We start from the raw sequence: 55,558 nt of genomic DNA on the forward strand, positions 1-55,558 counted from the left end.
CGTTGCAACAGGTCCACGCCGGGCTGGAGTTCGGTGCCGCCGCGTCCGCGTATCCGCACCCGGCCGGCGATTTCGGCGGGCGGCAGGTAGCCGGCGTCGTAGGGGGCGGCGTCGCAGAAGACGACGCGTGCCGCGGGTACGTCACGCGCTTCGGCGTACGAGGCGATGGCGCCGAGTGCCTTGCCGAGCAAGGTGCTGTTCATGGAGCCGGAGGTGTCCAGGACGACGCCGAAGGTGCAGCGGGCCGTCTCCTGGGGCGGGAAGTACCGTCCCGCACGCGGGATGTGGGGGGTCGAGGCCTGCCGCCGTGCCGGGCGCGCGTAGGAGCGTACGGGCTCCGGCCGGGGGACGTACTCGTCGAACCAGCGGGCCAGCCGCGCGTCCCACGGCACGGGCGGGTGCGACAGGGCGCGGATCTCCTGGATCAGCCCTGCGGGCAGGAGGCCGCGCTCCCCGTACTGGTGCAGGTCGAAGCCCTGCGTCAGCCCGCGCCGGTAGAACTCGTCCAGGTCCGTGTACGGCCGGGTACCGGCATGCGGCACCGGCTCACCGAGGATGTCCCCGGCGCCCTTGCCCCGCAGCGTCGCGAGCCTGCGGCGGCGGCGCAGGTCGTGCGCGATGCGGTCGTACACCTCCTCGGCGGACAGACCCCGCAGGTGCGGGTCGTACAGCAGCCCTTCGGGCATGTCGCCGACGCGCATCTGGACGAGCCAGTCGTTGACGACGTAGTCGGCGGCGACGTTGAAGAGGAACGGGTCACGGCCGCCTCGGCGTTCGCCGTGCCGCAGCGCGGCGTGCAGCATCTCGTGCGCGAGGACGAAGCGCCATTCCTCGTCGGTGAACCCGCACAACGGGTTGATGTAGATCTCGCCCGCGACCGGGCTGACCGCCGCGACGGCGATGCCCTGCGTCCGAGCCAGTTCGGCGTCGGCCACGATCTTCAGGCCCGCGGCGAGCCCGCCCAGCAGCGGATAGGAGGAGACGAACCAGTTCAGCGCGCGGTCCCAGGGCCGCTGGGGCGCGAGTTCTCCGGTGACCCGGTCGCGGCGGCCGCCGGCCACGTCCATCGCGGCGGACACACTGCGGGTCAGCGCGTGCGCGAAGGCGGTCTCCCAGTCCGGGACCGCTGAGTTGTTCCAGGCGTTCCAGGTGGTGAGGACCTGGTCGGGATGCTCGCCCGCGGTGCCGCAGTGTTCGAAGGTGACGGGGATGCCGTCACGCCGCCACCGGGCGGCGAGCAGTTCCTCGTCGCCGCCCGGGAAGGACTCCGGCAGGGCGGCGGGCGGCGTGCCGACCGGGTGGGTGAGCAGGAAGCGGTTGACGACCGTACAGCGTGCCGCGAGGTCGAAGCGGTCGGGCTGCACGCGCGCTTCGTCCGCCGACGCGGGCACATGGCCGAAACCGAGATGCAGCAGGCAGTGGGCCAGCACCCACGCCCACTCCGCCGGATCGGCCCGTCTGGTGGGGTGTACGTGGATGGTGCCGTTCGAGGTGACGGCAGCCATGCCTCCGGCCGGGGTCAGCGCGCACTTGTCCTGGCGGCACACTGACGCCTCCACGGCCGCGAACGCCGGGTTGCGCTTGACGAGCGCGAGCCCGGCGGCGAAGGCCTCGGTGGCCGGGTCGGCCGTGCTCTTCCCGCCCTTGCCGCCCCCCCGGCGTCCGCCGGCCCCCTTCACCGCCGGGCCTCGACCAGCCGGGGCATGTCCCGCGCGGCGTCCACGAGGAACCACGCGGGCAGCACCGGCAGCCCGTCGGCGTCGTCCGCGATGACGGTCTGCGCGACCTCGACCGAGATCTCGGCGAGCTGTACGAGCAGCGATCTGGCCCGGTACGCGGTCTGCCGCAGCGACGGCGAGACGTGCTCCTTCTGCCGGGGCAGCTCCTTGACCAGGCGTCCCCGGAACGCGTCGGCCAGGTAGTAGAGCAGGTCGCGGTCCTCGGGCCGCCCCGGCCAGGAGGCATCGCCCTTGAGGATCGCCTCGATGCCGAACGCATGGCGGACGATCTTCGCGTACCCGCAGAAGGAGACGGCATGAGCGGGTGTCAGCGTGCCGTGCACCACGACCTTCAGCGTCTCCTCGTCGATCTCCGGCCCGAAGGAGTGCAACGCGTCCGAGAGCATGTGCCAGGAGCGGGGCGTGGAGAACGGCTCCTCGGTCTTGGGCGGCTGCGACCACAGGTGGTCGGGGCGGTCCACGAGGTAGTCCGTCACCCACGGGTGGACACCGTTCTCGCCCGCCCACACCAGCCAGTCCGCCGCCGAGGCCCGGAGGTGGACATGGGTGAGGCGGTTGACCAGGGCGGAGGCGATCGGGCGGGCCAGCGCGTTGTCCGTGGCACGGTTGCCGGCCCCGATGACGATGGATCCGGCGGGCAGCTCGTACGACCCGATGCGCCGGTCCAGGATCAGCGAGTAGAAGGCCTTCTGCACGTCGGGGGCCGCCGCGTTGAGCTCGTCGAGGAACAGGCAGTACGGCTCGTCCCGGGCGATGGACTCGGGCGGGCAGAACACGGACCGCCCGTCCCGGATCTGGGGCACCCCGATGAGATCCTCCGGCGCGAGCTGGGTCCCGAGCAGGCTGACGCACTCCAGCCCCAGGGACTCGGCGAACTTCCGCACGAGCGACGACTTGCCGATCCCGGGCGCTCCCCACAGGAACACGGGCCGCACGGTGGCGAGACCGAGCAGCAGCTCGGGGATCTGAGCGGGGGAGACGGTGACGGCAGCCTGCACGCGGGAACGTTCCTTCGGATTCTGGAAGTCGGAGACCGCCAGTATGTGGAGCGCCCAGGGCGCACGCAGCCGAATTTCACCGCCCGCGCCGCGAGGAGGACCATCGTGCCCCCTCCGAGAACGCCGCCGGCGCGGCCGCAGCCGCCAGGCCCTGGCGCCGCCGCCGTATCACCTCGGTTTCGGAACGTGCCGCAGGGGCAACCGCCGTTCATGGACGTCAACGAGGGCAACGCGGAAGTGGTTCCTACGCAGGGGGACGAGCATCATGTCGTTCTCAGCGCCGACACCAACGGGGACGGGAAACCGGACGTCTGGATGACGGACACGACCGGTGACGGCAAAGCCGATCTCTACCAGTTCGACACCACCGGCGACGGGGAGATCGACGTGACCGTGGTCGAGGGAGCAGAGGATCCCGGGACCGACCGACTCGTGGTCGAGGGCGACGGCGGACACCCGCAATCCGTCTGAACGGGAACCGCCGGGCGGCGGCCGGACACTGCCGCCCGGCACCCGGTTGTCCGTAGGAGTCCCGAACTCCGTTCCGCGGTCGCCCGGCATCCGCGCCGCCCACTCCGGAGACGCACGGGGCCGAAGGTGCCCGTGATGGCGGTCGAAGGCGGCGGGCCTCGCCGGATGGGGTGCAAGTGTGCGACGGTGGGCTGACAACGAGACCGACCGCCAAGCCCGCCACGGGTGACGGTCTTTAGGGAAGCCGGGCGTTGCCCCCATCCCGGGCATCCGGCCCCCTGCCATCGTCGCGGCCCCTCACCAGGGGGTGCTTCGCCTTTGGGCTCGACAACCCCCGGAAGGGGGCGCGCCCGCAATGGACATCACCACCGCCGTCACCGGTACGTCCGCACGCATCACCCCGCGCGGAGACATCGACTCCGACGCCCTCGCCCCGCTGCGCGCCGCAGCCGACGCGCTTCCGCCGCACGTGACCGACGTGCAGTGGGACCTCCACGACACACCCTTCATGGACGTCTCCGGCCTCCACCTCCTGCTCCCCGCCACCGCGCAGCGCAGGGCAACGGTCACCGGACTGCGGCCCCAGCCGCTGCGACTGCTGCTCCTCGCCGCCGACATCAACCCCGGCACCTTCGAGGGCCTGCCCGCTTCACCCGCCGGGACCTGAGCCGCGTACGGTTCTGCTCACCCGGTCAACGGGAAGGCCCCTCCGGCAGCGCGTCGGACGGTGGCAGGCAGCTGATCAGAGCGTCGACGGCGGCCCCGTAGGCGCGCTCCGACGGGGTCGAGTACCCGACCACCAGACCGTCGGCGGCCGGCATGAGGGCCCCGGGATGCCGGAACCCCGACAGCCCGTCCACCGCCAGTCCCTGCCAGGACGCGGCCTTCACCACGGACGCCTCCGTTCCGGAAGGGAGCCGGAGCACCGCGTGCAGACCGGCGGCGATGCCGGTGGCGGTGACGTGCGGCGCCCTGTCGGCGAGAGCAGTGACGAGTTGGTCGCGCCGGTGCCGGTAGCGCTGCCGCATCCGGCGTACGTGACGGTCGTACCGTCCGGATTCGATGAAGTCGGCGAGGGTGAGCTGGTCGGGGACGCCCGCCCACGCCTCCCGCTCGCCCTTGGCCGCCAGGACGCCGTCGACGAGGTGTGCGGGCAGCACCATCCACCCGAGGCGCACGGCGGGGGACAGGCTCTTGCTGACCGAACCGAGGTGGACCACCCGCTCGGGGTCGAGCCCCTGCAACGCGCCGACGGGCACGCGGTCGTAGCGGAACTCCCCGTCGTAGTCGTCTTCGAGGACCAGGGCGTCGTGCGCTCGGGCCCAGTCGATGACCGCGGCCCGCCGCACGGCTGCGAGCGGTCCGCCGGTGGGGAACTGGTGCGCGGGCGTGAGCAGAACGCTGCGTACCCGCGGTTCATCGGCCAACTGCTCGACACGGGCGCCCCCTTCGTCCAGGTCGAGCGGCACGGTCCGCGCCCCGGAGCCCTCCAGGATTTTCCTGTGGAAGGGAAGCCCGTACGCCTCCACGCCGACCGGGCCGCGCAGAGGACCCGCGCCGCCGCCGGGCGAGCCTCCGAACAGCAGGCGCAGGGCGTGCGCGAACCCCGAGCACACCACGATCCGCTCGGGCGTCACGCGCACCCCGCGAGCGCGCGTCAGGTAGTCGCTGAGAGCGCGCCGCAGCTCGATGCGGCCACGCGGATCGCCGGGCCCGAAGGCGTCGTCCGGCGCGGTGTTCAGCGCACGCCGGGCGGACGCGAGCCAGCCCGTGCGCGGGAAGGAGGCGGTCTCCGGAGTGCCCTGGCGCAGATCGTACGTGGGTGCCGCCGACCGTACCGGAGCGGTGGGGGACCGGCGGACGGGCCTGGGCGGTGAGACCCGCTCGGCCACCCGCGTACCCGACCCCTGGCGTGCGGCCAGCCAGCCCTCGGCGACCAGTTCCGCGTACGCGTCGGCGACGGTGTTGCGGGCGAGGCCCAGGTCGGCGGCGAGCGAACGGTAGGCCGGCAGCCGTGTTCCCGGCGGGAGCCGGCCCTCGCGTACGGCATCCCGCAGCGCGCGAATGAGAACAGCACGGCGGCTGCCGGGTCCCGACAGGTCCAGATGCAGGTCGCTGCCCGCGCGCTGCGCCGAATTGACCCATGAATCCGCCATGGAAATGCACCTTATCCGAGGTCTTTCACGCCCGTAGATTCGTGGTCATGACGCACACCACGCACACCTTCCAGGCCGCCTCCCAGGACCGGGCCCCGCGCCTGAACTTCGCCAAGGCCGCCCCCAAAGCGTTCAAGGCGCTCATCGGTTTCGACGCCGCCGCCCGCGAAGGGCTCGACCCGGCCCTGGTCGAACTGATCCAGATCAGGGCCTCGCTCCTCAACGGCTGCGCGTACTGCCTCCACATGCACACCTCCGACGCCCGCAGGGCCGGTGAGGACGAGGCCCGGCTGCACATGGTCGGCGTGTGGCGCGAAGCCCGAAACTTCTTCACGGAGAAGGAGCAGGCGGCGCTGGCCCTGACGGAGGCCGTCACTCTCGTGTCCCGCGACGGTGTCCCCGACGACGTGTATGCCGAGGCCGGCCGCCACTTCGACGAGCAGGAACTGGGGCGCGTGCTCGCCCTGGTCTTCGCCATCAACACCTGGAACCGCATCGCCCTGAGCACCGCGAAGGTCGCGGGCCAGGACGAGAGGGCCGCCCACTGACGGCCGGTCCCGCCGAGCCGGACGTCACGGGGGCGGAGCAGTTCCGCGAGCGGGCTCGCGAGCTGTTGCGGGAGATCACCGCTATCAGGTGCTAGGACGGATCGCCGGGGACGGCGGACAGCAGACGGTGCAGGATCGGCCCGGCCGAGCCACCGCCCGTGACGCCCTGCTCGACCACGCAGGCCACGGCGACATTGCCGCGGCGGGCCACCAGCCAGCCGTTGTTGGGCTCGTCCTCCGAGACCTCCGCCGTGCCGGTCTTCGCCCCGATGTCCCCGGGCAAATCGGCCAGGACGTGCGCGGTCCCCTCCGTCACGGTGGCCCGCATCATCGTCTTCAACTGGTCGACCACGGACCGGGGGAGCGGCGTGGTGGAAGTCGTGTCCCCGGTGCCGGGGAGGACCGTCGGCTGGTGGAAACGGCCGGAAGCCGCGGTGGCGGTGACCGAGGCCATGATCAGCGGGTTCGCCTGGATGCGGCCCTGCCCGATCATGGCCGCCGCCTTCTCCGTCTCGTCCTTCGGCACGGGCACCGACCCGTCGTACGAGGGGATGCCCACGTGCCACTCCTGGCCGACGCCGAAGTACTTGCGCGCCACATCGCCCGTCTCCGCGTCGCCGAGCTTGCCGCGCAGGCTGATGAACGCGGTGTTGCACGACTCCATGAAGTCCTTCTGGAACGTGGCGCCGTGGAACTCAGACGTCTCCACGTTGTGGAACTCCTTGCCCACGGTCAGGTACTTGGGGCAGTCCACGACGGTGTCCGGGGTCACGGCGTTCTTCAGCAGCAGCGCGCTGCTCGTGACGATCTTCCAGGTGGAGCCGGGGGCGTACGTCCCCGAGGCGGCCCGGTTGAAGCCGGTGGCGGGGGAGTTGGCCAGGGCGAGGATCTCGCCGTTGTCGATGCGCAGGGCGACCAGCGAGGCGTTCCGGCCGCCGGCCTCGGCGTCGAGCGCCTGATCGGCGGCGGCCTGCCACGCCGCGTCCAGCGTGGTCCTCGTCGCCTCCTTGCCCGCCTTGCCGCCCTTGTCCGCTCGCTGTCCGAACGTGGCCTCCGTGCCTTCGGTGTCACCGGTGACCCGGTCGACGAGCCGGATCGCGCCGCGCGGCTTCCCGTCTCCGCCGGCCATCCGTGCCAGCAACGGCTGCAAGGACGGATACTCCTTGCCGACGAGTGACTTCCCGTTCCGGTCGGCGACCTCCGGCGGGCTGGTTTCCTCCCGCTCCAGCCGGAACTTCGCCTTGTCGCTCAAGTGCGGATGCACCAGCTCCAGGGCCCAGTCGACCTTCCAGGTTCCGCTCTCCTCCTCACGCAGAGGGACCCGGGAGGTGTACGTCCAGGTGCCCAGCCCCTTCACGGGCATCTTCGCGGTGAACGGGACCCTTACGGTGCCGTCGTCCCCGCGCTCCGCCGAACCCGCGGTCAGGCGCGGTCTCTCGATGTCCAGGCCCGAGGTGAAACTGCGCAGCACATCCTGGGCTCTGGCCGGGGCGGTGGTACGCGCCGCCGCACCGTCGTAGCGCCCGGCCGACCAGTCCCCGAGGAAGGCGCGCGCCTGCGTGGCGGCGGCCGGGTCGGGAGCGTCGGAACCGTGTTCGAAGGGGCCGAGCTTCGCGGCGTACGCACCGCCCGCGACGACGGCGAGGATGACGGCCGCGGCGGTGACGGCCTTGAGCGGGGTACGTGTGTTTCTTTCCCGGACAGAAGTGTGTGTCATGCCGCGAGGAGACCAAGATCCCTCACCGCATGTCCAAGTCGTATATGGATGGAACATCCATCAAGAAGAGATATGGTTGCTGGTCGTGGACCTGATCCGGCACTTGGAATGCTTTGTCGCTGTTGCAGAAGAGTCACACTTCGGCCGTGCGGCGACCCGTCTGAACATGGCCCAGCCGCCCCTGTCCCAGCGCATCCAGCGGCTGGAGCGGGAGCTGGAGGTGCGGCTGTTCGACCGGACCAGCCGACAGGTCGTCCTCACCAAGGCCGGCACACTGCTGCTGCCCGAGGCGCGCGAGGTCCTCGCCCGCGCCGGAACTCTGCGCGCCGCCGCCCTCCGTATCCGCGACGGCGAGAGCGGACTCCTCCGGGCGGCACTGCCACCCGACATCGCGGGCACCACCGTCGCCGCCCTGCTGAGCGAGTTCCGGGCCAACTGCGCCACCGTGGAGCTGGAGCTCCATGAGCTCTCCACCGCCGAGCAACTCGAACGGTTCGCGTCCCAAGGGCTCGACGTCGGGCTCGTACACCACCCCTGCGACGTCACCGGCCTGGAACTCGGGCCGGTGCTCCGCCGCGACCTCGGCGTCCTGCTGCCCCGCGACGCCCCCGCCGCTCAGCACACCGAAGTACCGCTCGCGGCGCTCGCCGAACACGACCTGGTGCTCTTCCCCCGCGCCGGATCGCCCGCCCTCTACGACGACCTGCTCACCACCTGCGCGCGCGGCGGCTACACACCACCCGCCGTCCGGCACGGCAGAGGCGCCAGCTTCGTCCGCGGACTCGTGCTCTCCGCCGCGGCCGTAGCCCTCGCACCGCGCGACACCGCGGACGACACCACACCCCCCGGCCTGGTGTGGCGCCCCCTCGCCGGCGCCCCGCTGGCCTGGCGGCACTCCGCCGCATGGCCACGAGGACACGGTGACGCCGCGGTACGCGCCTTCGCCGACGCCGCCGCGCACGCCCTGCGCACCACGGCCGACGCCCGTCCCGACACCCCCACCCGTCCGACGTATCTGCGCCCCGCAGCGGAGTACTGGCTATGACCGACACCCTCACCGCGCTTCGCACCGCCTTCACCGACGCCGGGGTCACCGGCCGGATACACGCCCTCGACATTGGCTCCGGAGCCGAACTCGATCTATACGGGGACGAGTTGGTGTGCACCGCCAGCATCCACAAGCTGCCGCTGCTCGTGACACTGCACGAGCGGGCCGCCGCCGGTGACCTCGACCTCACCGAGCAGATCGACTGCCCGCCGCTCGGACGCCCCGCGGGCCCGACCGGCCTCGCGGCCATGCTGGACGTCGCCAGGCTCTCGCTGCGCGACCTCGCGTACCTGATGATGGCCGTCAGCGACAACGCCGCCGCCGACCTGCTCCTGGACCGCGTCGGTCTCGACGCCGTGAACCGTACGGCCGCACGCCTCGGCCTCTCCCGGACGACCGTCACCCACTCCTTCGGCGAGATGATGGCCAGTGTCAAGCAGGACGCGGGGCCCGGCGGCGCCCAGGCACTCGCCGACCCGCACGTCGTCGCCCGCCTCCGCGCGCTCGACCCGGCATGGGGCAACCGCAGCACCCCGCGCGAACTCACCCGGCTCCTCGCCGCGATCTGGCGCGACGAGGTGTGCACCCCGGAGAACGGTGACGCGATGAGGCGGCTGATGGCGTTGCAGGTGTGGCCGCACCGCCTGGCCTCCGGCTTCCCCTTCGACGACGTGCACGTGGCCGGCAAGACGGGGTCGCTGCCCACCCTGCGCGGCGAGGTCGGCGTCGTCGAGTACCCCGACGGCGGCCAGTACGCCGTCGCCGTGTTCACCCGCACCCTCAGCACCGCCGCGATCGTGCCCGCCGCCGACGCGGTGATCGGCACCGCGGCCCGCATCGCCGTCGACGCGCTGCGCGAGCGGCGGACCCAAAAGGGGATGCGGTCGGCTGAGCCGGGGTGATAGCCAAGCGGTGTGACAGGCGGTTTTGAGTATTCCGCCCTGCTGCGACTGATCGAGGAGCGGTCGGCCGCGTTCCGGAGCGCGGTCGCAGCCGCGCCCGGCCTCGGCGCGCCGGTGCCGTCGTGCCCCGAGTGGACGCTGTTCGACTGATCGCCTGGGAGCCCGAGGAGTAGCCAGGACAGGACCGACCACGGGGTTACCTGCGCCCCTACGCGAATCAGTCGTTCCGGTTCGCGGATCCGAGACGCAGTGCGGACGCGAGGAAGAAGACGCCGCCGAGAAAGGCGTACCCGGCCAGATTGGTGAGGTTCGCCCCGTCCTTGCCGGCCTGAAGGAAGAAACTCGTGCCGGCGAGGGTGGAGATGGCCCCGCTCGCGATCATCGGCCACTGCCCGCCCGTACGGCGCCGCACCAGGGCCACGGCGAGCTGCGCGATGCCCGCCGTGACGGCCCAGACGCCCCAGACGCGCAGGACGGCCGGAATGCCGGAGGCGAGCGCGACCCCCAGGGCGACGCCGGTGAGGGCGCTGAGCCCGACGTTCACCCACAGCCTCGCGGCCGCGCCGCCGGTCGCCCGGGTCGACCGCAGATCGACCACCGCACAGGCCGCGTCGAAGAGCGGATAGAGAACCAGCAGCGTCCCGCTGAGCGGCCCCAGCGTGTCGGCCGTCGCGAAGAGCAGGGCCGCCCAGGCGGCGGCGAACGCGAACCGCAGGAAGTACAGCTTGCGCAGGGGTGCCGAGAAGGACGCCGGTGTGGAGGGAGCGGGCTTGATGATGACGGTGTCCATGGCGGAGCCGCCTTCCTGGAAGGGGGAGAACGTTCGGTCTCCTTATCGTCGAGCGCTACGGCCACCCTGTCAAGACCGAACGTTCTCCCTCGGATGTACGATGGAAGCCATGAGCCGGAAGACGAAAGAGGGCAGCACGTCCGAGGCCCGGGCGCGGCTGCTCGGGACCGCGGTGAGGATCTTCTATGCCGAGGGGATCCACTCCGTCGGCATCGACCGGATCATCGCGGAGGCGCAGGTGACCCGGGCCACGCTGTACCGCCACTTCAGCGGCAAGGAGGACCTCGTCCTCGCCTACCTCGACCAGGCGGACCAGGGCATCAGAGCCCAGCTGTCGGCCGCCCAGGAGAGCGCCCGGACCCCGGACGGCAAGGTGCGGGCGGTCGGCCGCGCCATCGCCGAGGGCATCCGGTCGGACGGCTTCCGCGGTTGCGCCTTCCTCAACGCGGCCGCCGAGTACCCCGACCCCGCGCACCCGATCCACCAGGCGGTTCTCGCACACCGGCAGTGGTTCCTCGACACCGTCACCGGCCTGCTGGCACAGGTCGGGGATGCCCCCGCCGAGGCCGCGGGGCGGCACTTCGCCATGCTGCGGGACGGGGCCATGGCCGCAGGGTGCCTCGCCGACCCCGGGCTGATCACCGAGACGTTCCTGGAGGGCATCGAAGGACTCCTGCAGGACCGCACCGCAGCGAACGCGGCCACCTGACCGACACCGAAACCGGACTCACCCGACCCGGTCCAACCACACCCGGTCCCGACTTCCGAACGACGGACCGGCCGGTTCCGCGCGGAGGTGCCGTGTGCCGGGCGCTTCCCGTATGCCCGCCCGGCTGGTAGGAAGCGCGGAACCCGGGCAAAGGTCTACGTGTGAGCGATGAACACAAGGACGTCCCGGACGCCGCACATCGACGTCCCGAGGGCATGAGCGACAAGACCGTCGAGGCGTTGGGGATGCTGTCGAAGGCGCTGGAGACGACGGAGCGGGCTCGGGGCGCGCTCTACGAGTTCCACCAGTTGACGGGCACCGCAGACTTCCAGGTCGGCGACGCGGTACGCCTGCTGCGTGAAGCCGGCCACGGTACGGAGGCGGACCTGCTGGAGCGCGAGGTTCTCGGGCGCAACGTCATCCCGGGCCACTGGACCTTCCAGATCATCGAGGCCTACAACCGGACGTACTACCAGCGCTTCGCCGACCTCGAACACCGCTTGGTCCACGACCTTGCCCAGGGCCGTGACCACATCCACGAAGCCGAACTCAAACAGCGTCGCCACCGCCCCACGGACGGCGACGTGGACACCTGATCGCCGTACGCCGCAGTCCACGGGCTCACGGCGGCCGGCACCCCGGCGTCAGTTCCGGGCCGCGGTCAGAGCCCTCTCGAACTCCCGGTGCGCGTCTGCGTCGAAGAGGACGAACCGCACTTCCTCGACGGGCGCTGCGGCCTCCGCCAGCACGGTGCGTACGGCGGTTCGGGCCCCGTCGTCCATCGGCCAGCCGTAGATCCCCGTGGAGATGGCGGGGAAGGCGACGGTCCGCGCGCCCAGCTCGGCCGCCACCCGCAGGGCCTCGCGGTAGCAGGACTCCAGGAGGGCCGTACGATCCTCGGTGCGGCTCCACACCGGGCCGACCGTGTGTACGACCCATCGTGCGTCGAGCCTTCCGGCCGTCGTGGCGACGGCTTGGCCCGTGCGCAGCCCCTTGCCGTACTGCGAGGCGCGCAACTCGCGGCACGCTGCCAGGATTTCGGGGCCGCCCCGGCGGTGGATCGCGCCGTCCACTCCTCCGCCCCCGAGCAGGGAGGAGTTCGCGGCATTGACGATGGCATCGACGGACTGCTGCGTGATGTCCCCCCGCACAAGGGTGACCGCAACGGCGGAGGGTGTGCTCATGCGCCCATCATGCCGTGGCCGACGGCAGTCCACACCGCAGCCGCGGCCGGCCCCGCGTCAGTAGACCCTGTCCTGCTGGTCCGGTACGACGCTGCCGTCGCCACGCCGCACGGGACCGAGTGTGCCGTCGGGTTCGGTGTAGGCGGCGGTGGCGCAGGGGTAGGCCGTTGCCCGGCGGGGGAGAGGCTCGATGAACATGGGGTTCACGACCCAGCGGCCGTCGGAGTTGTCGTAGGCACGGCACATCAGCTCGTTCTTGTTGCGGTTGAGCACGAGGTGCGCGCCCGTGGCATCGCCGACGAACGTGACGTCGGTGTCGGCGTCACCGCCGCCGATCGTGATCCGCCGGTGGGGTGCCTGCTGGTTCCAGGCGGCCCGGCCCTTGATCCCGTAGATCTCCTGGTTGATCCAGCAACGCTTGCCGTCGATGTACGGGATGGCCTCGCCCCTGGTGACGCCGACGCCGCCGCAGCCCTCGTTGCTGGTCGTGATGCGGCCCCTGCCGTCGAGCACGGACCGGATGGCGACGGTGTGCGCGCGGTCGATGCCGATGCCGCGCGACCACACCTCGGTCACCGGCTCGGAACCCGCCGAGACGATCCAGACGTCGAACCCGGCCTTCTGGAGCGTCCGCACGAGGTCGCGTTGCTGTTCGTAGTACCGGACGTATGCGGGAAGCACGTGGGTGCCGACGGTACGCGTCGCGCCGATGGGCGCGGCGAGGGCCTCCGCGCGGGCGGCCTCGGTGTACGCGCGCAGTTCGGCGACGGTGTGCCCGGCGAACAGCTGCGGCACCCAGGCGTACTGCGGCACGGTACGCCGGTGGTTCCACTTCCCCGCGAAGGCGGCCGCGCCGCTCATCGTGCTGCCGTCCTCACGGATCTGGAGGATCTCGTCGGCGCAGCGCGCATTCGTGGAAGTGGGCAGCGGCGCCCCCACCTTCACATCGGTTCCGCATGCCTCGGTGAGCGCCTTGTCCGCCGTGCCGGTCAGCCATTTGCTGGTGTCCTTCCAGCTGGCCGGCCGAAGGATCCTGTCGTGCCGCAGGGACCAGCTGATGGTGGCGTCGGTGACATCGTTCTTGGTGATGGTGTTGTCCCAGTCGAACGCAGCGACCGGACGCGGTCCACCTCTGCCGTGGCAGGTGCCGCGCTCGTCGATCACGCGCTGGAGCCGGGCCCGGTTGTCGCCGTACCAGGGGAGGTCGTCGGAGAGCTGAGGGCAGCGGGCCGCCGGTGTCACGGACGCGTGACCGGCCGGTGCGGCCGCCACGGGGCCGGTAGCGGCCGCGACTGCGATTGCGGCCGTCACGGCCGAGGTCCACGCGAGAACAAGTCGGGTGCGCATGCGAGTGGACCGTACATCAATGTTTCGGTGATGTAGAGGGGGCACGCTCCCATCCGCGAAACCCAACTGATGGCCACTCAGCTCCCGCTGTCCCGGCGGCGCTTACGAGGCCGCCGCCGTCCCGGCCCGTGGAAGCGCGGCCGGTGGGCCGGTCAAACGGGGAGCCCCTGAGCCGGGCCGGGCGGGATGTGGACGGTCATGATCAGGTGGCAGGTCCCGGTGCCCGACCCCCGGTAGGTGTGGGGGACGTCGCTGTCGAAGGTGGCGGTCTGGCCTGCCTCGACGGGATGCTCGGTGCCATCGACGACGAGGACCATCTGGCCGGCGGTGACGCTGACGGTTTCCACGACACCAGCCTGATGGGGGTGGCTGGGGTACGCCTCGCCGGGCTCCAGTTTCCAGCGCCAGACCTCGACCGGCGCCGGTCCCGTCGTGGTCAGCATGAGCCGTGCCTCGCCGCCCTTCTCCCCGGCCCACAGCGGCATGACCGCATCGGCGGACACGACCCGGACCCGGCCTTCGGCCCGGCCCTCCGTCAGCGCGGACACCGAGATGCCCAGCGTGTCGGCGAGGCGGACCAGGGTGGCGAAGTTCGGGTTGCCCCGAGCCCTCTCCAGGGCGACCAGGGCGCCCTTGCTGACCTTGGCCCGGCGGCCGAGCTCGTCCAGGGACAGCCCGGCCCGTGTCCGGATCGCGCGGACGTTGTGCGCGAGCGCCCGCAATGCCGCCTCGGTCTCCGTCATCGCTGTCCTCCCTCGGAGTAGATGGGTCGGCGCACTGGACCGCGCGGTCGTTCGGTTGACGCAAGCCGGTCGGTGCGTTGTACGGTGTAGTCGTTCTACTGATTGTAAGGAATGTACTACCCGTGATCGCTCCGCTCCACGCTCCGGTCAGCTGTTCGGCTGCGGCTGCGCAGACTTCCGGTGCAGTCTCGAGGCCGGGGGCGAGCACGACGGTGTCGGCCGGATACGGCCCGGCCGGTTGTCCCCGTGAGCACCGCCGTGCCCGCCGGCCTCCTTGCCGTCATGTAACCCCACCCCGGAAAGGAGCTCGGCATGTTCATCCAGCCCTGGGACGCCGCCCTGGACGACGCCGAATGGCAGACATGGCTCGCCGAAGGCCATGACTTCGGCCTCCTGAGCGTCAACGGCCGGCCCGGACACGCGCCGATCGTCGTGCCCACCCACTTCACCGTCGACGGCAGAACCTTGCTGGTGCACCTCGCCCGACCCAACCCCGTCTGGGAGGCGATCGAGGCCGATGCGAACGTCGCTTTCGCCGTCACCGATGACTACGCCTTCATCCCGGGTCCCTGGCGCGCCAAGCCGGACGTGCCGCCCACCGACTGCGTTCCCACCAGCTATTACGCCGCTGTCCAGTTCACCTGCCGGGCCGTGATCGTCGACGAGCCCCAGGCCAAGGCCGAACTGCTGCGACGCCAGATGGCCCACTTCCAGCCCGACGGCGACCACGCCCCCATCGCGGTCGACCAGCCGCCCTACGGCCGGATGCTGCCCGGCATCCGAGGCCTGAGCCTGGAGGTCACAGACGTCCGGGCGAAGTTCAAGTACGACGACCACAAGCCCGTCGAGCAGCGCACCGACACCGTGCGCCGGCTCACCGAGCGCGGCCAGGGCCTGGACGTGCCGACCGCTGTGCAGCAGAAGCGCCGACTGGACCGCATCGGTACGTGGAAAGCCTGACCCCGCCACCCCCGGCCCGCCCCTTCCCGGAACGGATTACCTTGCGATGACCGCCTTTCGTATCAGCCCCGCCGTCGCGGACGCCTTCCCCGACACCCGCATCGCCGTCGTCACCGCCCAGGGCCTGCGCGGCACCGATCCCTGGCCCCGCACCGCGACTGCCGTGGAGGACCTGGAGCGGGCACTCGCCGCGGGCACCTGGCAGCCCGCCGACGAGAGCGACCCGCGCATCGAGGCGTGGCACACCGCCTACCGTTCCTTCGGCACCAACCCCCGCCGCGTCCGCCCCAGCGTCGACGCCCTCGGCCGGCGCCTCGCCAAGAAGGGCACCCTGCCCCGGATCAACCCGGCCGTCGACTCCTACAACGCCGTCTCCGTCCGCCACGGCCTGCCCGCCGGCGCCTTCGACCTCCACCGCGTCACCGGCGCTGTCGAGATCCGCTACGCCGACGGCAGCGAGACCTTCACCCCGCTCGGCGAGCCCGACACCGTCGAGAACCCCAAGTCCGGCGAGATCATCTACACCGACAGCACCGACGTGCTGACCCGACACTGGAACCACCGCGACGCTCACCGCACCCGCGTCACCGATGTTTCCACCCACGTCGCCTTCGTCCTGGAAACCCTGAACGCCACCCGCGACGGCGACCTCCTCGAAGTCGCCGCCGAAGAACTGCACGGCCTGCTCACCCCGCACGCCGGACCGACCGCGGTTCACTACCTCACCCGGAAGCAGCCTCAAGCCGACATCTGAGACCACGCCGCGCGCGACCGCCCCGGAGTGCCGATGAGGGGCCTTGCTCAAGGGCCGGGCTGGAGCCGGATGGCCACCAGGAGCCGGGCGGTGGCAAGGCACCTCCCCCTGCGACCGGTCGGCAGCTGCGAAGCTAATATGTGCGGCGGCTCGCCCTCTTAGGGCGGGTGGTGTGCCGGGAAGCCTGGTCGGCGATGTCATCGCCGTGCCCAGAAAGGCCCCAGTCATGAGTGGGACACCCCCTCTTCAACCGCTCGTGGAACAGGTCCTGGCCTCCTTCGACGCCTACAGCCGGGCCCGGGCCGCCCGCGACGGCCTCCTGTCCAGCAGCCGGACGTCGCCCCACCAGGAGCAGCGGGCCTTCGAGGATCTGCGACGTGCGATCGAAGGGCTTCGCGACGGCGCCCCGTGAACGCCCTCGATGGCGCCGTCAGTGCCGAACGACGACACGGCGAACGGGTGAGCCCCGTCGTCACCGCCGTCAACACCAATGACAAGGCTGCCCTCGACGCCGTCCAACTCCTCGCGGTGTGGTGTGGACAGGGGGTGCGAAGATGCACGCGTGGTGACAGAGGCCGAGTGGACTCGGATTCGAAGGGACTTGCGCTTCGGGCAGAGCTTCACGGGCACCGTCGTGCGGGTTCCCCGGCCCGGTGCGATCGGGATCTTCGTGGACATCGGCCTGGGTGTCGGGGGCTTCGTAGACGTCCTGCTGCTTCCGGAGCAGAGAGAGGACTGGCCGCCGGAAGGCACGGTTGCGGACTTCGAGATCTGGTGGGCCGACCGTCGCCGGCAGATCGAACCGGACCGGTTCGAGGCCTCGGTGGTTCGGGAGAACGAGGTGCTGTGGCCGTAGCGTGAAAGCCCCCTCCAGGCGAGGGAATGGCCACGGAGACCACGTCCGCCGGCCCGCAGTGACGCAGGCGGCGTATGACTCGACTTCGAGGAGCGGAAGGTGACCGGAACCGGCGCTCGGTGGCTTGCGGGCGCGCTGATCATGGCCTGCCTGCTGCTCGCCGGCCCCAGCGCGTCGAACAGCGTCTACATGGTCGAGCCGCTGCCGGCCGGAGCCCCCAAAGAGGCCGTGCCGAACCGTGTGATGACCTGGAATATCTGCAATCCCTGCAAGGACAGCGGGCGGAACGGCGGCAGAGCGGCGGAGATCGCCGCGTACGCGCCTCAGGTCATCGGCCTGCAAGAAGCTTGCGTGGGTGATGTCGAGAGGATCCGGGACTATCTGCGGTACCGGTACGGGCTGGTCTACCACGTCGAGTACGGGTCGGTACTGTCGAGCTGGAGCCGATGCGGAGGAGTGCCGTGGGCTCCCGGCGGCTTCGGTCAGGCGATTCTCTCGGCCGCCCCGATGACCGACCCGGTGAAGGCGGAGTACCCCCGCGGCGGGTCCGAGGACCGCGGCTACATGGCCGTCACCACCCTCGTGGACGGCCTGCGCGTCCGGGTGTTCAACACGCACCTGGCTGAGCGGAGACAGGAATCGTTCCGCGCGGAGCAGACCGCCGTGCTGGCGAAGGAGGTCGCCCGTTACGACCGCACGATCGTTCTCGGTGACTTCAACGCGAGGCCGTACGCCTCGGAACTCGCCGTGATGTGGAACATGGCCCGGGACGCGGACCCCGAGTGCGGCCCCTCCGGTACGGGCACGTGCGAGCCGACCACCGACTGGCGCAGCAAGTTCGACTACATCTTCCTGCGCGGCTTCGATCCGCTGGAGCAACGGGTGCACCTCACCCCGTGGTCGGACCACGACCTGGTGCAGGCCGATCTCAGTGGGAGGTGACAGCACGGTGCCCGTCGCCGGCGCTGTTGCCCTCCCTCGTCCCCGGTCCGCGCGCAGGACAGGGGACGCGCTGCCACTTGGCCGAACTCATCCAAGGCCCCGCGTCCGACTCCGCCGTTCCGCGTTACGCCTCGGGTTCCTCGTCGTTCGCGTCGGCAGCGGGCAGCTGCTGCCCGCTTCGGGCCTGGAGACCCGCGATCCGCTCGTGGGAAGCGATCCTCAGCCGTTCGATCTCCATGTCCATGCGGTTCTTCTCCCGCTGGGTGGTCGCCTCCAGTTTGGCCTTCAAGACCGCAGCGGCTGCCGTGAACGACGCGGCCACGGCCCCGCCCGCCAGAATCTCGTTGACGATCTCGGCCTGGGACTGGCGTCTCAGCGCATCCTGCGCCGACTCCAATCCGTCCCAACGGCCGCTCGCCAGGAGCCTGTCGAAAGTGTCGGGATCCAAGTTGACCCGCGCGGTCTTCGTGCTTCGCGTGTCAAGGGCAAGAGGAGGACCGGCGCCCCGGTCGGCATCGCGCGGGATTCCCAGCACGTCGGCGAAACGCAGTGCGATCTCCGCGCCTCGCCCGCCCCTTCCGGCCAGCAGAGCCAGGCACTCCTGCGCCTCTGCCGGGTCATCAGCTTGGAACCGCTGCGCCGCGGCCTCCAACGCCAGCCTCGCGAACGCACGCGCGAAGACATCCGGGAGCTCACTCGCCTCGGCCAGGGCCGTCCGCAGCCCGTGGTCCACGCTGCGCTTACGATCCTCGCGCTTGCACTCTTCGGAGACCATGCATGCAGTTTGCCCTGAGAGCGGCGAAAACGGGCGAGGTATCGCCTTCACGCTGCCTGGCGCGGGCCACACCGCATCTCTGCCGGAGCCCGTTGCCGGCGTGCTTCGTGCAGTCGCGGGTTCATGGCCGCTCCGCGTCACCGTGGGGCCAGGCCCGTAGCCGGACCCCACGGTGACACGGAGCACGGTCTACCGGAGTCGGCAGGAAGGCCGGACCTTGCGCAGTTCGGTTCTCAGTACGGGGGTGCCGTCGACAGGCGCCGGGTCCTGCGCGGTCGGCTCGATTCCGCCTGCGGCGATCTTGTCGAGCGTCTTCAGGCCGGCGGCACCGACCGTGCCGAACACCGTGTAGTCCGGCCGCAGCACGGAGTCACCGTAGACGACGAAGAACTGCGAACCGTTCGTGTTCGGACCGGCGTTGGCCATCGCCAGCAGGCCGCGCCCGTAAACGCGACGGGCGCCGATCGGATCGCTCGGTGCCGGCGGCAGGTCCACCGGCAGTTCGTCCTTGTACGCGTACCCCGGTCCACCCTCGCCGGTGGCGGTCGGGTCGCCGCACTGCAGGACCTTCAGCGTCGGATACGCCGTCAGCCGATGACACACCGTACGGTCGTAGAACCGGTGCCGCGCCAGGTGCGCGAAGCTCTGGACCGTGCAGGGCGCCTTCGCCCGGTCCAGACGCAGGGGAAGCGGCCCCTGGCTGGTCGGGACAGCCATATCGACCGTGCCGTGACTGGGGGTGTGCCGCGGGTCGGGCGGCAGGGGAACCGGCCGCGCCGCCGGGTCGTCCGGTGTCTGGGAGTACTGGCAAGGGCCGTGCGTGGTTCGCGGTGGGGCATCGGAAGCGGAGGCGGTGACGCTGCCCCCGGACACGACCAACGTCAGTGTCGCCAACGCGGTCATGAGACCTCGGTTCATCCTGCACACCCTCCAACAGTTCGTCAGATTTCGGAGCGGTCGCAGTCTAGGGCGCCGCCCGTCGGGCGAGTACCCGTCCGCAAGCCACATTCGCCCCTTCGAGATCAGAGCAGAGCGGGGGCCGGCAGGACGCCAGAAGCCCAGCAGCAAGTCCGGGGCAATGAGTCTGTCAGCGGCTGGTGAGGAGGCCGTCCACCAGGGCTCGGAGGCCGTCGCTGTAGGTGTCCTCGGCGGTCAGCGGCGCCCAGCGGTCGGCGGCCTGCGCCAAGCGGGGGAGTTCGTCCGGATCGAGATCGGAAAAGACCTGTTCCCGGTACGTCGTACGGCCGTCGTCCGTACGCCGTCGGGCCGCCGTCGTCCTGACCACGATCTCTCCGGCGGTGTAGTACCAGAGAGAGCGGTAGCCGTGCACGGCCCGCTCGAGGGGGAGGCCGCTCGCCACAAAGCCGTCGACGATCTGCTCGACGAACCACAGCGCGGACGTGGACATCAGGTCGTCGGCGGTCAGCACCTCCACGATCCAGGGACAGGCGGCGAGCGCCTCGTGGATCGCGGTGGCGGCGACCACGACCCGCTCGCGGGGGTCGTCCGGCAGTTCGGGGCGGCGCAGGGTTCGCGAGGCGTAGTCGTCCAGTAGCAGGACGAGCAGTTCCTCCTTGTCGCGGACGTGGTGGTAGAGCGCCATCGGCGTACTGCCGACCTCCGCGGCCAGTCGCCGCATGGTCAGTCGGCTCACACCTCCCTCGGTCACGATCCGGCGGGCCGTCCCGATGATCTCCTCGCGGGAGATGCGGGGAGGCCGGCCCGGGGCCTTGCGGGGTGCGGTCGGTTGCGGCATGCCCGCCATCATCCCTCAGGTGTCGACAGCGGCCCTTCCCTCGGCTAGTTTCCTTACATGTACAAAAACTCACGGGGGAAGCCGGGCGTGGTGCTGGCTGCCGCCGCCGTCGCCCAATTCGTCGTCGCCCTGGACATGTCGGTTGTCAATGTCGCGTTGCCCGCGATCCGCGCCGCGCTGGGGTTCACGCCGCTCGGCCTGTCATGGGTCGTGCACGTCTACGCGCTCACATTCGGCGGGTTACTGCTGCTGGGAGGCCGGGCCTGCGACCTGTACGGCCGACGCCGGATGTTCGCGCTCGGGCTGACCGTCTTCGGGCTGTGCTCGCTGGTGGGCGGGCTGGCCCAGACACCCTGGCAACTGATCGCCGCACGCGCCGGGCAGGGCATGGGCGCCGCCGCGGCCGCGCCGGCCGCGCTGGCGATGCTCACCACGACCTTCGCCGAAGGGCCCCGGCGCGTCCGTGCGCTCGGCGTGTGGAGCGCGGTGAACGCGGCGGGTGGCGCGCTGGGTGTGCTGGCAGGCGGGCTGCTCACCGAATACGCGGGGTGGCGCTGGGTCATGCTGATCAACCTGCCCATCGTCGCGGCGGCTCTCGCCCTCATCCCCGCAGGGGTGCCCGCCGGAACCACGCCCGCCCGGCGTGAAAGGCTGGACGTGCCGGGGGCCGTTCTGGCGACCGGCGGCGTCGGGCTGCTGGTGCTGGGTGTCGTCCGCACCGACGCCCTCGGCTGGGGCTCCCCAATCACCTGGGCCGCCCTCGCTGCCGCGGCCCTGCTGCTGGTCGCCTTCGCCTTCGCGGAGTCGAGGGCCGACGCACCTCTGCTGCGCCTCGGCCTCCTGTGCAGCCGCTGGGTCGCCGGGGCGAACGTGCTGGTGTTCCTGGCCGCGGCCGGGCAGTTCACGGCGTTCTACTTCGTGTCCCTGTACATGCAGCAGGTCCTGGGCATGGGTGCCGCGGCGACCGGCATCGCCTTCCTTCCCTTCTCCCTGGGCCTGATCGCGGGAACCGTCGCCGCGACCCGCATCATCGCGACACGTACTCCCCGCGCGTCCCTGGTGCCCGGCGCGCTGCTGGCAGCCGCGGGCCTGGCCTGGTTCGCCCTCATCAGCCCCGACGGCAGCTTCCTCGCCGACGTGCTCGGCCCCTCCCTCGTGACCAGCGTCGGGGCCGGACTGGTGCTGGCCCCGGTCGCCGCCGCGGCGACCACCGGCGTTGCCGCGCGGGAGGCCGGGATGGCCTCCGGCCTCATGAACAGCTCGCGCCAACTCGGCGGCTCCATCGGCCTGGCGGCCCTGGCCACGGTCGCCGCCCACCACACCGGCACAGCCACCGGCCCCGCCGCCCTCAACGACGGCTACGCCCTGGGCCTGGCCACAGCCGCCGTCGTCTTCGTACTCGCGGCAATCGTGGCCATCGGCGTACTGCCGCGCCGCCGAGCCGTCACTCCTGCCCTGCGATCCACCGACCCCGCAGAAGATCAGTTGGAAGGAACACCCTCGTGACAACCACCACCGTCGACCTGTTCGCCTCGGCGCTGCACTTCCACCCCGACGGCCATGTCCGAGCCGTAGAGCGGCAGATGACAAGCGGCAGTTCCGGCACCTGGCAGATCGCTACGTTCCACGTCGAGACCAATGCCGACGTTCACGCCGACCACTGGGAGATGCACCCGGAGGCCGAGGAAGCGGTGTGCTGCCTGAGCGGTGGCATCCGCATCTACTTCCGTCCCGACGCGCCCGACGGGGCCGAGGACATGGTGCAGTTGCAGGCGGGCGCCGCCGTGGTCGTCCCCCGCGGCCGCTGGCACCGCCTGGAACTCGACGCCCCCAGCGACCTGATGTCAATCACTCTTCGCGACGGCACCCGTCTCGAAAAGCGCACCGCCACCCACTGATCGACAGGTGGCCCGGCAGATGGCTGCCGGGCCACCACGCGCTTCGCGCGAAGGCTTGGCGAGTGAGCGGCGAATCCGCAATCGCGGCCCGCCTGCCGGTCTGGACGGTGCGAAGCACGCCATGGCCCGCTCCGGCGAAGTCGTACGTCCGTCAACCGGCCTTCTTGTTGAACCATCCGAGCGATTGGGCGACGGACGCGCCGACGACGAGGATGCCGATGGGAACGAAGGTGAACCAGGTGGGACCGGCCTTCGCGGCCGCGAGCAGAGCGATTGCTCCGAGGTCCGGTGACAGGAGCACGAGCATGCCCAGAAGTACGCGAATCCTGGAAATCACGGGTGACACTCCCATGTACGGGCCGGCTGGATCGATCGGACAGCGTGCGCTCCCCATGGACAGCCGACGACGCCAGCCCGGCGGGGAGTCGGCAGGCTTCCCGGTGTGACCGTGCGATCCCCTCGGGAAGCCTTCTGGGTGAGTCTCCCCAAGTCGGATTGTCCCCGGCATCAGTGGAACTACGGATTCGGATACGTAGGTTCACCGGCAGGCTGGACGGGACGGGCCATCAGGGCGGCGAGGGCCGTACGGGTGGCGACGCCGGCTTTGCGGAGTACCCGGGTGACGTGTGTCTCGACCGTACGGTGGCTGAGGTAGGGCCGGGACGCTATCGCCTGGTTGGTGAGGCCCTCGGCCACCAGTCCGGCGATCTCCCGCGCGCGCGGGGTGAGGTTGGCCGACCACGACACGGTGCCCACCGCGTCGGGTGAGGGCGGGCGGGTCAGTTCCGCCAGACCGACCAAGCAGTCCGGCGTCTCCAGCAGCTGCCAGAGCTCGCTGCTGCCGATGCCGCGGGCGATGTCCTCAGCCTCGTCCGCCAGGTCCCGGGCCGACCTGAGTCGGCAGACCTGGATCCGGACGTGCGCCTTGCACAGCAGGAGAAGCGGCAGCACGTAGACCTGGCCGGAGTTCCGGGCGATCCGCAGTCCCCGGTTGGCACGGCGTTCGGCGTCTGCGTAGCGGCCGAGGAATGCCTCGGCCCACCCCAACCTGCCCAGCAGTTCGCACAGAGCGGCGAGATCGCCGTCGGTCAAGCCGTCCATCAGCCCGGCAGCCTGCTCTGCCACACGGACCGCCCGTGCCCTGACTCACCGGACCGGTCACAAATCTCCCACCGCCTGGGCCGCAGCGAATCCGTGGTTACACCGACGTGCCGCACGTACAGCAGGTACGTCCGGCTCAGGGCGCCACGTACGTGGTTCCACCGACACCCACCACTCCAGCTCGCTCTGGGTGGCACCGATGCCGACGGGCGATTCCGACGGCCGGGCCGCGCGTCCCGCTTCCGGCGACCGGCTCCGGGATGCCGCTCCGGCGCGGGCGTCGTCGCCCTCCAGGCCCTCTGCCGGAACTGTCGGAGCCGCTCGCCACGTCCTCGTGGCAGTGCGGTCGTCCGGTGTGCTGGGGCGTGTATCCAAAGTGCTGGTCATCGGTGTGGCGCCGCCTGGAACGGCATGTGCCACGGTCCTCGGCGAGAGCGCGAAGCTGCTGTGTGTCGCCCCTCGACCTCGCCGTCGAAACCAGAGCCGTCGGGTCCTTGCCGGCCTGCGTTCGGGTTCGGCGAGCTGCCGGCAACGGATGCGTCGGCACCGGCGGCGCCCTCGACAGGGCCTGGGTATCGGCCGTGATGGCAGGCGCTTGCCCCTGCGCCGTGATGAGTCGGGCCGAAGTGATCCGGGAGCAAAGGCAGGTTCACATGACACTGTATGTTCAAATAGCTCTGGCCAGAGCGTTGTTGTGTGAACCGAACGTGCCATCGCGCGAAGGAGATCGTGTGTTCCCCAACGGGTCGTTCGAACAGGGAAAGCCGCACCCGGCGCGCGTCTACGACAGCCTCCTCGGTGGCAAGGACAACTACCCGGTGGACCAAGCCGTCGCGGAGGGCATCGCCCAGCGCTGGCCGGAAATCCAGCGCAGTGCGCAGCAGAACCGGGCATGGATGGCGCGCGCTGTCCGGCATATGGTGAAAGAGGGGGGTGTCACACAGTTCCTGGACATCGGCACCGGCATCCCCACCCGGCCCAACCTGCACGAGATCGCTCAAGGCTTGGTGCCCTCGGCTCGGATCGTCTATGTGGACAACGACCCCGTGGTGCTGCGGCACGCCGAGGCGCTGCTCACCCCGATATCACCCGAGGGCCGATCGACCTACCTGCAAGCCGACCTGCGTGACCCGCGCGCGGTACTGGAATCGCCCGAGGTGACCGAGACGCTCGACATGACGCGTCCGGTGGGCCTGGTCCTGGCCGCGATCCTGCACTTCCTCGACGAAGACGAGGACCCGGCCGGCGTCCTGCGAGTCCTCGTGGACGCTCTTCCGGCCGGTTCGTATGTCGCGTTGTCCCATGCCTGCGGTGACGCGGATCCCGTCAGGGCAGCGGAGGCATCGGCCTTCTACCGGCAGAACAAAGTCTCCAAGCCCGTGGTGCTGCGCACACAGAAGCAGATCGAGGAATTCTTCACGGGACTGGAACTGCTGGACCCGGGCGTAGTACCAGTCGACCGCTGGCACCCGGACGCATTGGTGTCCGAGGGGCCTGACGACATGGGGTTCCGTGGCGGCCTGGGCCTCAAGCACGGAACTGCCTGAGGGGAGGCTCGGCCCGCTGAAAGGGGGTATGCGGACACTTCGGGGCCCCAACTCGTCAAACCCCGCTCCTCAGCCCGCCGTGTAGCCCTCTCGATCTGCTCGAAAGGGGTGAGGGCGGACGTGGGGGCGCTGGTGGAGGAAACCGTCGCAGGGGGGCTCCGTGACGGGCACGACGAAGTGGTCCGCCTGTATGTCGCTGCCTGTGCCGAACGCATGGCGCCGCTGTTCGTGGGTCTACGGGCAGGTGTACCAGGGCGGGAAGCCGACCTGGACCTCTGCGCTGAGTCCGTTCGCGAACTCTGGCTGATCCCCTGCCCAGGTCGCTGGCGGCCGGAAGCACCTCGACGGACATTGGCGCGGCAGCGAGTGCCTGCCTGAGTTCGGCCAGGAGGGCACTTCGACGAACCACCCGCCAATCGAGATGACCCCTCAGACGTCGTTCGCCGTCGATCGGTGGCTCTGGCCGAGATGAGCATGGATGACAGGACCGAGACCGCCTGCCGGATCTGCGGGTACGACGATGGCGAAGCGGTGTTCTTCGGAGCCGGGGCCCATGGAAGCCCGGCCGCGGGCGGGCTTCAACCCGAAGAGGCCGTTGTAGGCGGCGGGAACACGGAGCGAGCCGGCGGCGTCGGTGCCGTGGGCAAGCGGCACGACCCCGGCCGCTACGGCCGCGCCCCCGCTGGATCCGAGTGCATCAGTGGGAGATGAGAGCGTTGCTCTGCAGCTGACTTCGTCCGATTGCTGGCCTCACGCCCTACTGGCCGGTATACAGGCGAGGTTGGGTCTGCCGGGCACCGGCCACCGAGCGCCGGGTGCCTTCTCATGTCCCGTGCGTCCTGGTCGCCGCCGAATGTCGGCGGACTGTCGGAATTTCTGGGGAGGACATGATGATGCATCGGACGCGTCCGGGCGGGGCCATATCCAAGCGACGCACCGCCATCACGCTGGCCGCGCTGAGCAGCTGCGCGCTCGCCGTCGGCTTCACCGGCACGGCTTCGGCCGCGGCGGGAGGTGTGCACGGAACACCCCGCTCCACCTACGTGGCGCTGGGCGACTCCTACACTTCCGGCCCCCTGATACCCACGCAGGTCGACGCCAACTGTGCCCGTTCCGACCACAACTACCCGTCGATCACCGCCCGTGAGCGCCGCGTCACCTCGTTCACCGATGTGAGCTGCGGCGGTGCGACGACCGCCGAGATGTGGCAGGCGCAGGGCACCAACGGACCTCAACTGGAAGCGGTGAAGCGAGACACGGATCTCGTGACCCTGCAGATCGGCGGCAACGACGTCGGCTTCGGCTCCATCATCGGCACCTGCGCCGGTCTCAGTGCCAAGGACCTCGCCGGCAACCCCTGTCAGCAGTACTACGGGGCTTCGGGTTACGACCAGTTGACAGTGAAGATCCTCCAGACAGCGCCCAAGGTCGCCCGCGTACTGCGGGAGGTGCACAGCAGGGCACCCCACGCGCGCGTGGTCGTCGTCGGCTACCCGGACCTCCTTCCCGACGACGGCACGGGCTGCTACCCCGACGTCCCGTTCGCGGCCAAGGACTTCTCGTACCTGCGGGACACGGAGAAGCGCCTCAACCTGATGCTGCGCGCGGTGGCGCTGCTGAACCGGGCCGACTACGTGGACACGTACGGACCGACGGTGGGCCACGACATGTGCACGGCACCCGCCGACCGGTGGATCGAGCCGCTGCGCCCCACGGCGCCCGCCGCTCCGGCCCACCCCAACGCGAAGGGCGAGGAAGTCATGGCACAGGCGCTCCTGAAGACCCTCAGCAGAGGTGCTGGGCACCATTGATCCCGTCCCTTGGCAGGCGGGCGCACGCACCCTGAGGCGGGTCACATCGCCACACGCGGGGCGGAGGCAGCCGGAACCCGCATCCCTTTCAGGTACTGGTCCCGGTCGCCCTGGAGGGCGAGGGTCTCGTAGCGGAGGGTCGGTTCACCCACGAGCGAGTGGGTCAGACGCATGGTGCCGTGGGTCTTGTTCGCGACGTCTTGCGAGGCCCACAGCTTGCGGAACCCATCGCTCTTCATGGCGAGTTCCCCGATCAACGAGGCGATCTGCGCGTCCTCCGGGTGCACGCCCGCCCAGACCCGCAGCTGCCCCACCACGTCGCGGGCCTTGGTGTCCCAGTCGGTGGACAGATCGCGGGACGCGGGGTCTCGAACCCGGCGGCAGCGACCCCGCTCTGATCCTGCCGGGGGCACCCCTGGGCCACGCGGCCGAGCAGATCGTGATGGGCCGCACCTACAACTCGGGCCAGGGCTGCGTGAACATCACGCGCGTCATCGTGGTCGGCAGGGAACGGGGCGAGTAGCTGCCGGCCGAGTTCAGGGAACGATTCGCCCGCATCACGGTGGGCGATCCCCGGGACGAGCGGACCGTGGTCGGTCCGCTCGTCCCGGGGATCGCCCTTGAGGGCCTGCTGCGGCAGATCCGGGAGGCCGAGGCCGCGGGCGCCCGCATCGCCTTCGGCGGCAGCCGGATCGACCGTCCCGGGTTCTACCTCGAACCGACGATCGTCACGGACATCACCGAGGACAATCCGCTGTACCACGAGGAGGCGTTCGGCCCCGTGCTGTCGTTCCACGCGGTGGACAGCGAGGAGGAGGCGATCCGGCTGGCCAACGCCACGCGCTTCGGCCTCGGCTCCTACGTCTTCGACGCGGACGTCGAGCACGCCCGGCAGGTGGCCGGCCGTCTGGAGGCCGGGATGGTGTACATCAACTCCTGCTTCGCCGACTCGCCGCGGCTGCCCTTCGACGGGGTCGAGAACTGCGGATTCGGCCGCGAGCCGGCCGAGATCGGCATCGGCGGGTTCCTCAACCGAAAGATGGTGAAGGTCGCGCAGTGATCCCGGGCCGAGGCCGGCGGCCCGGGTACTGCCGGCTCAGGGGATGAGGACGAGCTTGCCGTGGATCCCACCGGACTCTCCGAGGCGGTGGGCTTCGGCGGCGCTCGACAGCGGCAGCGTCGAGTGGACCTTGACGCGCAGCGCTCCGGTGGCGGCCATGTCGGCGATGGCCCGCATACCGGCGTGGTCGGACTGCACCATCATGCTGCGGTACCGCACACCGCGCTCACCGGCCAGGGCCAGGGCCTCGTCGTCGGCGCCCAGGAGGGAGACGAGGACACCGCCACGGCGCACGGCGCGCAGGGAGTCCAGGCGCGTCTGCCCGGTGAGCGGTACGAGCGCGGCATCGGCGTCCGTGAGGACGTCGCCGATGGTGGTGGTGCGGTAGTCGAAGACCTGGTCCGCGCCCAGGGAGCGTACGAACTCCGCGTCGGCCGCCGACGCGGTGGCGGTGACCTCGGCGCCGAGATGACGGGCGATCTGTACGGCGAGGTGGCCCACCCCGCCGGCACCGCCCTGGATCAGCACCCGCTGGCCCCTTGTGACGCGGGCGGTGTCATTCAGGGCCTGCCAGGCCGTGAGCGCGGCCAGGGGCAGCGCCGCGGCCTGTGTGAAGTCGATGCTGTCGGGCTTGGCCGCGAAGGCCCGGGCCGGCCCGGTGGCGTACTCGGCGTAGCCGCCGGGCTCGTACGGATACGGCAGCATCCCGAAGACCGCGTCGCCTTCGTCGAAGATCGTGACACCGGGGCCGGCCTTGTCGACGACACCGGCCACGTCCCAGCCGGTGGTCGCGGGCAGGCCGTGGTCGTAGGGAATCGTGCCGTCGCGGTGCTTCCAGTCGGTCGGATTCACACCCGCCGCGGCGACCCGGACGCGGATCTCGCCCACGCCCGGCTCGGGAAGCGGCAGTTCGGTCTCGATGAGGACCTCGGGCCCTCCGTAGGTCTGCTGAATGATCGCTCGCATGGGTGCGGCTCCTTGTGGGGCGGTGAGTACGGGTCCGGGATCAGGCGGCGTCGGTGCCGTGATCGACGGTGAGGACGATCTTGCCGGTCTGCGCGTTGGATTCCATGTAGCGGTGGGCTTCGGCGACGTCGCCGAGGTCGAAGGGATTGTCGACCACCGGAGCCAGGGCGCCGTCGCTCAGGCCCCGCGTTGCTGAACGCGACCGCGCGGCGCAGCCGTGCTCCGGGGCCCACGTCACACGGAACATCGTGAACATGCCTGTGCTCAGGGTCGAGGGCAGGCCGGACGCCGTGGCCGCCCGTGATCTCCTTGACGCGGCGACCAGGTCCTCGTTCTCGCTGTCGATGTCATGCGCGGCGCAGACATCGAGGAGCGCCTGCCGCTTCGAGGCGCCCCGGACGGTGGCGATCGGCACCGCGCCGACGAGGCGGGCCGTCTGGATCGCGGCCAGGCCGACTTCTCCGCAGGCCGCCATTGACGCGTACCTGACCGATCGATACGCTCCAGAAACCCTTCTGAGAGCGCTCTCAGATCGCTTCGGAGGTCTCGCACCGGCTACCTCCGCAGCACGGCTTTCCGGATGAGGAGTAGAGCTTGTCCGCCAACATTCTTTCCGTCCCCCGCACGCACCGGTCCCGTCGGCCCAGGGCAGCCGCCCTGGTCGCCGTGCTCGCGCTGGCCGGCGGATGTCTCGTCGCCACTCAGGTCACCGCCGCCACCGAGGCTGCGGCCGTTCCCGCGACCATCCCGCTCACGCTCGCCAACAAGTCCGGACGCGGCGAGCAGGTCTACGTCTACGTCATCGGCACTGAACTCTCGTCCGGGCGCCAGGGCTGGTCCGACGCGAATGGCACCTTCCATCCGTGGCCCGCCGGCGGCAACCCGCCGACGCCCGCTCCGGACGCGTCCATCGCGGGCCCGGCCAACGGGCAGTCGAAGACGATCCGGATGCCGAAGTTCTCCGGCCGCGTCTACTTCTCCTACGGGCAGAAGCTGGTCTTCAAGCTCACCACCGGCGGTCTGGTGCAGCCCGCGGTGCAGAACCCGAGCGACCCGAACGCCAACATTCTCTTCAACTGGACCGAGTACACGCTCAACGACGCCGGTCTGTGGATCAACAGCACCCAGGTCGACATGTTCTCCGCCCCTTACGCGGTCGGAGTGAAGCGCCCGAACGGCACCACCCTGTCCACCGGACACCTCAAGCCCGGTGGCTACAAGGCGTTCTTCGACTCCCTGCGCAGTCAGTCCGGCGGCTGGGGCGGGCTCGTCAGGACCCGCTCCGACGGGACGATCCTGCGGGCGCTCGCCCCCGGCCATGGCATCGAGGCCGGAGCGTTGTCGGCCTCGGTCATGAACGACTATGTCAACCGGGTGTGGAGCAAGTATTCCTCGCAGACGCTGACCGTCCAGCCGTTCGCGGACCAGCCGAACACGAAGTACTTCGGACGGGTGCAAGGCAACACCATGAACTTCACCAACAGTTCGGGAGCGGTCGTCACCAGCTTCCAGAAGCCCGACTCGGACAGTATCTTCGGCTGCTACAAGCTCCTCGACGCGCCGAACGACCTTGTTCGGGGGCCCATCTCCCGCACCCTGTGTGCCGGTTACAACCGGTCGACGCTGCTGAGCAACCCCAACCAGCCCGACGCGAACGACGCGAACTTCTACAAGGACGCGGTCACCAATCACTACTCAGCCAAGATCCACGCCCAGATGGCCGACGGCAAGGCCTACGGCTTCGCCTTCGACGACGTGGGCGCGCACGAATCACTCGTGCACGACGGCGACCCACAACAGGCGTACATCACGCTGGACCCGTTCAACTAGGGGCTGTCCGTGAACGGGCCCGCCGCAGCTCAGGCTGCGGCGGGTCCGTCGCCATGCCGACGCTCGGCGCGGGACGCTGGAGCCGACTCCCAGCGGCACAACGACACCTGCTCGCGGCAGACGGCAGCTGGGTCACCCTCTACCTGGGCACCTCTTACCCGAGCGCCGACCGCCTCTGGCACCTGGCGGACGACAACACCAGCTGGTGACGGCAACCGCGCCTCCCTCCGACCGGACCGAACGGAGGCGCGGACAGTGAGTCCGCCGAAGTCCCCGGCCGCACGGCCGGGGACTTCCGTGTCCACTTTCCGTGGGCCCGTGGGCGGCGGGGTGCTGTAGCCGGATTCTCACCTACCCTCGGCGGCGTGCTGCCGGCGCGAGGCAGAAACCCCTGACCCTGATCCGTGGCACTGCGTGGCTCGTAAAGGGCTCGACCACGGCGCAGAGCTTGCTCCGCGATCCGTGCCGCGTCCGTGACGACGGCGCTCATTCGTGAGGCGAGCGGGGCCGGGGTGGTCGGTTCAGCCCGGGTTGAGGACCGAGTCGTCCAGGGGGCGGGCTCCGGGCAGTTGGTGGCGGGCGGCGATCAGTGCCGCGTCGATGTCGCGGGTGCCGGTGGACACACACAGCGTGTAGGCCACATCGTTCATGCGCCGACGCACCTGCGCGCTGTCGGCGTGGGAGGCGTCCACGGCGGCGAGGGCTTCGTACTGGTCGATCAGATTCCGCAGCACCGCGGGGTGGGCCATCAGCATTACAAAACCGTCCTTCTTCACCTGCACCGACTGGCTAGGGCCGTGCGCTCACGTACCCGATTCCACGCCCCGCACTCCCCGCCCGCCTCACACGCCCCAGGCGCCCTCCATCTGCCTCCTGAACAGGGCGTTCTTCAAGGGGTTCGAGGGTTACCAGGCGGTGTGGCCGGAGGGGCTGTGGTCGGTGCTGTCGTGGAGGGAGACGCGGACGGTCACGCGTTTGCCGACCGGTTCGCGGTGGATCTCGAAGCTCTGGCAGACCATGAGGACGAGTTCCAGGCCGTGCCGGCCGATCCGGGTCGGGTCGCAGGGGGAAGCGGTGGGGAGCACCGGGCCGGAGTCCCACATGGTGATGCTCAGCATGGCGCCGTCGGACTCCAGGTCCAGCAGACACGGCCCCGGAGCGTACTTGCACACGTTGGTGGCCAGCTCACTGACCACCAACTGCGCCACATCCGCCGCACGTTCGGAGACAGACCAGCCCTTTGATGACCCTGTCCCGGTAAGGAAGTCGCGGGCGAAACCGCGGGCACGGGCTATCGCACCCGACGTCATGTCGTACGCGGCACTGCCGCGCATGGTGCCCGTTTCCTCGGCCCGGCTCTGGTCGACGTCCTTGCGAACTGCCTGCTGCTTCATGGTTACCCCCGGTCGGCCGGCCGCGTTTCGCAGCCCTCCGTCCACTACCCGCACACACGAGTCGCACACGCCCTGCGCGGCGTGTGAGGGGCCACGGCCGTCACGAAACGGAGCGCCCCGACGGCCATGACCGATCCGCACCACCCTGGCCCGAACCGCCGCAGAACCGCGGGCACGACCCCGCAGCTGGATTTCGTCGGATCGCGGCTTCGCTGCCGCGGGCGCGCCTAGTACGACGGAGGTGGCGGGGTATCCGTTTCAGTGGGCCGGAGCGTCTGCCCGGCCCACCGGCTATGGAGGAAGCAGGGACCCGCCGTGAACTCTGCGACAGTGGGTGGTCTGATCAGCAGCATGCATCCGGAGGGCGACCCGGTCCGCACGTGCGAGCCGGCGACCGCGCCAGATCTCGGCCCGGACGAGACGGGGCAGTACGAGGACTCGCCCGAGCAGCCCACGATCGTCCGGGGCCAGGACTGAGCGTCCTGTTCCGTGCGCGCACGCCGTGAACCAGCCCCCGTGCGGTCGGCGGACGTGCGGTTCCCGCTTCTTCACCGAGGGGGCCCGGTCAGCTGGTCAGTACCTGCGGTGAAACGACCTTGATCATCGCGTTGGCCCAGCGCTGCTGGCGCAGGGTCTGCGGGTGGCAGCGTTCGGTCAGGTCGAGGAGTTTTTGGTCGCGGGCGGCCTGGGCGGTCTGGGCCAGCAGCTCCCAGTCCACGGAGACGGCCGCCGCCCCGGTGAGGAAGGCGTCCTGGACGACGAGGAACAGCCGTTCCTGCGCCAGCACCGACCGGATGCGCCGCAGCTCCGGCAGCGACACCGCCGGGTTGGTGCCGCTGACCCACAGCATCCGGATGGAGCCCTCTTCCACGTACCGGAACATCTGCATCGCGTGCGTCGGCGGGCCGTAGTGCGGCACCTGGAGCGGGTCCAGGTTCCACAGGCGGGTCAGCTCGGCCATGTGAGCGTCGTTCTCCCAGTTGCGGAACCCCGGCATGTCGCCGTTGGCGCCACACTCCCGGGTGTTCTGCGCGGTCGGCTGGCCGTTCATCTGGAGGACCCCGCAGCCGGGCCTGCCGAGCATGCCCCGTACCAGGTGCAGGTTGTTGACCTGCACGGCGGCCGCGGTCGCCTGGTGGGACTGGTAGAAGCCCTGCAGCACCGTCGACAGCAGCCGCTCGGCGGTGCCCAGCACGCGGGCGGCCTGGCGGATCTGCTCGGCGGGGACGCCACAGATACCCGCCACGTGTTCGGGCGTGTAGGCGTCGAGGCGCTTCTTCAGCTCGTCGAAACCGACGACGTTGCGGTCGAGGTACTCCTGGTCGGTCCAGCCGTTCTCCACGATCTCCCGCAGCAGACCGTTCATCAGGGCCACGTTCGTCCCGGGCCGAGGTGCCAGATGTACGGTCGCCGCCTTCGCCACCGGGGTGGGGCGGGGGTCGACGCAGACGACGGACGGCGGGTTCGGCCCGGCCAGCCGGTCCAGCACCCGCGTCCAGAGCACGGTCTGCGTCTCCGCCATGTTGTGCCCGAACAGCGCGATCGTGTCCGCGTGGTCGATGTCGGTGTATGAGCCCGGCTGGCCGTCGCTGCCGAACGTCTCCTTCAGGGCCTCGGCCGCCGTCGACGTGCACAGCCGGGTGTTGCCGTCCAGATGGTTGGTGCCGATGCCGCCCCGGGCGATCAGCGTGAGCGTGTAGTACTCCTCCGAGAACAGCTGGCCCGAGGTGTAGAAGCCCACAGCCGAGGGCCCCTGCTCCTCCAGCAGCTCCTTCGTGCGGCGCACGACCCGGTCCATCGCGGTGTCCCAGTCGCTCTCCACCAGCGCCCGTCCCCGTCGCGCACCAGCGGCCGGGTCAGCCGGTCGGGCGAGCCGTTGGCCTGCCAGCCGAACAGGTCCTTCGGGCCGAGACGCCCGTGGTTGACCCGGTCCTCGGCCCGGCCGCGCACCCCGACGATCCGGCCGTCCTTCACGGCGATGTCGAGGCCGTCACCGTTGGAGTGCAGGATCGCCGCCGACTGCACCCACCGCTCGACCTGGTCCGGCGTGACGCCTTCGGCGAGCCGGGTGTCCACCCGTACGGGCCAGGGCTCGCCGGGACCGTAGGGGGTACGGGTGCCCCAGGGCTGTGCGATGCGGTCGGTGCGTGCCATCGGTACTCCTCAGGTCCGGCCGGTGCGGGCGCCGCCGGCGATAAGCGCCGAGCCGTCCTCGCCGGGTGTACAGATCGTCGAGAAGGGCCTGGCAGTCGGCCACCAGGCCTAGACGTCGGTGCTCCGCCCGGGCACCTCGTCCGCCGCGCTCAGCCGGCCGGAGCGGGGCTCTCCTCCGGCTCCGGCGGCTCGCCGACGCCGCCGTCCAGGTCCGATACAGCGTGTTCTCCGGGCCGAGGTCGTCGTACTGCGACTGGCGGGCGTCGTTGTCACGTGCCTCTGTCTGCTTTGAAACATCCCATTCGTCACCCTAGGTGTGCGGTCGCTCCACGTCTTCCCGGGCCTCTTCGTTCGGGGTCAGCGCATCGCCCGCCTCGCGGTCCTCGTGATGCCGCTTCGCCGGACCTGCGGTGTCCGCCACGTCGGTCGCGGCCTCCTCCGCCTCCTCGATCACCTCGTCTGCGGCGGTGCGGGGCGGCTTCCCGTGCTCACGGTCCTGGTGGTTCATGCGTCTCCTCGTATCGGGGTGAAGGGGCTGACGTCGCTACGTGCGCTGCCCGCCGGCCCCCTGGTCTCCTCCCGCGCATGCTCTGGACCGGGCCGGCTACGCGCGCCGGCCCGGCGCGATGTCAGAGAGCCGGGGTGAAGCGGTCCCAGGCGCGGTGACCTGCGAGAAGCTCGGTGATGCCGTCCGGCACCGTGGACGCCGCCCCACCAGCCACCCCCGCGGGCACAACCGCCCCCTCGGACCGTAGGCGGCCGTGCCGGCCGCGACCTGTCCTCCGCCCTTCCGGCGATCCTCTCCGTGGTGGCCGAACACGTGGGTTGAGCCATCCGCTGCGACCTCGCGTTCCTCTGAGCGACACTCCGCCGTCCGGCCGCCCTTGCGTGGTCTGCCGGGGGACCCGCCGGGTATACGGGCTGCGTGAAAGCTCCCCGTACCACGACCCCCGAGAGCCCGGACGCCCCGACCAGCCTCAAGAAGGCGCTCACCACCTGGCTGCTCTACTTCTTCATCCTCGGAGACGTCCTCGGCGCCGGCGTCTACGTCCTCGTCGGAGAGGTCGCGGCCGACGCGGGCGGTGCCGTCTGGGTGCCCCTCCTGGTCGCCCTGTGCCTGGCCCTGCTGACCGCCGCCTCCTACGCCGAACTGGCCACCAAATACCCGCGCGCGGGCGGCGCATCCCACTACGCGACTCTGGCCTACGGGCCCTTCACGGGGTTCGTCGCCGGCTTCTGCATGCTCGCGGCAGGGGTGGTGTCGGTGGCGGCGCTGGCCCGGGGCTTCGCCGGCGACTACCTCTCCGAGTTCGTCACGCTCCCGCTGGTTCTGGTCACCGTGGTCTTCCTGCTGGCGCTCGCGCTGCTCAACGCCCGGGGCATCAGCGAATCGACACGGGCCAACGCCGTCGCCACCGTCATCGAGGTCAGCGGACTGCTCCTCGTGATCGTGCTCGGCGCCTGGATCGTGCTGCGCGGCGACGGGGACCCGGGCCGGCTCACGGACCTCGGCACCGAGACCGAGGGCCCGGTCCTGGCCGTGCTGAGCGGGGCCGTGCTCGCGTACTACTCATTCGTCGGCTTCGAGACCTCCGTCAACGTCGCCGAGGAGACACGCGACCCCCGCCGCTCCTACCCCAGGGCCCTCTTCGGTGCCCTGCTCACCGCGGGCGCCGTCTACGCCCTGGTCGGCGCCGCCGCCGCGGCCGCCGTACCGACGAAGAAGCTCGCCGCCTCCAGCGGGCCGTTGCTCGAAGTCGTCCGCACCGCCGGGGGAGTACCCACCTGGCTCTTCAGCGCCATCGCGCTGGTCGCCGTCGCCAACGGGGCGCTGCTGACCGGCATCATGTCCTCGCGGCTGGCCTACGGCATGGCGCGCGACGGGCTGCTGCCACGCTTCCTGACAGCTGTGCTCCCGGGCCGGCGCACCCCATGGGCAGCGATCGCCGCGACCACAGCCCTCTCGCTGCTGCTCGCCCTGACCGGCGACGTCTCCACCCTCGCCTCCACCCTGGTCCTGCTGCTTCTCGTCGTGTTCTTCCTCGTCAACACGGCGCTGCTGGTCCTGCGCCGTGACCCGGGGCGCCCGGACCACTTCAGGGCGCCGACCCTCGTACCCGTTCTGGGCGCCGCCTCCTGCATCGGGCTCGCCACCCAGATCGAGCGGGAGGTCTGGCTCCGGGGCCTCGTGGTGCTCGCGGTGGGCGCGGCCCTGGGCGCGGTGGCCGCGCTGCGACTGCGCCGGACCCGGTGAACGGAGGTCGATGCGGTGGCCGGCGGTCCCGTGTGTTCACCGGCCCTGGGCTGCGCGCCGGCCCAGGGCCATCGCGCCGGAGAGGGCACCGGCTGCCAGGGCGGCGGTGAGGGCCGGATGCCTGGACGCCCACAGCTGCGGGTCGCGCCGGTGGGACTCCTGGTCGAACGTTCCGTGCGCGCCGTGGTCGGTGGCGTCGTCCACCGGCTGCCACAGGTTGACCTCCCGGTCGCCGTCGCCGGCGTCCCCGGACTGCTGGGAGTCGAAGCCGGTGCGCGCGAGGTAGCGGTCCAGGAGGCCGGCCGCGAACTTGTTGGCGACGAGCGTGGCCACCGTGCTGGAGCCCACGTAGTACTGCTTGCGGCCCGGATGGTCGGCCGCGTACAGCACCGCCCCGGCGGCGACCTCCGGCTGGTAGATCGGCGCAACAGGCTGCGGCCGGCCGCGCATCCGGGAGAGCACCCAGGAGAACTGCGGGGTGTTGACGGCCGGCATCTGGACCACGGTGACGCGCACCCCGCTTCCCTGGTGCATGAGTTCGGTGCGCAGCGACGACGTGAAGCCGTTGATCGCGTGCTTGGCCCCGCAGTACGCCGACTGGAGCGGGATGGACCGCTCGCCGAGAGCCGAGCCGACCTGGATGATCGTCCCGGCGTCGCGCGGGGTCATGTGCGTGAGCGCGGCCCGGGTGCCGTTGACGAACCCGAGGTACGTGACCTGGGTGACCCGCTCGTACTCCTCGGGATCGATCTCCGTGAAGGGAGCGAAGACCGAGGTGAAGCCGCAGTTGACCCAGACGTCGATCCGGCCGAAGGCGTGCACGGCCTCCTCCGCCGCAGCCTCGACCGCGCGGTGGTCGGACACGTCGGTGGGGACTGCCAGTGCGCGCCCGCCGGCCGCTTCGACCTCGCGGGCGGCCGCCTCGAGTCCGGCCCGGCCCCGGGCGAGCAGGGCGATGTCGGCCCCGCGTGCGCCGAAGGCGCGGGCCACCGCCCGGCCGATTCCGGCGCTCGCTCCTGTGATGACGACGCTTTGGCTCACAGCTGTTCTCCTTCGGTTGGGGCCGGTGCGGCGAGACGGACGGATGTTTCGAGCATCAGCGCGTGGACGAACGCTTGCGGGAGGTTGCCCCGCAGCTGCCGCTGGCCGATGTCGTACTCCTCGGTGAACAGGCCGGCGGGCCCGCAGGCCGCCCGGTTGCGTTCGAACCAGCGCACCGCCTCGCGCTCGTTGCCCTGCTGGTGCTCGGCGAGCGCCATCAGGTAGCCGCACAGCAGGAACGCGCCCTCGGCCTCGGCGAGCGGGCGTTCGTCGTGCCGGAAGCGGTACGCGTAGTGGTCGTGGGTCAGCTCGGCGCGGTAGGCGTCGAGGGTGCGGACGGTCCGCGGATCGCGGGCGCCGACGCCGCCCCGGATCGCGGGCATCAGCAGGGCGGCGTCGAGACCGGGGTCGTCGGGCGCGCGCTGCCAGCGCCCCGTCGGGTGGGTGCTGGTGGCCGCCGTCCGGGCGGTAAGCGTGTCCGCGAGCCCGGCCCAGGAGGCGGCCTGGGGGCAGTGGACGCTCGCCGCCATGGCTCGCAGTCCGGCCGCGCAGATGAGCCTGCTGTGCGTCCAGGCACGGTCGTCCAGCTCCCAGATGCCCGCGTCCGGTTCATGGTGGCGCCGTTCGATGGCGGCCACCGCGATGTCCGCCGCCCGCCGGCCGTCCGGGCCGAGCCGCCCGGCCCGCGCGGCGGCCGCGAACAGGAGCAGCGCCTCACCGAACGCGTCGAGCTGGAACTGCCGGTTGACGTGGTTGCCGATCCGGTCGCCCCCGCCCGGGTAGCCGGGTAGGGGCAGCGGCTCCTGGTCGGGGACGGATGCGCCGGCGACGGTGTACGCGGGCGCGAGGCGGGGGCCGTCCTCGTGCAGGCGGGCGGCGACGAACCGTACGGCGTCGTCGGTCAGCCCGTGCGCCCCGGCTGCGGCGGCGGCCTGCCCGGCGTAGCACTGGTCGCGGATCCACACGTACCGGTAGTCGTAGTTGCGGCCCGCCTCGGCGCGCTCGGGGAGGCTGGTGGTGGCCGCGGCGACCATGCCGCCGGAGGCGCTGGTGAGGCCGCGCAGCACGGTGTGGGCGTGGCGGGCGTCGTCGGGTGCGAGGCAGTCGGACAGGGGCTGGGCGGCGCGGGACCAGCCGTTCCGGGTGGCGTGCCAGGCCCGGTCCGGGTCCACCGGCTCGCCCGGCCGGTCCTCGGAGAGTTCGAGGACGAGGTCGTGGTGGCCGCCCGCCGGCACGGTCAGCTCGGCCGCCATGCCCGCGGTGCGGTGGTGTGCGGCGTCGGCCCCGGTCCAGCGCCAGTGCAGGGGGCCGGTGCGGCCGGTCCACACCCCGGGCCGCTCGCGCCGCACGTCCCGCGGGCGGTGCGCGCCGTACTCCGCGTGCGGTTCGAGGCGTACGGTCACCCGGGCATCGCCCTCCACGGCGCAGATCCGGCGCAGCAGGACCGCACGCCGCCGGTCGCCGGGAAACGCCAGCGCCTCATGGCACTCGATGACGCCGGACGTGGTGACCCAGCGGTTGCGCCAGATCAGCGTGCCGGGTTCGTAGGAACCGCCCCAGACGAAGCGTTCGGTGGGCGTGACGGTGTAGTGGCCGCGTCCTCCGACGAGAGCGGCGAAGACCGCGCCGGAGTCCCAGCGCGGGGCGCACAGCCAGGTGATGTCTCCGCGGGGGCCGACGAGCGCGCCGCGCTCCCCGTCGGCGATGAGGGCGTACTCGCGCAGTACGTGGGGCGGCGGGTCGTCGTGCGGGGGGTGCGGGCGGGTCATGCGCCTCCTCGTGGGGGTCCGGGGTCTCACCGGACGCGGTAGCGTTCCGCGGCCCGGGTACGCAGCTCCAGGCCGTGACCCGGGGCACCGGAGGCGCCGGGGCGTACGGTGCCGCCGGCCGGGTCCAGGGCCCCGTCGAAGAAGAGTTCCTCGATGCGGACGTGGTCGTGGAACCACTCCAGGTGGCGCAGGCTGGGCACGGCCGCAGCGGCATGGGCGTGGACGTGCGGGGCGCAGTGTCCGGAGAGGCCGAGACCGGCGGCCTCGGCGAGCGCGGCGGCACGCAGCCAGACGGTGATGCCGCCGCAGCGGGTGACGTCCGCCTGGAGGCAGTCCACGGCTCCGGTGTCGATCAGCTGCCAGAAGTACGGCAGCGCGTAGCCGTATTCACCGGCCGTCACGTCGGCCGTCGTGGCGGCCTTGATCTGGGCGAGGCCGGCGGGGTCGTCGGAGGATACGGGTTCCTCGTACCAGGTCACGCCGTGTTCCTCGAAGCTCCGCGCCACGCGGATGGCCTGTTTGCGGGTGTAGGCCCCGTTGGCGTCGACGTACAGCTCGGTGCCGTCGCCGATGCTGCGGCGGGCCTTCGCGATCCGGTCCAGGTCGCGCTTCTCCTCGCGGCCCCAGGACTCGCCGATCTTGATCTTGACGCGCGGGATGCCCCGGGTCTGTGCCCAGTCGCGCAGTTGCCGGTCCTGCTGTGCGTCGTCGTACGGGGTGAAACCGCCGCTGCCGTAGACGGGGACCTCCTGGGCCGTGGCTCCGAGCAGGCGGGTCAGCGGCAGGTCCAGGAGGCGGGCCTTCAGGTCCCAGAGGGCGATGTCGACGGCGGACAGCGCCTGGGCGACGAGGCCGGGGCACCCGGCGTTGCGGACGGCCCGGCTCATGGCCTCGTTGGCGGCGGGGACGTCCCAGGCGCTGCGGCCCGTGACGACCCCGGCGAGCAGCTGGTCGACGGCCGCGGCGGTGGCGCGCGCCCCGTAGGTGTAGCCGAGGCCGCTCGTCGGGCCCGAGCCCACCCGGACCAGGACGAGGGTGGTCTCGTCCCAGGCCAGGGTGCCATCCCCCTCCGCGGCGTCGGTGGGCACGGTGTAGACGGCGGTCTCCACCCGGTCGATCAGGGGGGCGTCCGCGCCGCCGCGGCGCGTGGTCACTTGTCCGAGCGCCCTTCGTGGTGGCCGGGCAGCATCTCCTGGACCTTGGCCTTGAATCCCTGCTTCAGCACGGCTCCCCGGTCGCTGTCGCCCTTGGCCAGGGAGAGCGCCGCGGCCTCGATCTGGTCCAGGCTGGCGTGCGGCGGGATCGGCGGTACGGCGGGGTCGGTCCGGAAGTCGATGACGAACGGCCGGTCGCACGCCAGGGCCCGGTGCCAGGCGTCCTCGACCTGCTCGGGCTTCTCGACGCGTACGCCGTCCAGGCCGACCGAGCGGGCGAAGTCGGCGTAGCGCACGTCGGGCAGCGACTGGGAGGGCAGGAACTGCGGAGCGCCGGACATGGCGCGCATCTCCCAGGTGACCTGGTTGAGATCCTCGTTGTTCAGGACGGCGACGACGAGACGGGGGTCCTCCCACTCCTGCCAGTACTTGGCGATGGTGATGAGCTCCGCCATGCCGTTCATCTGCATGGCTCCGTCGCCCACGATCGCGATGGCGGGCCGGCCGGGGTGGGCGAACTTGGCGCCGATGACGTACGGCACACCGGGGCCCATCGTGGCGAGCGTTCCGGAGAGGGAGCCGCGCATCGCGCCCCGGAAACGCAGGTGCCGGGCGTACCAGTTGGCGGCGGACCCGGAGTCGGCGGCCACCATGACGTCGTCCGGCAGGAGCGCGTCGAGCGCGTGCACTACGTACTCGGGGTTGACCGGCTCGGCATCCACCTTGGCGCGGCGCTGCATGACCTCCCACCACTTGGCGGTGTCCTTCTCGATCTTCTTGCGCCAGGAACCGTGCTTCTTCCGCTTGAGCCGCGGCAGCAGGGCGTCGAGCGTGGCGCGCGCGTCACCGACGAGGTTGACCTCGAACGGGTAACGCAGACCGATCATGAAGGGATCGATGTCGATCTGGACCGCGCGGGCCTGGTCGAGTTCGGGCAGGAACTGGGTGTACGGGAAACTGGAGCCGACCACGAGCAGGGTGTCGCAGTCCTGCATCATCTCGTAGCTCGGGCGGGTGCCCAGCAGCCCGATGGAACCGGTGACGTACGGCAGACCGTCGGGCAGGACGTCCTTGCCGAGCAGCGCCTTGGCGACGCCCGCGCCCAGCACCTCGGCGAGCCGCTCGACCTCGGCGCGGGCCCCGCGGGCCCCCTGTCCGATGAGGATCGCGACCTTCTCACCCGCGTTCAGCACCTCGGCCGCACGGACGATGTCGTCCTCGGCGGGGACGGGCGCGGACATGCTCGCACCGAGGCTGGAGGGGACCATCTTGAACGCGTGGGTGGGCGGCGAGTAGTCCAGTTCCTGGACGTCCGCCGGGATGATCACCGCGGTCACGGTGCGCTTGGCGTACGCGGTGCGCATGGCCCGGTCGATGACGTTGGGCAGCTGCTCGGGGACGGTGACCATCTCGCAGAACTCGGAGGCCACGTCCTTGTAGAGGCTGAGCAGGTCCACCTCCTGCTGGTAGGAGCCGCCCATGGCGCTGCGGTTGGTCTGGCCGACGATCGCGACGACGGGCACGTGGTCCAGCTTCGCGTCGTACAGGCCGTTGAGCAGGTGGATCGCCCCGGGGCCCGACGTGGCGGCGCAGACGCCGGCCTTGCCGGAGAACTTCGCGTAGCCGACGGCCTGGAACGCGGCCATCTCCTCGTGCCGGGCCTGGACGAACTTCGGCTTGTTCTCCGCCCTTCCCCAGGCGGCGAGCAGCCCGTTGATCCCGTCGCCGGCGTAGGCGAAGACGTGGTCGACGTCCCACTCGCGCAGGCGCCGCAGGACGTAGTCGGAGACCTTGGTCGCCATGTTCTCTTCTCCTATCGGTGGTGCGTCGTGCGTCGGTTGTGGCGCAGGGCGGTGTACACGGCCGTTCCCAGCGCGGTGAGTGCGGCGCCCGTCACAAGCCGGCTCGCGGCCGGGCTCGGGCGGTCGGGGCGGGCGGTGGCCTTCTCGGGGTGGTCGGCGGGCAGCGGCCCGTCGAGCCCGAGCGCGAGTGCTTCGGCCAGGTGCATGGCGCGGCGGCCGGTGGCGCCCTGCTCGATCTGCGTCCGGCAGCTGAATCCGTCGGCCACGACCAGCGCGTCGGGTGCGGCGCCCCGGACGGCGGGCAGGACGCCCTGCTCGCCGATGTCCATGGACAGGTCGTAGTGGCCGCGCTCGAAGCCGAAGTTGCCTGCGAGTCCGCAGCAGCCCTCGTCCAGGACCTCGGCATCGAGGCCGGCGCGGCGCATGAGCTCGCGGTCGGCGTCGAACTTGGTGACGGCGTGCTGGTGGCAGTGCGTCTGTACGGTGGCCTGCCGGGTCAGGACGGGTGGCCGCCAGTCGTCGGGGGCGTCGTTCACCAGGAGTTCGGCGAAGGTGCGGAACTGCCCGGCGAGGCGCTGGATGTCCTGGTCGTGCGGCATCAGCTCGGGGGCGTCGGACCGGAAGACCGCCGTGCAGGACGGTTCGAGACCGACGACCGGGGTGCCCGCCTCGAGCCACGGCCGGAGCACGTCGGCGGTCCGGCGCAGCACCTTCTTCGCGGTGGCGGGCTGCCCGGTGGAGATCCAGGTGAGCCCGCAGCACACGGCCTGCTCCGGGACGGCGACCCGGAAGCCGGCGTCTTCCAGGACCCGGACGGCCGACCGGGCGATGCCGGGGTGGAAGTAGGTCGTGAAGGTGTCCGGCCACAGCACCACGGTCCGGGGGTCCGCCGGGTCGGGGTCCGGTGCGCCGCGGGCCCGCCACCACTGGACGAACGACTCCTCCGCGAAGGCGGGCGGCTGCCGTTCGGCGGCGACCCCGGCGAGCCGCTTGGCGATCCGGGCGGCAGCGGCGCGTCGAGCGCCGCGTTGACCAGGCGCGGGGCGAGGCGCGAGAGCCGGGCCCACAGGGGCAGCCAGCCCAGCGAGTAGTGCGCCGTGGGGCGCAGCCGCCCCGCGTAGTGGTGCGCCAGGAACTCCGACTTGTACGTGGCCATGTCAACGCCCACCGGGCAGTCGGACTTGCAGCCCTTGCAGGCGAGGCAGAGGTCGAGCGCGTCGCGCACGTCGGTGGACCGCCAGCCGTCGGTGACGGGGCTGTCCCGGTGGCCGCCCAGCATCTCGAAGAGCAGCCGGGCCCGGCCCCGGGTGGAGTGCTCCTCCTCGCCGGTCGCCCGGTAGGAGGGGCACATGACGCCGCCGCTGTGGGAGCGGCAGTTCCCGATGCCGACGCAGCGCATGACCGCCCGGTCGAAGGAACCGTCGTCGTCCGGGTAGTGGAAGTGCGTCGCGTCGTTCCGCGGCCGCCAGTGCGGGCCGAGCCGCAAGTTCTCGTCGGTGCGGTACGGGTCGACGACCTTGCCGGGGTTCATCCGGTTGTCCGGGTCCAGCAGTGCCTTGACCTCGCCGAACGCGGCGACGAGCCGTTCGCCGTACATCCGGGGCAGCAGCTCGCCCCGCGACTGCCCGTCCCCGTGCTCACCGGAGAGCGACCCACCGTAGGACACCACGAGGTCGGCGGCCCGGAACAGGAACGCGCGGAAGGAAGTGACGCCCTCGGCGGTCTTCAGCCCGAAGGGGATGCGGGTGTGCACGCAGCCCTGTCCGAAGTGGCCGTAGAGAGAGGGATGGTCGTAGTCGAACTCGGCGAAGAGCTTCTTCAGATCGCGCAGGTAGTCACCGAGCCGCTCGGGCGGTACGGCGGAGTCCTCCCAGCCCTCCCAGGTCTCCCGTCCGTCCGGCGGCCGGGCGGTCACGCCGAGCCCGGCCTCGCGGGCCTTGAGCATCCGGCGCTCGCGCGGCGGGTCGTCGGAGAAGGACACCGCGGGGTCGTCCTCGTCGCGGCCGAGCGCCTTCAGCAGATCGTGGGCCTGCTGGTCGACGTCCTCCTGGGTGTCCCCGCTGAACTGGAGGAGCAGCCAGCTGTCGCCCTCCGGGAAGGAGTCCAGGGACGCGACGTGGCTGTCCTCCTCGCGCATGAGCTGCGCCATCCGGCCGTCGAGCGCCTCCAGCTGGGTCGGCGCGCAGTGTTCCAGCAGGTGCGGTACGTCGTCGGCGGCGGCGCAGATGTCCGGGTAGCCGAGAACGAGCATTGCCTCGTGGGGCGGGACGGGGACCAGGGCCAGTTCGGCGCGCAGAACGGTGACGAGGGTGCCCTCGCTGCCGACGAGGGCACGCGCCAGGTCGAAGCCCTTCTCGGGCAGCAGGGAGTCGAGGTTGTAGCCGGAGACCCGCCGCGGGATGGTGGGGAAGCCCTGGCGGACGTCGGCCAGGTGCTCGTCGATGATCCGGCGCAGCCCCCGGTACACCTCGGCGCGGCGCCCGCCCGCGTCGAGGATCTGCGCGTACTCCTCGTCGGAGGTGGGCCCGACCCAGCAGCGCAGACCGTCGTAGGTCAGGATCTCCAGCCGCCGCACGTTGTCGACGGTCTTGCCGTACGCCTGCGCGGACGCGCCGCACGAGTTGTTGCCGATCATGCCGCCGAGGGAGCAGTGGCTGTGCGTCGAGGGCTTCGGCCCGAACCGCAGCTCACGGCCGGCCAGCTGCCGGTTCAGCTCGTCGAGCACGATGCCGGGCTCCACCACACAGGTCCGCGCCGATGCGTCGACGGACTCCAGGCGGTGGCAGTACTTCGTCCAGTCGATGACGACGGCAGCGTTCGTGCACTGCCCGGCGAGGCTGGTGCCGCCGCCCCGGGACAGCACCGGCACGCCGTGCCGGGCGCAGACGGCGACCGCCTCCGCGCCCGCGTCGACCGTGCGGGGGACGACGACACCGATGGGTACCTGCCGGTAGTTCGAGCCGTCGGTCGCGTAGGCGCCGAGGCTGCCCGCGTCGAAGCGGACCTCGCCGTCCACCCGCCGCTCCAGCTCGTCGCGGAGGGCCCGCAGACCGGGCGCCGGACCGCCGCTCCCGCCGTGCTGCCCGTCCGCCGGATCATGCCCTCCCGTGGTCATCCGCTTCCTCCTCGCCGTCCTGTCGCGAGGCCGGGACGGCCCGGCCACGCAGAACCCGGTACCCGAAGTTGACCGCTTCACTGGTGGGCGTGGCGGCGACTGACCCCGATCAGCCCTGCGGAACCGGTCGGCCGGGCGTGCGGGCGGGGCGTGACGTCACCCGTACGCGTCCCGGTGGGCGTACCCGCCGGGACGGTGAGTCCGCCTCGCCCGCGTCCGGGGGCCCCTCCTGGCACAGAGGCCGAACGGGTTCGGGACGCCCGGGCGGGATCGGTCGGTTCGATGCGGCCTGTTCAGAGGTGTTCGGGGAGTCGGGCCGCGGTGATGGCCGCCCGGCGGTCACCGAGGAGGGTCACGTGAGCGGTGACGTCGGTGAGGGCGCGGCGGCCCAGGAAGTGCAGCGAGGACGCGCAGAACACCGCGTCGAGCGAGCCGTCCGGCACGGGCAGCGGCACGACGAAGAAGGGTACTGTCGCGGAGCGTCGCGACAGCACACTGGTGCCGTGGCAGACGAGAGGAAGAGGGCGCGCGGCTCAGGAGGAGGTGCACGCCTCGGCGATCGACACGCTGTTCTCGTAGAGGTGATGCCGGGTGATCCGGCCCTCCTCGACGGTGAGGCGCAGCGCGAAGGGGCCCTCGAAGGACTTCCCCGTCGCGCGTACGGTCCCCGAGAGGTGCCCCATCAGGACGGCGTCGGTGCCGTCAACGAGGAACGTGTCGACGGAGGCCCGCGCATCCTCGGCCACCGTGTGCTCGGCCAGCTCCGTGAACTGGGCGGCGCATTCGGCTCCGGTGGAGCGCGGCCGGATCCACGGGACGGCGGGGTTCTCGGCGAGCAGCCAGTCGACGTCGTCCGCGAAGAGCGCGACGAGCCGCTCGACGTCCCCGGCCATCCGGGCGGCGAGGAACTCCTGGACGACGTGGCGGGTGGTGTCGGTGACGGCACTCGCGGTCAGGTCAGCGGACTTTACGGGCATGGTTGCTCCTCGCGCCTCAGGTGCCGGAAACCCTGGTCGGGATCTCGTTGACATGCGCCACGCTGCCGCATCAGGGGAGCGTGGTCGATTACGTCAGAGGTAGTGGCCGGCCCAGGGGCTTCTACGTCCGTCGTCAAGCCCGAGTTGGTCATGCGCCCACCGCATCCCGATGGCGGAAAGCAGCCCGACCCTTTCCGGGGACGGCGTGGCGGCCCTGCCGCGCTGGTTGCTGACCCCTGCCCCGAGCCGGAGCTCCCGTTCCCCTGGGCCCGCGTTCACCCTGCCAAGCCGGCATGGGCAGCTCCGAGTGCCACTCTCTCACTCTGGCCCCAAGCCCGTAGCAGGTGGCAGGGTGAGCGTGTCTGCGGGCTTTCCTCGTCGGGCGGACCGGCGGGGCGGAGCAGTCGTCGCCTATGCCCCAGCTCTTCTTGCAGAGGGAGAACTCGATGTAACTGCTCGGACTCCCTTGAGACCGGAGGGTGAACAGGAGTGGTAGGCGGCTCCTGGAGGCGGCGGGGCTGATGAGGTACCGGGGCCGCCGGACACGACACGAGGGCACGGAGCCGCGCACGGTGAGGCGGCTGTTCGGGCGCTGGGCCTGATGCCGCGGCGCGGGTACTGTCCGGCGCCGGCCCGGAGCGGTTGGCGGACGTCGCGGAGTCGTGCCTGCGCGGCGCGGCGGACGCCCTGCGGCGCCCCGGCCATGGTGGCTCTGAAGTCCGCGGCCGAGGTGCTGTGATCGTCAGTGCAGGATGCTGACGGCGCGGGCGATGACGAGCAGCGAGGTCGTCAGCGCTGCGATGCTCTCGATGCTCATCAGCAGTTTGGCGCGGCCGGAGAGCGGCATGGTGTCGGTGGGGCTGAAGGCAGTGGAGTTGGTCACGGAGATGTAGAGGTAGTCCACAAGGGTGGGTACCCAGTCGGAGGAACTGCTGGAGCCGTCGGCGACTTCCTGGATGGCGTCGTCGTTCTCGTCCTGGGAGAAGCGGAAGTCCGCCAGGGGAAGTTCGTCCCGGGGCGCCTGCGTGCGGGTGACGGGGCCGCCGCGGTCGAGTTCCCAGAAGGCCAGACCGAACACGATGATGTTCGTCAGCCACACCTGCAGGGCGGCCGTGAGCAGCGCCGGACCGTCCTTGATCCCGGCGTGGACCAGTTCGTGGACCAGGATGCCCAGTGCGGTCATATTGCTCGCCGCGATCACGAGCACCAACGTCAGGGACAGAACGCGGAAAGCGCGGGTCTGACGTGTCAAACGACGAGGATTGATCGCCACCAGTGGGACCAGGAGCAGCAGCTCCAGTCCAGGCAGTACGAAGCGCGGGGCGACGAGAAGTTGTTGCGGGAGCGCCAGGTAGAGAACGATCGCCACGAGGGTCGCAACGACGGCGGGCAGCCGCGCCTCACCTCGCCGCTCATGACGGGGATGCCTGAACCTCATCTCTGCCCGGCTTCTCACCATGCGCTCCTCCAACCGACATGACCGTCCCGTGATCAGTTCCCTTCCCCCGATTCCGGTAACGGTGCCGCCACCGGACTCCCGACTTCGAACCGGTGGACCGCAGCTCACCGCGCGCGGGCCTTCAGCCACAGCGGCACGCAGTCCTTCGCCGGCCCCGCAGCCGGCATCGCCGTGCGTGATCTGCCCGGTGGTGATCGCCTTCCGTTGGAACCTGAGCTGGGACTCCTTGGGTGCCCAGCGCCGCGGATTGCGCGAGCCCGTAGGGCCGCGCCCGTCAGGTCGGGGCGTAGGCGCGGGCTGTGACGTGGTCGTGGATGAGGAGGGTGAAGGCGCGGACGGCGGCGGACAGGTAGGCGCCTTCGCGTCTGAGGAGGGTGACGGTGCGGGACGGGAGGGGCGGGTCGAGGGAGACGGGGGTGAGGTCGTCGTGGTCGTGGGTGATGGCGTCGGGCAGGACGGTGGCCAGGCCGGTGCGCTGGACGATCTCGGTCAGGGCCTGGATGGAGTTGGCTTCCACGGCGATGCGTGGGTGGACCCGGTGGCGGGTGAAGTAGGCGTCGATGTGGCTGCGGGTGGCGAAGTCGGTGCTGAGCAAAGCGAGTTGTTGCCGGTCGAGGTTATGTACGGGCATGGGCTGGTGGCGGCTGGTGGGGTGCTGCGCCGTGGTGACGAGGCTGAGGGTCTCGGTGAACAGTGGTGTGATGGCGATGCCGGGCTGGTGGACAGGGGTGAAGGCGATGCCGAGGTCGACCTCGTCGTCGGTCAGGCCGGCTTCGATACGGTCCTGGGTTGCTTCGGTGAGGGTCAGGGTGATGCCCGGGTGGCGGGCATGGAGCTCGGCGATGACCGGACCGATGAGGTAGGCGGTGAACGTCGGGGTGACCGCGAGGCGAAGGTGGCCTCGGGACAGATCCTGGAGGTCGTGGACAGCGCGTTCCGCGGCAGCGAGGTCGCGCAGGGCCCGGCGGGCGTGCTCAACGTAGACGGCGCCGGCATCGGTGGGCCGCACCGTGCGGCCGGTTCGGTCCAGCAACTGCACGCCGAGGGTGCGTTCGAGCTGTTTGATCTGCTGGGAGAGGGTGGGCTGGGAGATGCGCAGCTCTTCGGCGGCGCGCGTGAAGTTGCCGTGTTCGGCGACGGCGAGCAGGTAGCGCAGGTGACGCAGTTCCAGGGCGGCCATATTTTCAAGTATAGACGCGGTCAATAAGAGTGATCGTTTTCGACTCTTGGACGCTATAGGTGCAGTTCGTGCATGGTGGATCTCGTCGGCCCCGAGGGGCCGGTCCCGGTTACCGAAGGGAGTGACCCATGCAGAATCTCACCGAGGGCGTCGCGCGCTTCCAGCGCGAGATCTTTCCGGCCAAAGCGGAGCTCTTCACCCACCTGGCCACGCATCACAAGCCTCAGGCGCTCTATATCGGCTGCTCGGACGCCCGTGTCGTACCGGAGCTGCTCACCCAGGGCGAGCCGGGTGAGCTGTTCGTCATCCGCACCGCCGGCAACCTCGTCCCGGCTTACGCCCCCGGCGCCAACGGAGTGACGGCCAGCATCGAGTACGCCGTCGCCTTGCTGGATGTGAGAGACATCGTGGTGTGCGGGCACTCCGCCTGCGGTGCGATGACCGCCCTGGCCGAAGAGCACGACCTGTCCGGCGCGCCGACGGTCGCGGAGTGGTTGCGGCACGCGGACGCCGCTGTGGCGCGTACCGCAGGAGTGGCGACAGGACCCGAGAAAGTGGGCGCCCTGGTCCGCCACAACGTTTCCGCGCAGCTGGCCAACCTGGCCACCCACCCCTCCGTCGCCCAGGCGCTGGCGGAGAAGAGGTTGACGCTGCACGGCTGGGTCTTCGACATCCCCACCGGACGCGTCGAAGCACTCGATGTCGTCGGCGCGGGCACCGCCCTCGCCGCCTGACCGAGCCGGCGACCTGGATACGGCCGGAGGCGGTGACAGAGGCCACCAGCACGACACGCCGCAGAACACTCCACCCGAGAACCAGCCGGCCCACCCCTCCCCTTGAGGGCCGGCACCAACGCAAAGGAGCTTCTCTCATGATGCACGCCCAATTCGAACCCACCGCCCGCGAGACTCTGGCCAACGCCGCTGTAGAGGCCAAGATCCGAAAGAACCTCACCTGGGAAGAGATAGCCAACGCCTCCGGCCTGTCAGCCGCCTTCACCACCGCGGCCCTCCTGGGCCGGCACGCCCTTCCGGAGGCGCCCGCAAGGGCCGTCGCCGAGCTGCTCGGCCTGGATGAGGATGCGGTGACGACGCCTATGAACCCCACTACATCGACGACCGTAAATACTTCGAGCTGAACACCTTCTACGAGGAGTTCGCCAAGCAGTGTGAGCAGCGCCGGCTGCCCATGCGTTACGAGCCCCGGGACACCGCCGTCGATGCCTACCGCTTGTGGCAGGAGCGCAACGGCGGCGAGCGCCGTGTGGCCGGCGCCCCCACTGCCTGAGCCGCTGTTCCCGGAGCGATCGGGAAGGGCCGTGCACCACACGCCTGGCCGGCGCGGGCCCCCGCCGGGCCGCCGGCCTGACGGCGTAGATCTCCCACGGCTCCTCGCCCTAGTCCGGGGGGACTTTGCGGAACTCCAGGGCCGCCCGGCCAGCCTGCTCGCCTTCCTTCGCACATGGCGGGGAGTGAGCTGAGCCGGCTCTTCCTCCTGTTGCGGTGCGCCTTTCTACGGAGACCGCTGCCGGCCGGGGCCTGCGGCAACGCCGGACGTGCTCACGGCGCTGCTGCCGGAAGCCATAGCCGCAAGGGAAGGCACAACCGTCCTCTTCTAGGCTGGCATGGTGACTGATGAGCCGAAGCGGGTGCAGCCGTCTGGAGTGTGGGCAACGGCGGTGGGGGTGGCCAGGGTGCGGGCGCTGGAGTCCGAGCGGGAGAACGCGCTGTTCCACGATCCGTTGGCACGGGCCTTCGCCACAGCCGGCGGCCTGTGGCCCTCGTCGCCGTCCGTGACCGGTGACGAGATTGCGCGCCGCCGCCGGCTTGCGGTGTCGTTCTCCATCGTCATCAGGACGAAGTTCCTCGACGACCTGTTGCAGCAGGCTTCCGAGTCCGGGGTCCGGCAGGTCGTTCTGCTCGGCGCAGGCATGGACAGTCGGGCCTTTCGGATGAATTGGCCCGAGGGCACCCGCCTGTTCGAGGTCGACACCGCCGCGCCACTGGGCTTCAAGGCTTCAGTGCTGCGCCAGGAGCGGGCCGTCGCACGCTGCGAGCGGATCACCGTCGCGGTGGACCTGCGGGAGGACTGGCCAGGCGCGCTGGCCGCCGCAGGGCACGACCCGGCCGCGCCGACCGTGTGGATCGCCGAAGGGCTGCTGATCTATCTGCCCCAGGACGCGGTGGAGCTGCTGCTGGCCCGGATCAGCGCGTTGTCGACGGCAGGCAGTTGGCTAGGGCTCACGTTGGGCTCGCGAGGAGTGATCGAGCGCTTCGGCGCGGATGCTGTGCCGGGATCGGCTGCGTCCATGTGGGTCTCGGAGATGCCTGACGACCCGGTGGGCTGGCTGAGCGGGCACGGCTGGAAGGCCGACAGCCACACCGTGCGTGAGCGCGCTGCCGCTTACGGCCGCCCGATCAGCACCCCTCCGCAGCGAGAGGAACGGCCCGGCGGACTGATCTCGGCGGTCCGTCGATAGCCTCTTCAAGCGGTCGAACCGTCGGAGCAGTGCGTCCGCCGGGAGCTGACCCAACCGCCCACCTTTCGTTGGTCACACATCAGCCGCGGATCCGGGACGTCGCGCCCGCTACGGCCCCTCCGGCCCTGACATCGAGCCGGAAGCCGTCGACGTCTATTGCGCCTTCCTGGAGGGCGCGCCTCTGCCGGGCCGGGAAAACGGCTGACGGCGCGCCCTTGCGAGCGGGGTTGTCCGGGTCTTGACCGAATAGGCGGAGAGCGCTCCTGAACTGCAACGGTGGGGCTTTTCCGGGGTCTTGTCAGCTGCACGGAAAGAAGTAATATCCAGGTAAATGAGAGTGGCTGGTCGTACCCGCGTGTCCGCATTGAGGGCAGCGGCCGGGCAGTGGCCGCTGACGCCAGTTCCTGCCTCCCGAAGCGCTGGGTTCCGGCCGCCGACCTTTTTGGGCCGTAGCCGGGCACGCGGAGGCACCCCTACGGGTCCATTCCGGCGTCGGGTTCCCGCACCACCGGCAGACACCGTGACCTTCCGGCTCATCGGCGGCAGGGGCGACCGCTCTGATCCCGTCGCGGCCGGGAGACTGAGCTTCCGGCCCTATCGGCAGGGGACCCCACCGCTCGTGGAGATGCGGCAGGATCACCGGGAACTGGGCTGCCAAAAAGGCTGGTTGTCCATCCAAGCCAAGCCGGCGAACCACCGAAAGGAAGGCCACGAGTCAAAGATCTACACCCTTGAACGAGCCCCACAAGTTCAACGGGTCCAAGCCGCATGTGCTCGTACCGTTATCATGCGAAGCGTACGGCACACGAGTGACTCGGTTAACGTTGAATGACTTATGTCAACCCGCGTTGAAGAAGGGCACTATTCATGGCACAGTCCCTCGCCGCTCTCACCTCGGCAAGAGTGCGGAGGACCTTGCGCTTCTTTCCTGAGAGCTCACCGGCCGAGCGCGAGGAACTGTGTACCACGGCGCGGGAACTGATCGACGTCCACGGTGAGGGAGTGCTCACTGGCCTCCCACCGACCGAGCGCGTCATATGGCATCTCGCTGCCGAGGGGCGAGCCGAGGACCTTGTCGAGGTGGTTCGGAGCCAGCGCCGGGACCCGGGCGCCTTTCTCGTGGCAGGCTCCCGGCGCCCCCGCCTGGTGCTCCCGGGGCTGCGGGGACTCGCGCTGCCTGAACGGATAGCCGCGCTCAAGCCCCTCGACCTGCCGGTGACGGCGCAGCTGACCTCGGTCGACTGGCGCGGCGACGATCTGGTGTGGGGAGGGTACGCGTTCGTCGCGAACCTGCCCCGTCCCTCGGGCCGCGTCATCGGCCGGTTCGCGGTGCTGGAGAACGGCGAGACCGGCCGCCGCATCAAGCTGCGCATGCGCCGCACCAGTAACGAGCAGGCCACCGTCGCCTCCGAACAGGCGCTGCACTGCTACGACCGCACGGGTTTCGAAGTCGTCGTCCCTGCCCGTCGGCTGCGCGAGCTCGCCGAGAGCGGTGCCGGCCAGTGGTTCCTGTACATCGGGATTCCGGGACCGGGCGGGCCCTACGGCGCCCGGGTGCGCCAGCGCGACGCGGGCACGGCCGGGCACAACCAGGTCCGTCATCTGGCGGACGGCTCACGTCTCGTGGTCGGCTTCACCAAGAACGCCGTGAGCATCACGGTGCAGCAGCCTGCTGTCGAGGTCGAGTCCTGCACCGTCGCGGACGGCGAACTGCGACTCGTCACCAGGGCACGGCGCGGGGCCGAGGCCCCCACCGCCGTGCGCATCGTCGAAGGCGACAACAGACTTGACAGCCCGCTCACTCCGCTGTCCGGTTCCCCTGATGCGTTCCGGCGCCACCGAGCGGTCTTCAGCCTTGCCAGACTGACCGAGAACGACCTGCCGGGAACCAAGACCCTTCAGTTCAAAGTGACCTTGCGCGGAGATGACGGGCGGGGCCATGAGGCCCTCCTCGCCGAGGGCTTCACGACCTCGAGACATGGGCTTACGCCCGGCCGCGAGCTGGCCGTCCACCGCGACGGGCCCGGCAGGCTGGTGTTGCTGACGCGAGCTGTGCGCCCCGTCGTCGACACGATGACCGTGACGGGGCCGGGAGAGCTGGTGCTCGAGGGCACGTATCCCGGTGGGGAGGGGGCCGGGAAGAAGTTCGTTCTGCGCCACGGCGTCCGCTTCGAGGAGAAGGAACTGCCGGTCGAGCTCACCGACGGGCGGTTCACACTTCGGATCAACACCGAGGCGGCTCCCCAGACGCACGGTCCCGAGCTGCCTCTGTGCCCAGGCCGCTGGTACCTCTTCTTCCGCGACGCGGACGCCTGGGACAAGTCCGGGGACGTCCCGGTGACCTTGCGTCCGGAGCGGGTGCAGGAGCTGCCCCTGTGCTCAAGTGGCCCACAGCGTGCTTACACCGTGGACCGCCGCTACTTCGACCGCATCTTCATCGAACCGGAACGGCTGCTCGGCCCCGACGAGCACGGCGCCTACCGGCAGCGCATACTGCGCGAGAAATACTTCCACGAGCAGCGCAAGCTCCCCCTGCGCGACGCGGTCCTCTACCTGAGCCTCGACGGCCGGCAGTTCTCGGACTCCCCGCGCGCGGTCTACGAGGAGCTGGTGCGCCGGGGGACCGAGGTCGAGCACATCTGGACCCGGGACGGGGGGCTGCCCGAGATGCCGTCGGAAGCCCGGGTGGTGAGCTGGGGCAGCCGCGAGTGGTACGAGGCACTGGCGCGCAGCCGCTACGTCGTCGTCAATTCGCCGGTGGGCGACTGGTTCGTCACCCGCCCCGGGCAACGGGTCGTGCAGACCTGGCACGGCACGCCGCTGAAGAAGATCGGCAAGGACCTGCAGGGGTCTCCCCAGTCGAGTCCCGCCTATATCGCCGGCCTGCCGCACAGCTATCGGCAGTTCGACTTCGTGGTGTCGCCGAACGCGTACACCACGGAGATCATGCGCAGGGCGTACTCCATCGAACGCGACATGCTGGAGAGCGGTTATCCGCGCAACGACGTCTTCCACGCCCCCGACCGCGAGGCGCGGGCCGCGCGGGTCAGGGAGCGGCTCGGCCTGCCCGAGGGCAAGAAGGTGGTGCTCTACGCCCCCACCTGGCGGGAGGACCAGCGGCACGCGAACAAGATGTACAAACTCGATCTGCGCATCGACCTGGCCGCGGCCCAGGCCGAACTCGGCCACGACCATGTGCTGCTTTTCCGTAAGCACCCGAGGGTCCATGACAACGTACCGGGTGCCGGCCGGGGCTTCGTGTGGGACGTCACCCGCTACCCGGACATCGCAGATCTTTACCTCGTCGCCGACGTCCTGATCACCGACTACTCCTCGGCGCTGTTCGACTTCGCGCACTCGGGCAAGCCCATGCTGTTCTTCACCTACGACCTGGAGCACTACCGGGACTCGCTGCGCGGCCTGTACTTCGACTTCACCACCCGGGCGCCCGGCCCGCTGCTGAAGACATCCGAAGAGCTGGTCAAGGCCCTGCGCGACGTCGACGCCGTCGAAGCGGAGTACCGAGACAAGTACGCCCAGTTCAAGAAGGACTTCTGCGAGCCCGGGGACGGTCTCGCGACGGCGCGGGTCGTGGACCGGATGCTCGTCGGCGGACCGCACGCCGCAGCCCGGACCGACGCCTGAGCACTGTGTGTGCCGGATACCCCCGTTCGTGGTGGCCAGGCTGCTGAGCCGGAGTCTTCGTGGAGGATGTCCCCGAGGCGGTCGCGGCGGTGGAGGCCGAGGTGGGTCTGCCGGTGCAGGTCGGACTGGTTCGGGGGGCGGGGCTCAGCTATGCCGTCAAACTCGTGAACACGCCGCCGGACGTGCCGTGGGGGCTGGTGGACATGAGGAACTTGTCTCAGTCGGTGCGGGGCTGGAGGAGCTTGAAGGCCAGGCACGCGGTGGTGCGTTGGGCCGCGTGGCGCAGACGTATCGGGGCGGGTACAGCCGGGGCCGGCGTCGGGGGAGTGGCGGCCAGGCGGGGAAGAGCGCTTCGGCGTTGGTGCGGTTGACGGCCGTGAGTGTGCCCGGGTCACCTGTCGCGAGAGGAATCGGAGACTTGCTGCGACTGGAGCGTGCTCGTGCCTTCTCGCTCGATGACGAGATTTGGTTGCCCAAGGGCCGCCCCTCCATGACGGCCACCTCCCCCTCATCCAGCACCCAATCGG

At 70.7% G+C, this 55,558-nt stretch carries 50 protein-coding genes and 5 pseudogenes (1 of these 55 only partly in view); 25 read left to right on the forward strand and 30 right to left on the reverse strand.

The window, feature by feature from the left end:
* Together BLW14_RS30730 and BLW14_RS30735 are read right to left on the reverse strand one after the other, a co-directional pair.
* On the reverse strand, positions 1-1,679 hold the 5' portion of the coding sequence (locus tag BLW14_RS30730) for a vWA domain-containing protein (protein WP_093710374.1). The gene continues 151 nt to the left of window position 1, outside the view; the window shows 1,679 of its 1,830 coding nt (coding positions 1-1,679); the start codon lies at positions 1,677-1,679; its stop codon lies beyond the left edge, outside the window.
* Entirely contained in the window at positions 1,676-2,737 is a 1,062-nt protein-coding gene (locus BLW14_RS30735) for an ATP-binding protein (protein ID WP_093710375.1), read from the reverse strand. Before BLW14_RS30735 ends, BLW14_RS30730 begins: the two co-directional genes overlap by 4 nt.
* A gap of 210 nt (positions 2,738-2,947) precedes the next feature.
* Here BLW14_RS30735 and BLW14_RS30740 point away from each other — a divergent pair, with 210 nt between their 5' ends.
* A complete protein-coding gene (locus BLW14_RS30740) occupies positions 2,948-3,208 on the forward strand; it encodes a hypothetical protein (protein WP_018524341.1) in 261 nt (86 codons plus the stop codon).
* Positions 3,209-3,563: 355 nt separating this feature from the next.
* Complete coding sequence (locus BLW14_RS30745) at positions 3,564-3,875, forward strand: STAS domain-containing protein (RefSeq protein ID WP_093710376.1); 312 nt, start codon at positions 3,564-3,566, stop codon at positions 3,873-3,875.
* A 25-nt stretch (positions 3,876-3,900) separates the two neighbouring features.
* Here the strand turns inward: BLW14_RS30745 and BLW14_RS30750 are convergent, their stop codons facing one another.
* Entirely contained in the window at positions 3,901-5,364 is a 1,464-nt protein-coding gene (locus BLW14_RS30750; RefSeq protein WP_093710377.1) for a MocR-like pyridoxine biosynthesis transcription factor PdxR, read from the reverse strand.
* 47 nt (positions 5,365-5,411) lie between these two features.
* Between BLW14_RS30750 and BLW14_RS30755 the strand changes: the two genes are divergently transcribed.
* The gene (locus BLW14_RS30755; RefSeq protein ID WP_177154152.1) at positions 5,412-5,912 is read left to right on the forward strand and encodes a carboxymuconolactone decarboxylase family protein; all 501 of its coding nucleotides are present in this window, start codon (positions 5,412-5,414) and stop codon (positions 5,910-5,912) included.
* A gap of 91 nt (positions 5,913-6,003) precedes the next feature.
* On the opposite strand, the gene BLW14_RS30760 is transcribed toward BLW14_RS30755, so the two are convergent.
* Entirely contained in the window at positions 6,004-7,629 is a 1,626-nt protein-coding gene (locus tag BLW14_RS30760; RefSeq protein ID WP_093710379.1) for a penicillin-binding transpeptidase domain-containing protein, read from the reverse strand.
* Between the two features lie 85 nt (positions 7,630-7,714).
* Here BLW14_RS30760 and BLW14_RS30765 point away from each other — a divergent pair, with 85 nt between their 5' ends.
* The 3 genes from BLW14_RS30765 to BLW14_RS34665 are packed head-to-tail and all read left to right on the forward strand — an operon-like array spanning position 7,715 to position 9,729.
* A complete protein-coding gene (locus BLW14_RS30765) occupies positions 7,715-8,674 on the forward strand; it encodes a LysR family transcriptional regulator (RefSeq protein WP_093710902.1) in 960 nt (319 codons plus the stop codon).
* Positions 8,671-9,579, forward strand: a complete 909-nt coding sequence (locus tag BLW14_RS30770) for a serine hydrolase (protein ID WP_093710380.1) — start codon at positions 8,671-8,673, stop codon at positions 9,577-9,579. Before BLW14_RS30765 ends, BLW14_RS30770 begins: the two co-directional genes overlap by 4 nt.
* A gap of 12 nt (positions 9,580-9,591) precedes the next feature.
* Positions 9,592-9,729: a hypothetical protein gene (locus BLW14_RS34665; protein ID WP_177153850.1), complete on the forward strand. Its 138-nt coding sequence runs from the start codon at positions 9,592-9,594 to the stop codon at positions 9,727-9,729.
* 67 nt (positions 9,730-9,796) lie between these two features.
* Here BLW14_RS34665 and BLW14_RS30780 read toward each other — a convergent pair whose 3' ends face one another.
* The gene (locus BLW14_RS30780; protein ID WP_093710381.1) at positions 9,797-10,369 is read right to left on the reverse strand and encodes a hypothetical protein; all 573 of its coding nucleotides are present in this window, start codon (positions 10,367-10,369) and stop codon (positions 9,797-9,799) included.
* A gap of 109 nt (positions 10,370-10,478) precedes the next feature.
* On the opposite strand from BLW14_RS30780, the gene BLW14_RS30785 reads away from it, so the two are divergent.
* Together BLW14_RS30785 and BLW14_RS30790 are read left to right on the forward strand one after the other, a co-directional pair.
* Positions 10,479-11,078 (forward strand): TetR/AcrR family transcriptional regulator, encoded by a 600-nt coding sequence (locus tag BLW14_RS30785; RefSeq protein WP_093710382.1) that lies wholly within the window; start codon positions 10,479-10,481, stop codon positions 11,076-11,078.
* A gap of 215 nt (positions 11,079-11,293) precedes the next feature.
* The gene (locus BLW14_RS30790) at positions 11,294-11,674 is read left to right on the forward strand and encodes a hypothetical protein (RefSeq protein ID WP_093710383.1); all 381 of its coding nucleotides are present in this window, start codon (positions 11,294-11,296) and stop codon (positions 11,672-11,674) included.
* A gap of 48 nt (positions 11,675-11,722) precedes the next feature.
* On the opposite strand, the gene BLW14_RS30795 is transcribed toward BLW14_RS30790, so the two are convergent.
* The 3 genes from BLW14_RS30795 to BLW14_RS30805 all read right to left on the reverse strand — a co-directional run bounded on the left by BLW14_RS30795 (position 11,723) and on the right by BLW14_RS30805 (position 14,352).
* Positions 11,723-12,262 (reverse strand): O-acetyl-ADP-ribose deacetylase, encoded by a 540-nt coding sequence (locus tag BLW14_RS30795; protein WP_093710384.1) that lies wholly within the window; start codon positions 12,260-12,262, stop codon positions 11,723-11,725.
* 57 nt (positions 12,263-12,319) lie between these two features.
* Complete coding sequence (locus BLW14_RS30800) at positions 12,320-13,609, reverse strand: HAD family hydrolase (RefSeq protein WP_177154153.1); 1,290 nt, start codon at positions 13,607-13,609, stop codon at positions 12,320-12,322.
* Positions 13,610-13,761: 152 nt separating this feature from the next.
* On the reverse strand, positions 13,762-14,352 hold the full coding sequence (locus BLW14_RS30805) for a helix-turn-helix domain-containing protein (RefSeq protein WP_093710386.1): 591 nt from the start codon (positions 14,350-14,352) through the stop codon (positions 13,762-13,764).
* A gap of 312 nt (positions 14,353-14,664) precedes the next feature.
* Here BLW14_RS30805 and BLW14_RS30810 point away from each other — a divergent pair, with 312 nt between their 5' ends.
* From BLW14_RS30810 to BLW14_RS30825, 5 genes are all read left to right on the forward strand, one after another.
* A complete protein-coding gene (locus BLW14_RS30810; protein WP_093710387.1) occupies positions 14,665-15,312 on the forward strand; it encodes an FMN-binding negative transcriptional regulator in 648 nt (215 codons plus the stop codon).
* Between the two features lie 46 nt (positions 15,313-15,358).
* Positions 15,359-16,066, forward strand: coding sequence for a B3/B4 domain-containing protein (locus BLW14_RS30815; RefSeq protein WP_093710388.1), 708 nt, complete (start codon positions 15,359-15,361; stop codon positions 16,064-16,066).
* Between the two features lie 226 nt (positions 16,067-16,292).
* Complete coding sequence (locus BLW14_RS34290) at positions 16,293-16,478, forward strand: hypothetical protein (RefSeq protein WP_143052025.1); 186 nt, start codon at positions 16,293-16,295, stop codon at positions 16,476-16,478.
* Between the two features lie 150 nt (positions 16,479-16,628).
* A complete protein-coding gene (locus BLW14_RS30820; RefSeq protein ID WP_256332925.1) occupies positions 16,629-16,922 on the forward strand; it encodes a hypothetical protein in 294 nt (97 codons plus the stop codon).
* A 99-nt stretch (positions 16,923-17,021) separates the two neighbouring features.
* Complete coding sequence (locus BLW14_RS30825; protein WP_093710389.1) at positions 17,022-17,864, forward strand: endonuclease/exonuclease/phosphatase family protein; 843 nt, start codon at positions 17,022-17,024, stop codon at positions 17,862-17,864.
* A 124-nt stretch (positions 17,865-17,988) separates the two neighbouring features.
* Here the strand turns inward: BLW14_RS30825 and BLW14_RS30830 are convergent, their stop codons facing one another.
* From BLW14_RS30830 to BLW14_RS30840, 3 genes are all read right to left on the reverse strand, one after another.
* Positions 17,989-18,639, reverse strand: coding sequence for a hypothetical protein (locus BLW14_RS30830; protein WP_093710390.1), 651 nt, complete (start codon positions 18,637-18,639; stop codon positions 17,989-17,991).
* A gap of 189 nt (positions 18,640-18,828) precedes the next feature.
* On the reverse strand, positions 18,829-19,356 hold the full coding sequence (locus BLW14_RS30835; protein ID WP_256332926.1) for a peptidylprolyl isomerase: 528 nt from the start codon (positions 19,354-19,356) through the stop codon (positions 18,829-18,831).
* Positions 19,357-19,726: 370 nt separating this feature from the next.
* The gene (locus BLW14_RS30840) at positions 19,727-20,395 is read right to left on the reverse strand and encodes a TetR/AcrR family transcriptional regulator (RefSeq protein WP_093710903.1); all 669 of its coding nucleotides are present in this window, start codon (positions 20,393-20,395) and stop codon (positions 19,727-19,729) included.
* 57 nt (positions 20,396-20,452) lie between these two features.
* Between BLW14_RS30840 and BLW14_RS30845 the strand changes: the two genes are divergently transcribed.
* Positions 20,453-21,901: an MFS transporter gene (locus tag BLW14_RS30845; RefSeq protein ID WP_177154154.1), complete on the forward strand. Its 1,449-nt coding sequence runs from the start codon at positions 20,453-20,455 to the stop codon at positions 21,899-21,901.
* The gene (locus BLW14_RS30850; protein ID WP_093710393.1) at positions 21,898-22,293 is read left to right on the forward strand and encodes a cupin domain-containing protein; all 396 of its coding nucleotides are present in this window, start codon (positions 21,898-21,900) and stop codon (positions 22,291-22,293) included. Before BLW14_RS30845 ends, BLW14_RS30850 begins: the two co-directional genes overlap by 4 nt.
* A gap of 151 nt (positions 22,294-22,444) precedes the next feature.
* Here the strand turns inward: BLW14_RS30850 and BLW14_RS30855 are convergent, their stop codons facing one another.
* Together BLW14_RS30855 and BLW14_RS30860 are read right to left on the reverse strand one after the other, a co-directional pair.
* The gene (locus tag BLW14_RS30855) at positions 22,445-22,630 is read right to left on the reverse strand and encodes a hypothetical protein (RefSeq protein WP_093710394.1); all 186 of its coding nucleotides are present in this window, start codon (positions 22,628-22,630) and stop codon (positions 22,445-22,447) included.
* Between the two features lie 179 nt (positions 22,631-22,809).
* Positions 22,810-23,394 (reverse strand): helix-turn-helix transcriptional regulator, encoded by a 585-nt coding sequence (locus BLW14_RS30860; RefSeq protein WP_093710395.1) that lies wholly within the window; start codon positions 23,392-23,394, stop codon positions 22,810-22,812.
* Positions 23,395-24,125: 731 nt separating this feature from the next.
* Here BLW14_RS30860 and BLW14_RS30865 point away from each other — a divergent pair.
* On the forward strand, positions 24,126-24,941 hold the full coding sequence (locus tag BLW14_RS30865; protein ID WP_093710396.1) for an SAM-dependent methyltransferase: 816 nt from the start codon (positions 24,126-24,128) through the stop codon (positions 24,939-24,941).
* 534 nt (positions 24,942-25,475) lie between these two features.
* Here BLW14_RS30865 and BLW14_RS30875 read toward each other — a convergent pair.
* Positions 25,476-25,631, reverse strand: a pseudogene (locus tag BLW14_RS30875) (amidase family protein); the annotation flags it as partial.
* 200 nt (positions 25,632-25,831) lie between these two features.
* Between BLW14_RS30875 and BLW14_RS30880 the strand changes: the two are divergent.
* On the forward strand, positions 25,832-26,752 hold the full coding sequence (locus tag BLW14_RS30880; RefSeq protein ID WP_093710904.1) for an SGNH/GDSL hydrolase family protein: 921 nt from the start codon (positions 25,832-25,834) through the stop codon (positions 26,750-26,752).
* 41 nt (positions 26,753-26,793) lie between these two features.
* On the opposite strand, the gene BLW14_RS30885 is transcribed toward BLW14_RS30880, so the two are convergent.
* Positions 26,794-27,069 (reverse strand): MmyB family transcriptional regulator, encoded by a 276-nt coding sequence (locus tag BLW14_RS30885; RefSeq protein WP_256332927.1) that lies wholly within the window; start codon positions 27,067-27,069, stop codon positions 26,794-26,796.
* Between the two features lie 98 nt (positions 27,070-27,167).
* Between BLW14_RS30885 and BLW14_RS30890 the strand changes: the two are divergent.
* Positions 27,168-27,812, forward strand: a pseudogene (locus BLW14_RS30890) (aldehyde dehydrogenase family protein).
* A gap of 36 nt (positions 27,813-27,848) precedes the next feature.
* Here BLW14_RS30890 and BLW14_RS30895 read toward each other — a convergent pair.
* Positions 27,849-28,778: an NADP-dependent oxidoreductase gene (locus tag BLW14_RS30895; RefSeq protein ID WP_093710398.1), complete on the reverse strand. Its 930-nt coding sequence runs from the start codon at positions 28,776-28,778 to the stop codon at positions 27,849-27,851.
* 40 nt (positions 28,779-28,818) lie between these two features.
* The gene (locus BLW14_RS30900) at positions 28,819-29,253 is read right to left on the reverse strand and encodes a zinc-binding dehydrogenase (RefSeq protein ID WP_093710399.1); all 435 of its coding nucleotides are present in this window, start codon (positions 29,251-29,253) and stop codon (positions 28,819-28,821) included.
* Between the two features lie 119 nt (positions 29,254-29,372).
* Here BLW14_RS30900 and BLW14_RS30905 point away from each other — a divergent pair, with 119 nt between their 5' ends.
* Entirely contained in the window at positions 29,373-30,608 is a 1,236-nt protein-coding gene (locus BLW14_RS30905; protein WP_093710400.1) for a glycoside hydrolase family 64 protein, read from the forward strand.
* A gap of 521 nt (positions 30,609-31,129) precedes the next feature.
* On the opposite strand, the gene BLW14_RS30910 is transcribed toward BLW14_RS30905, so the two are convergent.
* Entirely contained in the window at positions 31,130-31,363 is a 234-nt protein-coding gene (locus tag BLW14_RS30910; RefSeq protein WP_093710401.1) for a DUF5133 domain-containing protein, read from the reverse strand.
* 150 nt (positions 31,364-31,513) lie between these two features.
* Positions 31,514-31,942, reverse strand: coding sequence for an ATP-binding protein (locus BLW14_RS30915; protein WP_093710905.1), 429 nt, complete (start codon positions 31,940-31,942; stop codon positions 31,514-31,516).
* Positions 31,943-32,317: 375 nt separating this feature from the next.
* Here BLW14_RS30915 and BLW14_RS34670 point away from each other — a divergent pair, with 375 nt between their 5' ends.
* Positions 32,318-32,479: a hypothetical protein gene (locus BLW14_RS34670; protein ID WP_177154156.1), complete on the forward strand. Its 162-nt coding sequence runs from the start codon at positions 32,318-32,320 to the stop codon at positions 32,477-32,479.
* Between the two features lie 241 nt (positions 32,480-32,720).
* Here BLW14_RS34670 and BLW14_RS30920 read toward each other — a convergent pair.
* Positions 32,721-34,156: pseudogene (locus BLW14_RS30920) on the reverse strand (molybdopterin-dependent oxidoreductase); the annotation flags it as partial.
* Positions 34,157-34,466: 310 nt separating this feature from the next.
* Entirely contained in the window at positions 34,467-34,664 is a 198-nt protein-coding gene (locus tag BLW14_RS30925; RefSeq protein WP_093710402.1) for a hypothetical protein, read from the reverse strand.
* A 417-nt stretch (positions 34,665-35,081) separates the two neighbouring features.
* Between BLW14_RS30925 and BLW14_RS30930 the strand changes: the two genes are divergently transcribed.
* A complete protein-coding gene (locus BLW14_RS30930; RefSeq protein WP_093710403.1) occupies positions 35,082-36,410 on the forward strand; it encodes an APC family permease in 1,329 nt (442 codons plus the stop codon).
* Between the two features lie 36 nt (positions 36,411-36,446).
* On the opposite strand, the gene BLW14_RS30935 is transcribed toward BLW14_RS30930, so the two are convergent.
* The 9 genes and pseudogenes from BLW14_RS30935 to cynR form a co-directional block, all read right to left on the reverse strand.
* Complete coding sequence (locus BLW14_RS30935; protein WP_093710404.1) at positions 36,447-37,451, reverse strand: SDR family oxidoreductase; 1,005 nt, start codon at positions 37,449-37,451, stop codon at positions 36,447-36,449.
* Complete coding sequence (locus tag BLW14_RS30940; protein ID WP_093710405.1) at positions 37,448-39,220, reverse strand: glycoside hydrolase family 15 protein; 1,773 nt, start codon at positions 39,218-39,220, stop codon at positions 37,448-37,450. Before BLW14_RS30940 ends, BLW14_RS30935 begins: the two co-directional genes overlap by 4 nt.
* 26 nt (positions 39,221-39,246) lie before the next feature.
* The gene (locus BLW14_RS30945; RefSeq protein WP_093710406.1) at positions 39,247-40,374 is read right to left on the reverse strand and encodes an enolase C-terminal domain-like protein; all 1,128 of its coding nucleotides are present in this window, start codon (positions 40,372-40,374) and stop codon (positions 39,247-39,249) included.
* Positions 40,371-42,176, reverse strand: a complete 1,806-nt coding sequence (locus BLW14_RS30950; RefSeq protein ID WP_093710407.1) for a thiamine pyrophosphate-requiring protein — start codon at positions 42,174-42,176, stop codon at positions 40,371-40,373. Before BLW14_RS30950 ends, BLW14_RS30945 begins: the two co-directional genes overlap by 4 nt.
* An 11-nt stretch (positions 42,177-42,187) precedes the next feature.
* Positions 42,188-45,291 (reverse strand): annotated as a pseudogene (locus BLW14_RS30955) (FAD-binding and (Fe-S)-binding domain-containing protein).
* Positions 45,292-45,584: 293 nt separating this feature from the next.
* On the reverse strand, positions 45,585-45,746 hold the full coding sequence (locus BLW14_RS30960) for a hypothetical protein (protein ID WP_256332929.1): 162 nt from the start codon (positions 45,744-45,746) through the stop codon (positions 45,585-45,587).
* 78 nt (positions 45,747-45,824) lie between these two features.
* Positions 45,825-46,268 carry a nuclear transport factor 2 family protein gene (locus tag BLW14_RS30965; protein WP_093710408.1) on the reverse strand — a complete coding sequence of 148 codons (444 nt, stop codon included), beginning with the start codon at positions 46,266-46,268 and terminating at the stop codon, positions 45,825-45,827.
* Positions 46,269-47,010: 742 nt separating this feature from the next.
* Positions 47,011-47,706 carry a hypothetical protein gene (locus tag BLW14_RS30975; protein ID WP_218137690.1) on the reverse strand — a complete coding sequence of 232 codons (696 nt, stop codon included), beginning with the start codon at positions 47,704-47,706 and terminating at the stop codon, positions 47,011-47,013.
* A gap of 295 nt (positions 47,707-48,001) precedes the next feature.
* Positions 48,002-48,907, reverse strand: a complete 906-nt coding sequence (cynR, locus tag BLW14_RS30980) for a transcriptional regulator CynR (protein ID WP_093710411.1) — start codon at positions 48,905-48,907, stop codon at positions 48,002-48,004.
* A gap of 128 nt (positions 48,908-49,035) precedes the next feature.
* Between cynR and BLW14_RS30985 the strand changes: the two genes are divergently transcribed.
* The 4 genes and pseudogenes from BLW14_RS30985 to BLW14_RS31005 all read left to right on the forward strand — a co-directional run bounded on the left by BLW14_RS30985 (position 49,036) and on the right by BLW14_RS31005 (position 55,031).
* Positions 49,036-49,641, forward strand: a complete 606-nt coding sequence (locus BLW14_RS30985; RefSeq protein ID WP_093710412.1) for a carbonic anhydrase — start codon at positions 49,036-49,038, stop codon at positions 49,639-49,641.
* A gap of 137 nt (positions 49,642-49,778) precedes the next feature.
* Positions 49,779-49,991 (forward strand): annotated as a pseudogene (locus BLW14_RS30990) (cyanate hydratase); the annotation flags it as partial.
* Positions 49,992-50,531: 540 nt separating this feature from the next.
* A complete protein-coding gene (locus tag BLW14_RS31000; protein WP_256332930.1) occupies positions 50,532-51,386 on the forward strand; it encodes a class I SAM-dependent methyltransferase in 855 nt (284 codons plus the stop codon).
* An 867-nt stretch (positions 51,387-52,253) separates the two neighbouring features.
* Positions 52,254-55,031: a CDP-glycerol glycerophosphotransferase family protein gene (locus BLW14_RS31005; RefSeq protein ID WP_093710413.1), complete on the forward strand. Its 2,778-nt coding sequence runs from the start codon at positions 52,254-52,256 to the stop codon at positions 55,029-55,031.
* Positions 55,032-55,558 lie beyond the last annotated feature (527 nt).

Origin of the sequence: Streptomyces sp. 2131.1 (genome assembly GCF_900105515.1) — a bacterium.
Classification (GTDB): domain Bacteria; phylum Actinomycetota; class Actinomycetes; order Streptomycetales; family Streptomycetaceae; genus Streptomyces; species Streptomyces drozdowiczii.

What these genes read in the sequence shown, in the direction of transcription:
- BLW14_RS30845 (WP_177154154.1), top strand. Translation starts at nt 20,453, where the DNA reads ATGTACAAAAACTCACGGGGGAAGCCGGGCGTGGTGCTGGCTGCCGCC.
- cynR (WP_093710411.1), bottom strand. Translation starts at nt 48,907, where the DNA reads ATGGCCGCCCTGGAACTGCGTCACCTGCGCTACCTGCTCGCCGTCGCC.
- BLW14_RS30745 (WP_093710376.1), top strand. Translation starts at nt 3,564, where the DNA reads ATGGACATCACCACCGCCGTCACCGGTACGTCCGCACGCATCACCCCG.
- BLW14_RS30900 (WP_093710399.1), bottom strand. Translation starts at nt 29,253, where the DNA reads ATGGCGGCCTGCGGAGAAGTCGGCCTGGCCGCGATCCAGACGGCCCGC.
- BLW14_RS30915 (WP_093710905.1), bottom strand. Translation starts at nt 31,942, where the DNA reads ATGCGCGGCAGTGCCGCGTACGACATGACGTCGGGTGCGATAGCCCGT.
- BLW14_RS30770 (WP_093710380.1), top strand. Translation starts at nt 8,671, where the DNA reads ATGACCGACACCCTCACCGCGCTTCGCACCGCCTTCACCGACGCCGGG.
- BLW14_RS30840 (WP_093710903.1), bottom strand. Translation starts at nt 20,395, where the DNA reads ATGCCGCAACCGACCGCACCCCGCAAGGCCCCGGGCCGGCCTCCCCGC.
- BLW14_RS34290 (WP_143052025.1), top strand. Translation starts at nt 16,293, where the DNA reads ATGAGTGGGACACCCCCTCTTCAACCGCTCGTGGAACAGGTCCTGGCC.
- BLW14_RS30760 (WP_093710379.1), bottom strand. Translation starts at nt 7,629, where the DNA reads ATGACACACACTTCTGTCCGGGAAAGAAACACACGTACCCCGCTCAAG.
- BLW14_RS30860 (WP_093710395.1), bottom strand. Translation starts at nt 23,394, where the DNA reads ATGGACGGCTTGACCGACGGCGATCTCGCCGCTCTGTGCGAACTGCTG.
- BLW14_RS30740 (WP_018524341.1), top strand. Translation starts at nt 2,948, where the DNA reads ATGGACGTCAACGAGGGCAACGCGGAAGTGGTTCCTACGCAGGGGGAC.
- BLW14_RS30755 (WP_177154152.1), top strand. Translation starts at nt 5,412, where the DNA reads ATGACGCACACCACGCACACCTTCCAGGCCGCCTCCCAGGACCGGGCC.
- BLW14_RS31005 (WP_093710413.1), top strand. Translation starts at nt 52,254, where the DNA reads ATGGCACAGTCCCTCGCCGCTCTCACCTCGGCAAGAGTGCGGAGGACC.
- BLW14_RS30785 (WP_093710382.1), top strand. Translation starts at nt 10,479, where the DNA reads ATGAGCCGGAAGACGAAAGAGGGCAGCACGTCCGAGGCCCGGGCGCGG.
- BLW14_RS30985 (WP_093710412.1), top strand. Translation starts at nt 49,036, where the DNA reads ATGCAGAATCTCACCGAGGGCGTCGCGCGCTTCCAGCGCGAGATCTTT.
- BLW14_RS30800 (WP_177154153.1), bottom strand. Translation starts at nt 13,609, where the DNA reads ATGCGCACCCGACTTGTTCTCGCGTGGACCTCGGCCGTGACGGCCGCA.
- BLW14_RS30750 (WP_093710377.1), bottom strand. Translation starts at nt 5,364, where the DNA reads ATGGCGGATTCATGGGTCAATTCGGCGCAGCGCGCGGGCAGCGACCTG.
- BLW14_RS30975 (WP_218137690.1), bottom strand. Translation starts at nt 47,706, where the DNA reads ATGAGGTTCAGGCATCCCCGTCATGAGCGGCGAGGTGAGGCGCGGCTG.
- BLW14_RS30795 (WP_093710384.1), bottom strand. Translation starts at nt 12,262, where the DNA reads ATGAGCACACCCTCCGCCGTTGCGGTCACCCTTGTGCGGGGGGACATC.
- BLW14_RS30925 (WP_093710402.1), bottom strand. Translation starts at nt 34,664, where the DNA reads ATGAACCACCAGGACCGTGAGCACGGGAAGCCGCCCCGCACCGCCGCA.
- BLW14_RS31000 (WP_256332930.1), top strand. Translation starts at nt 50,532, where the DNA reads ATGGTGACTGATGAGCCGAAGCGGGTGCAGCCGTCTGGAGTGTGGGCA.
- BLW14_RS30805 (WP_093710386.1), bottom strand. Translation starts at nt 14,352, where the DNA reads ATGACGGAGACCGAGGCGGCATTGCGGGCGCTCGCGCACAACGTCCGC.
- BLW14_RS30830 (WP_093710390.1), bottom strand. Translation starts at nt 18,639, where the DNA reads ATGGTCTCCGAAGAGTGCAAGCGCGAGGATCGTAAGCGCAGCGTGGAC.
- BLW14_RS30940 (WP_093710405.1), bottom strand. Translation starts at nt 39,220, where the DNA reads ATGACCCGCCCGCACCCCCCGCACGACGACCCGCCGCCCCACGTACTG.
- BLW14_RS30790 (WP_093710383.1), top strand. Translation starts at nt 11,294, where the DNA reads ATGAGCGACAAGACCGTCGAGGCGTTGGGGATGCTGTCGAAGGCGCTG.
- BLW14_RS30880 (WP_093710904.1), top strand. Translation starts at nt 25,832, where the DNA reads ATGATGCATCGGACGCGTCCGGGCGGGGCCATATCCAAGCGACGCACC.
- BLW14_RS30835 (WP_256332926.1), bottom strand. Translation starts at nt 19,356, where the DNA reads ATGGCTGTCCCGACCAGCCAGGGGCCGCTTCCCCTGCGTCTGGACCGG.
- BLW14_RS30910 (WP_093710401.1), bottom strand. Translation starts at nt 31,363, where the DNA reads ATGCTGATGGCCCACCCCGCGGTGCTGCGGAATCTGATCGACCAGTAC.
- BLW14_RS30815 (WP_093710388.1), top strand. Translation starts at nt 15,359, where the DNA reads ATGACCGCCTTTCGTATCAGCCCCGCCGTCGCGGACGCCTTCCCCGAC.
- BLW14_RS30950 (WP_093710407.1), bottom strand. Translation starts at nt 42,176, where the DNA reads ATGGCGACCAAGGTCTCCGACTACGTCCTGCGGCGCCTGCGCGAGTGG.
- BLW14_RS30965 (WP_093710408.1), bottom strand. Translation starts at nt 46,268, where the DNA reads ATGCCCGTAAAGTCCGCTGACCTGACCGCGAGTGCCGTCACCGACACC.
- BLW14_RS30780 (WP_093710381.1), bottom strand. Translation starts at nt 10,369, where the DNA reads ATGGACACCGTCATCATCAAGCCCGCTCCCTCCACACCGGCGTCCTTC.
- BLW14_RS30895 (WP_093710398.1), bottom strand. Translation starts at nt 28,778, where the DNA reads ATGCGAGCGATCATTCAGCAGACCTACGGAGGGCCCGAGGTCCTCATC.
- BLW14_RS30810 (WP_093710387.1), top strand. Translation starts at nt 14,665, where the DNA reads ATGTTCATCCAGCCCTGGGACGCCGCCCTGGACGACGCCGAATGGCAG.